Source organism: Nocardiopsis potens DSM 45234 (assembly GCF_000341105.1).
Lineage (GTDB): Bacteria > Actinomycetota > Actinomycetes > Streptosporangiales > Streptosporangiaceae > Nocardiopsis_A > Nocardiopsis_A potens.
In genome coordinates this window covers 114,864-172,534 of sequence record NZ_ANBB01000003.1, presented here as the reverse complement: position 1 = coordinate 172,534, position 57,671 = coordinate 114,864, and the positions used below count along the sequence as shown (strand labels likewise).

Annotated in this window: 42 protein-coding genes (2 of these 42 cut by a window edge); 20 read left to right on the top strand and 22 right to left on the bottom strand. The window is 73.7% G+C overall.

Annotated elements, in window-relative coordinates:
- From D459_RS0102155 to D459_RS0102135, 5 genes are all read right to left on the bottom strand, one after another.
- On the bottom strand, positions 1–165 hold the 5' portion of the coding sequence (locus D459_RS0102155; RefSeq protein ID WP_017591344.1) for a DUF6292 family protein. The gene continues 1,626 nt to the left of window position 1, outside the view; the window shows 165 of its 1,791 coding nt (coding positions 1–165); its start codon is at positions 163–165; its stop codon lies beyond the left edge, outside the window.
- Positions 166–178: 13 nt separating this feature from the next.
- Complete coding sequence (gene drmC / locus D459_RS33430; RefSeq protein WP_017591343.1) at positions 179–970, bottom strand: DISARM system phospholipase D-like protein DrmC; 792 nt, start codon at positions 968–970, stop codon at positions 179–181.
- Positions 970–2,814 carry a DUF1998 domain-containing protein gene (gene drmB, locus D459_RS30425; RefSeq protein ID WP_017591342.1) on the bottom strand — a complete coding sequence of 615 codons (1,845 nt, stop codon included), beginning with the start codon at positions 2,812–2,814 and terminating at the stop codon, positions 970–972. The genes drmC and drmB overlap by 1 nt, the downstream gene beginning before the upstream one ends.
- Positions 2,814–6,371, bottom strand: coding sequence for a DISARM system helicase DrmA (gene drmA / locus D459_RS30420; protein WP_017591341.1), 3,558 nt, complete (start codon positions 6,369–6,371; stop codon positions 2,814–2,816). The genes drmB and drmA overlap by 1 nt, the downstream gene beginning before the upstream one ends.
- Positions 6,372–6,497: 126 nt before the next feature.
- The gene (locus tag D459_RS0102135; RefSeq protein ID WP_017591340.1) at positions 6,498–7,058 is read right to left on the bottom strand and encodes an ATP-binding protein; all 561 of its coding nucleotides are present in this window, start codon (positions 7,056–7,058) and stop codon (positions 6,498–6,500) included.
- A gap of 224 nt (positions 7,059–7,282) precedes the next feature.
- Here D459_RS0102135 and D459_RS0102130 point away from each other — a divergent pair, with 224 nt between their 5' ends.
- The gene (locus D459_RS0102130) at positions 7,283–8,143 is read left to right on the top strand and encodes a helix-turn-helix domain-containing protein (RefSeq protein WP_026119977.1); all 861 of its coding nucleotides are present in this window, start codon (positions 7,283–7,285) and stop codon (positions 8,141–8,143) included.
- On the top strand, positions 8,140–8,325 hold the full coding sequence (locus D459_RS0102125; RefSeq protein ID WP_020380026.1) for a DUF397 domain-containing protein: 186 nt from the start codon (positions 8,140–8,142) through the stop codon (positions 8,323–8,325). The genes D459_RS0102130 and D459_RS0102125 overlap by 4 nt, the downstream gene beginning before the upstream one ends.
- A 51-nt stretch (positions 8,326–8,376) precedes the next feature.
- Here the strand turns inward: D459_RS0102125 and D459_RS0102120 are convergent, their stop codons facing one another.
- The gene (locus tag D459_RS0102120) at positions 8,377–12,459 is read right to left on the bottom strand and encodes an Eco57I restriction-modification methylase domain-containing protein (RefSeq protein ID WP_017591337.1); all 4,083 of its coding nucleotides are present in this window, start codon (positions 12,457–12,459) and stop codon (positions 8,377–8,379) included.
- 148 nt (positions 12,460–12,607) lie between these two features.
- On the bottom strand, positions 12,608–15,847 hold the full coding sequence (drmD, locus tag D459_RS30415) for a DISARM system SNF2-like helicase DrmD (RefSeq protein WP_081620410.1): 3,240 nt from the start codon (positions 15,845–15,847) through the stop codon (positions 12,608–12,610).
- Positions 15,848–16,011: 164 nt separating this feature from the next.
- Between drmD and D459_RS0102110 the strand changes: the two genes are divergently transcribed.
- Both D459_RS0102110 and D459_RS0102105 read left to right on the top strand, forming a co-directional pair.
- The gene (locus D459_RS0102110; RefSeq protein ID WP_017591335.1) at positions 16,012–18,114 is read left to right on the top strand and encodes a UvrD-helicase domain-containing protein; all 2,103 of its coding nucleotides are present in this window, start codon (positions 16,012–16,014) and stop codon (positions 18,112–18,114) included.
- Between the two features lie 45 nt (positions 18,115–18,159).
- Positions 18,160–20,670: a DUF262 domain-containing protein gene (locus D459_RS0102105; RefSeq protein ID WP_017591334.1), complete on the top strand. Its 2,511-nt coding sequence runs from the start codon at positions 18,160–18,162 to the stop codon at positions 20,668–20,670.
- A 69-nt stretch (positions 20,671–20,739) separates the two neighbouring features.
- Here D459_RS0102105 and thyX read toward each other — a convergent pair whose 3' ends face one another.
- The 3 genes from thyX to D459_RS0102090 all read right to left on the bottom strand — a co-directional run bounded on the left by thyX (position 20,740) and on the right by D459_RS0102090 (position 24,849).
- Positions 20,740–21,540, bottom strand: a complete 801-nt coding sequence (gene thyX, locus D459_RS0102100; protein WP_017591333.1) for an FAD-dependent thymidylate synthase — start codon at positions 21,538–21,540, stop codon at positions 20,740–20,742.
- A gap of 110 nt (positions 21,541–21,650) precedes the next feature.
- Complete coding sequence (locus D459_RS0102095; protein WP_017591332.1) at positions 21,651–22,472, bottom strand: NAD-dependent epimerase/dehydratase family protein; 822 nt, start codon at positions 22,470–22,472, stop codon at positions 21,651–21,653.
- Positions 22,473–22,641: 169 nt separating this feature from the next.
- Positions 22,642–24,849, bottom strand: coding sequence for an anthranilate synthase component I (locus D459_RS0102090; RefSeq protein WP_017591331.1), 2,208 nt, complete (start codon positions 24,847–24,849; stop codon positions 22,642–22,644).
- Positions 24,850–25,204: 355 nt separating this feature from the next.
- Between D459_RS0102090 and D459_RS0102085 the strand changes: the two genes are divergently transcribed.
- Together D459_RS0102085 and D459_RS30410 are read left to right on the top strand one after the other, a co-directional pair.
- Positions 25,205–27,682 (top strand): HelD family protein, encoded by a 2,478-nt coding sequence (locus D459_RS0102085; protein ID WP_051065298.1) that lies wholly within the window; start codon positions 25,205–25,207, stop codon positions 27,680–27,682.
- A gap of 365 nt (positions 27,683–28,047) precedes the next feature.
- Entirely contained in the window at positions 28,048–28,329 is a 282-nt protein-coding gene (locus tag D459_RS30410) for a DUF2277 domain-containing protein (protein ID WP_040708888.1), read from the top strand.
- A 50-nt stretch (positions 28,330–28,379) separates the two neighbouring features.
- Here D459_RS30410 and D459_RS0102075 read toward each other — a convergent pair whose 3' ends face one another.
- The gene (locus D459_RS0102075; RefSeq protein WP_017591328.1) at positions 28,380–28,982 is read right to left on the bottom strand and encodes a DUF6928 family protein; all 603 of its coding nucleotides are present in this window, start codon (positions 28,980–28,982) and stop codon (positions 28,380–28,382) included.
- 1,868 nt (positions 28,983–30,850) lie between these two features.
- Positions 30,851–31,534: a FadR/GntR family transcriptional regulator gene (locus D459_RS0102070; protein ID WP_017591327.1), complete on the bottom strand. Its 684-nt coding sequence runs from the start codon at positions 31,532–31,534 to the stop codon at positions 30,851–30,853.
- 160 nt (positions 31,535–31,694) lie between these two features.
- On the opposite strand from D459_RS0102070, the gene D459_RS0102065 reads away from it, so the two are divergent.
- Complete coding sequence (locus D459_RS0102065; protein ID WP_017591326.1) at positions 31,695–32,945, top strand: CynX/NimT family MFS transporter; 1,251 nt, start codon at positions 31,695–31,697, stop codon at positions 32,943–32,945.
- A 4-nt stretch (positions 32,946–32,949) separates the two neighbouring features.
- Here the strand turns inward: D459_RS0102065 and D459_RS0102060 are convergent, their stop codons facing one another.
- Together D459_RS0102060 and aceA are read right to left on the bottom strand one after the other, a co-directional pair.
- Positions 32,950–33,801: a CPBP family intramembrane glutamic endopeptidase gene (locus tag D459_RS0102060; RefSeq protein WP_017591325.1), complete on the bottom strand. Its 852-nt coding sequence runs from the start codon at positions 33,799–33,801 to the stop codon at positions 32,950–32,952.
- Positions 33,802–34,190: 389 nt separating this feature from the next.
- Positions 34,191–35,489 (bottom strand): isocitrate lyase, encoded by a 1,299-nt coding sequence (gene aceA / locus D459_RS0102055; protein WP_017591324.1) that lies wholly within the window; start codon positions 35,487–35,489, stop codon positions 34,191–34,193.
- Between the two features lie 213 nt (positions 35,490–35,702).
- Here aceA and D459_RS0102050 point away from each other — a divergent pair, with 213 nt between their 5' ends.
- The 4 genes from D459_RS0102050 (at position 35,703) to D459_RS0102035 (ending at position 40,148) form a co-directional block, all read left to right on the top strand.
- Positions 35,703–37,139: a helix-turn-helix transcriptional regulator gene (locus D459_RS0102050; RefSeq protein ID WP_026119974.1), complete on the top strand. Its 1,437-nt coding sequence runs from the start codon at positions 35,703–35,705 to the stop codon at positions 37,137–37,139.
- Positions 37,140–37,226: 87 nt separating this feature from the next.
- Positions 37,227–38,075 carry a helix-turn-helix domain-containing protein gene (locus tag D459_RS30405; protein ID WP_017591322.1) on the top strand — a complete coding sequence of 283 codons (849 nt, stop codon included), beginning with the start codon at positions 37,227–37,229 and terminating at the stop codon, positions 38,073–38,075.
- A gap of 104 nt (positions 38,076–38,179) precedes the next feature.
- On the top strand, positions 38,180–38,602 hold the full coding sequence (locus D459_RS0102040) for a VOC family protein (protein WP_017591321.1): 423 nt from the start codon (positions 38,180–38,182) through the stop codon (positions 38,600–38,602).
- 307 nt (positions 38,603–38,909) lie between these two features.
- Positions 38,910–40,148: an acyl-CoA dehydrogenase family protein gene (locus tag D459_RS0102035; protein ID WP_017591320.1), complete on the top strand. Its 1,239-nt coding sequence runs from the start codon at positions 38,910–38,912 to the stop codon at positions 40,146–40,148.
- Between the two features lie 86 nt (positions 40,149–40,234).
- Here the strand turns inward: D459_RS0102035 and D459_RS0102030 are convergent, their stop codons facing one another.
- Positions 40,235–40,522, bottom strand: coding sequence for a hypothetical protein (locus D459_RS0102030; protein WP_017591319.1), 288 nt, complete (start codon positions 40,520–40,522; stop codon positions 40,235–40,237).
- Positions 40,523–40,738: 216 nt separating this feature from the next.
- Here D459_RS0102030 and D459_RS0102025 point away from each other — a divergent pair, with 216 nt between their 5' ends.
- A complete protein-coding gene (locus D459_RS0102025; RefSeq protein WP_017591318.1) occupies positions 40,739–41,881 on the top strand; it encodes an acyltransferase in 1,143 nt (380 codons plus the stop codon).
- Positions 41,882–41,941: 60 nt separating this feature from the next.
- Here D459_RS0102025 and D459_RS0102020 read toward each other — a convergent pair whose 3' ends face one another.
- From D459_RS0102020 to D459_RS0102010, 3 genes are all read right to left on the bottom strand, one after another.
- Entirely contained in the window at positions 41,942–42,754 is an 813-nt protein-coding gene (locus D459_RS0102020) for an SAM-dependent methyltransferase (protein ID WP_017591317.1), read from the bottom strand.
- 314 nt (positions 42,755–43,068) lie between these two features.
- Positions 43,069–43,707 (bottom strand): response regulator transcription factor, encoded by a 639-nt coding sequence (locus tag D459_RS0102015; RefSeq protein WP_017591316.1) that lies wholly within the window; start codon positions 43,705–43,707, stop codon positions 43,069–43,071.
- A 246-nt stretch (positions 43,708–43,953) separates the two neighbouring features.
- Positions 43,954–45,258, bottom strand: a complete 1,305-nt coding sequence (locus tag D459_RS0102010; RefSeq protein WP_081620407.1) for a sensor histidine kinase — start codon at positions 45,256–45,258, stop codon at positions 43,954–43,956.
- 397 nt (positions 45,259–45,655) lie between these two features.
- On the opposite strand from D459_RS0102010, the gene D459_RS0102005 reads away from it, so the two are divergent.
- On the top strand, positions 45,656–46,420 hold the full coding sequence (locus D459_RS0102005) for a hypothetical protein (RefSeq protein WP_017591314.1): 765 nt from the start codon (positions 45,656–45,658) through the stop codon (positions 46,418–46,420).
- Positions 46,421–46,482: 62 nt separating this feature from the next.
- A complete protein-coding gene (locus D459_RS0102000; RefSeq protein ID WP_017591313.1) occupies positions 46,483–47,100 on the top strand; it encodes a TetR/AcrR family transcriptional regulator in 618 nt (205 codons plus the stop codon).
- A gap of 115 nt (positions 47,101–47,215) precedes the next feature.
- On the opposite strand, the gene D459_RS0101995 is transcribed toward D459_RS0102000, so the two are convergent.
- From D459_RS0101995 to D459_RS0101985, 3 genes are all read right to left on the bottom strand, one after another.
- The gene (locus D459_RS0101995) at positions 47,216–47,896 is read right to left on the bottom strand and encodes an RraA family protein (RefSeq protein WP_241484945.1); all 681 of its coding nucleotides are present in this window, start codon (positions 47,894–47,896) and stop codon (positions 47,216–47,218) included.
- A 143-nt stretch (positions 47,897–48,039) separates the two neighbouring features.
- Complete coding sequence (gene folP / locus D459_RS30400) at positions 48,040–48,954, bottom strand: dihydropteroate synthase (RefSeq protein ID WP_017591311.1); 915 nt, start codon at positions 48,952–48,954, stop codon at positions 48,040–48,042.
- The gene (locus tag D459_RS0101985; protein ID WP_017591310.1) at positions 48,951–49,880 is read right to left on the bottom strand and encodes an Lrp/AsnC family transcriptional regulator; all 930 of its coding nucleotides are present in this window, start codon (positions 49,878–49,880) and stop codon (positions 48,951–48,953) included. Before D459_RS0101985 ends, folP begins: the two co-directional genes overlap by 4 nt.
- 382 nt (positions 49,881–50,262) lie before the next feature.
- Between D459_RS0101985 and D459_RS0101980 the strand changes: the two genes are divergently transcribed.
- From D459_RS0101980 to D459_RS0101970, 3 genes are all read left to right on the top strand, one after another.
- Positions 50,263–51,813 (top strand): LCP family protein, encoded by a 1,551-nt coding sequence (locus D459_RS0101980; protein ID WP_017591309.1) that lies wholly within the window; start codon positions 50,263–50,265, stop codon positions 51,811–51,813.
- 207 nt (positions 51,814–52,020) lie between these two features.
- Positions 52,021–52,572: a hypothetical protein gene (locus D459_RS0101975; protein ID WP_017591308.1), complete on the top strand. Its 552-nt coding sequence runs from the start codon at positions 52,021–52,023 to the stop codon at positions 52,570–52,572.
- Positions 52,569–53,168, top strand: coding sequence for an OmpA family protein (locus D459_RS0101970; RefSeq protein ID WP_017591307.1), 600 nt, complete (start codon positions 52,569–52,571; stop codon positions 53,166–53,168). The genes D459_RS0101975 and D459_RS0101970 overlap by 4 nt, the downstream gene beginning before the upstream one ends.
- 84 nt (positions 53,169–53,252) lie before the next feature.
- Here D459_RS0101970 and D459_RS0101965 read toward each other — a convergent pair whose 3' ends face one another.
- Positions 53,253–53,900 (bottom strand): flavin reductase family protein, encoded by a 648-nt coding sequence (locus D459_RS0101965; RefSeq protein WP_017591306.1) that lies wholly within the window; start codon positions 53,898–53,900, stop codon positions 53,253–53,255.
- Between the two features lie 600 nt (positions 53,901–54,500).
- On the opposite strand from D459_RS0101965, the gene D459_RS0101955 reads away from it, so the two are divergent.
- The 3 genes from D459_RS0101955 to D459_RS0101945 form a co-directional block, all read left to right on the top strand.
- Positions 54,501–55,211, top strand: a complete 711-nt coding sequence (locus D459_RS0101955; RefSeq protein WP_017591305.1) for a hypothetical protein — start codon at positions 54,501–54,503, stop codon at positions 55,209–55,211.
- Positions 55,212–55,278: 67 nt separating this feature from the next.
- A complete protein-coding gene (locus D459_RS0101950; protein WP_241484944.1) occupies positions 55,279–56,097 on the top strand; it encodes a hypothetical protein in 819 nt (272 codons plus the stop codon).
- A gap of 159 nt (positions 56,098–56,256) precedes the next feature.
- Positions 56,257–57,671: the 5' portion of a TldD/PmbA family protein gene (locus tag D459_RS0101945; RefSeq protein ID WP_017591303.1), read on the top strand. Its footprint extends 73 nt past the window's final position; 1,415 of the gene's 1,488 nt are visible here — the first part of the coding sequence; it begins with the start codon at positions 56,257–56,259; its stop codon lies off the right edge, out of view.

Sequence of the window (57,671 nt, the reverse complement as noted above, 5' to 3'; positions counted from 1 at the left end):
TGGACCGGCCTCCCGGAACCCGATCACCGCCGTCCGCGGAGAACCGAAGGGCCGGTCCTTCGAAGGGGAGAACGGCCGCAGCGGAACATGCCCGCTCAACACCGCGTGCACCATTCGCGCATAGGGGATGTGGTCGGCCTCGGGCCGCCGGTCGGCGTCGTTCATGCTCCTCCGGTTCTCACTCGGGAAAGGGGGCGACCGGACGCAGCGGGCCCTCCTGGCGCATCAGGGAGCGGAAGTGGCCGACGACACCGCCGACCGTCTGCGGGTCGTTCAGCAGTACCCCGACCTCGATGTTGTCGTTCAGGGCACGGCCGGTGAGGTTGGCACTGCCGACGAGGGCCCGCTCCCGGTCCGCGGCGAGCACCTTCGCGTGCAGCGACGCCTTGCCTTCGCCGCCCCGGTTCTCCGGCGGCCAGTTCCAGAAGCGGGCATGGCCGTCCAGGAGCGATAGCGGGGCCGCGGCGCCGGTGGAGTCCTCCAGAACCAGGTCGACGGTCACGCCCCGCGCGGCGGCGGCCCGCAGTTCCCCTGCGAGGCGGGCCGAACGGTGCGCCGCGAAGCTGACAACCAGCAGCTCCTCACGGGCGCTGCGGATGAGCTGGACGACCGCCGCCGCGGTCAGCCGGGTGGGGCTCCCCTGGACCGCGGGGCCGGTCACGACCACACGGGCCCTGCGCTCATCAGCGCGGGCCGCGGCGGCGGAGGCCGCGACCAGCGCCGCCGCCACCGCCGGGCCGGAGAGGTCCGGCGCGTACCGCCACGCCTCCGCCAGCTCGGTCGCGCGGTGGGCGAGCCCCGGACCGGGGTAGGCCGCCAGGAGCCTCTCCGGCAGCCGCTCAAGGGTGTCGCTCGCGCTCAGCACCTCGGCCCAGGAGCGGGCCAGAGGGGACGGAAGGTGTTCGGCAAGGGCCGCGATCCGCTCCGCGAAGGACCGGGACGGGGCCTTCGCTTTCTTCTCTTCTCCCATCAGCCGAAGAACCCGGTCTCCTTCCCGGTGCCGGCCATCGTCTCCACCACCAGGGCGCGGTCCAGGTAGTGGTTGTTGTGCTCGCACGAGGTCTCCGCCGCGAAGAGGCAGGCGTGGCAGGCCGCGCCGTGCAGCCGGGCGCTGTCCGTCGGGTCGTGCTCCGAGCAGAGCGGGTCGGAGCTGCACAGCCGGGCCGCGTCCAGGGCCTGGACGAGGAGGCCCTCCAGCCGGGCGGGCTCTTCGGCCAGGGAGACCAGTCCGCCGAGCGTCCCCTCGCTGTCCGGCGCCGCGGTGTAGAGCAGGATGCCCGCCATCGGCTCCTCGCCGGTGCGCGCGTAGACGCGCTCGGCGATACCGGCCGCGCTGTACCCGGCTTCCAGGGAGAATTCGCGGATGAGACAGTGCGCCAGCGAATGCAGCAGCAGGTACCTGGCTCCGGGCCACTCCCCCGGTTTCATCCCGCGCTTCTCCCGCCAGCGGTCGTGCCCGTCCCGGAGAAGGGCCTCGCGCGCGATGACCGCGGCACTCCGCTCCCACTCCGCGATCCTCTCCTCCCGGAACTTCAGGAAGATCCCCTCGCCGCGCTGCTCGGCGCAGGGCGCCCACAGGGGCGCCTCCGCCGACAGCGGGGCGACCCGGGCGTCCTCGGTGGCGACCACGTCGAACTCCGGGGCGTCGATGCGGGTGAACCCGTAGAGCGCGCTGACCTGGCGCAGGCGCGGGACCAGCAGCACCCGTTCCAGGTAGGAGGCGGCGCTGGGCGGGGTGGGCACGGTCTTGGTGGTGAACTCCGGCAGGTCGGGCACGTCCGGCCCGGTGAACGTCCGCCATTCGGGGGTGGCCAGGTCGGTGTCGTCGTGCTCCGCCTGCTGCTCCGCCTCACCGTTGCTACGGGCCTGGATCGTGTCCCAGACCGCGTCGCGTCCGAACCGCTCCAGCTCGGGCCAGAAGGCCATCGCCTCGACCAGGTTCAGCGCCGACTCCTTGGGCAGGACGGCCAGCGCCCCGAGCAGGTCCCAGTTGCGGGCGATCTCGTCGTCCAAAGCGGTGTCCGCCTCGGGGAGGGTGAAGGCGCTGATCCGCAGCGGGAACCAGGCGTTGGTCGCGCTGAGCGACATGGCCCGGCTCAGCCCGCCGCACCCCTCGAAGGTCCCCAGATGCGGGTGGCGGCCGCGGCAGGCCGGCAGGTTCCGTTCCGCGTACTCCTGTCCGATCGCCTCGGACATCGCCCGCCTCTGACCGCAGCCGCACAGGACGAACAGGTTCCGCGCCTCCCCTGAGCTGCCCCGCTCGCTGAAGCTCAGCGTGTGCCCGCCCTCCCCGGCTTCCGGAACGCTTCCGTAGTGCACGAAGTACATCCATGGGAAGTCGTCGAGGTGGCCGGCCTCGCAGGCCAGGACGAACCTCGCGGGAACCGCCGAGGGGCGCTTGCCGCCCTGCCCATGGCAGCCGTGCACGAACCGCACCCGGTCCGGGCGGTAGGGGTCGGACAGCAGCTCGAAGAGACCGGAATCGGCCGAGGCGAGCCGGCGGCAGCGGGTGCAGCGCAACCAGCGCGGAAAGGCCGCGACCGGGACGCCGACCCGGGTCCAGTCGTCGTAGACGCTCTTGGTCGGCGGCGTGTACGGGGGCGTACGGAGCTCTTTGACCTGTCCGCCGAGCTTGCCCCGGACCGCGGCGAGGAGCCGGTTCTCCCGGAGTACCCCGGTGTTCTCCTTCTTCCAGTCGTCCAGCCCGCGCACCACCACCGAGATGTTGGGCAGGTCGACCACCGCGCCGACGCCGAAGGTGTGCAGGAGCTGGCTGGCGCGGAGCTCCCCCACCCGCTGGGTCTCACCGTTCATCACGCGTCCTCCTGCTCTCCGTCGCCCTGCTCGTAGGGCTGGAATGGGTGCTCGGCCGGGTCGCCGAGCAGGCCGCCCGGGTCGAGGATGAGCCTGATCCCGGGCTCCACTTCGCGCAGCGAGGTGGGGCAGGTGGTGTCGCGCCAGCGTCCGTCCTCGGGCCGGGAGAGGAGACCGATGACGTCGTCGGAGGTGTAGGGGGCCCGGTAGGCCAACCGGACCCCGTCCGTCGTCTGCCGGCTCCGGCGGCCGTGCCAGACGTCCATCCGGTGGTCCACCTGGTCGGCGATCCGGCTCGCCTGCTTCTTGTCCCCGGTGACCAGTTCGGCCCGGCGCTTGATCTCGTTGGCGATGTGGTCGGCGGTCTTACCGTTCCGGTCGAACCTGCCCGCGCCTTCGTTGGGGTTGAGCGCCCCTTCGAGGTTGCGCGCCAGCGCCGCGATGAGCCCCATCAGACCGCGGTCGATGGCCCGCGCCGCGAACGGGGTGACCGACAGCGCCTCGACGTGCCGGTACATGGTCGCGTGGAAGTGCCCGAACCGCTCGTAGTGCGACAGGTCCCGCGGGCGCGCCCAGTTGTAGACGGTGAACACGATGCCCGGGTGGCGGCGGCCGACCCGGCTGGTGGCCTGGATGTACTCGGCCGCCGACTTGGGCTGGCCGTTGACGACCATCGCCCCCAGCCGGGGGACGTCCACCCCCACCGCGACCATGTTCGTTGCCAGCAGTACGTCCAGCGGACGGGGCGCCTTGGCTCCGCCCGCGGTGAACGGCACCTCGAGGCGGTCCAGGATCGCCGGCACCGCATCCGTGCCCAGCCGCGAGGTGAGCTCCTCCACCCACGGGGGGCGGCGCCGTGCCAGCCCCCGTCCGTCGGCGCGGGCGAGGCGGGTGGCGACGTCGTCGTCGACCAGGCGGCGCATCCCGCCCAGGTCGCGCAGGCTGTTGAAGTAGCCCACCAGGGTCATGTACGGGTCGGTGACCTCGTTGCCGCCGTACTTGTCGTGCAGCCGCTGCGCGGCCGCCATCACCGCGACGTACACCCTGATCTGCGCGGACTTCACCCGGACACCGTGCGCGCAGATGCCGAGGTAGCGCCGGCCATCCCGCCTCTCCACCGGGCGCCGCCGGGCGAAGAAGGAGTCGTCGGCGTCGAGGCCGGGGGGCGGGAACACCTCGGTGCTCCGCCCGGCGAAGAGCGAGCCGATCTGGTGCGCGGCCCTCCGGACCGTGGCAGTGGAGGCGATGACCTTGGGGCGCACCCCGCTCTGCTTCACCCGACCCGCCGGGTCGGTGTACTCCCAGGTGGCGAGGCGATCAACGGCCGTCTCGTAGAGCCCGACCAGCGAACCGAGCGGCCCGGAGATCAGGTGCAGCTCGTCCTGGACGATGAGATCCGGCGGGCGCAGCTCCGCCGCCCTGGTGACCTGGGCCTCCGGATGGGCCGACGCCCCCTTGCCCGCTGCCTGGTGCCGCTTGGCGCCCCCGCACACCTTCTGCTGCATGTCGCCGGTGAGGAAGCCGTGCCGCCCGCACACCTGGCCGACCCGCCCGAACAGCGCCCGGGTCTCCCCCTTCCAGGCTAGCTGGGCGAACTTGTCCACGGTGGCGATGAGCAGGGAAGGCACGAGCCGATAGATCTCCTCGTCCACCAGGAGCACCGGAATCCCGTCCCCTCCGCTGCCGAAGGAGCTGAACCGGCACTCGAAGTCGGGGCAGAGAACGCGGGTCCGGCGCTCGACCGAATCGACCTCGATGTCGCTCTTCGGGTCGATCCCGGCGCCGCACCAGGGGCAGGAGGTGAGCTGGTGCGGGGAGCCGTCCGCGCGGTTGACGCTGCGGTCGGCGCGCTTGGCCTTGACCCAGTCCTGGGAGCGGTCGTAGTCGTTGGGGGTGACCTTGGTCCCCACCCACAGCCCGATCCGGAACGGGACGCGCCCCCAGGTCTGTTCGTCTTCGGTCCGCAGCGCCTCGCACGCGCAGATGAGCGTGGTGGCCCGCTGGAACTGCTGGATGGTGAGCAGCCGCAGGGTATAGCGCATCAGCACGGCGACACCGCTGTCCGAGCGCAGCCGCGATTCGCCGCTCTGCAGCCGGCGGATCGCCAGGGTGTAGGCGGTCAGGCCGAGGTAAGCCTCGGTCTTGCCACCACCAGTGGGGAACCACAGCAGGTCGGCGACGCGGTGCTTGTCCCGGGAGCGCTCCGGGTGCGCGGGGTCGGTGACCGACGGCAGGTTGAGCAGGATGAAGGCGAGCTGGAAGGGGCGCCAGCTCCGGTTGGCCGGCACGTCGCAGGCGGCTGTGCGCTCGTCCGCCGAACGGCCGTCCTGGACCTTGGCGGCGATGCTCCGCACCCGCTGCAGGTGCATGGCGCGGTTGGCGAACCGGAAGGCCGCCAGCGCCTTCGGGTCGGACTCCAGCAGGTCGATCGCGGCGGCGATGCGGTCGGCGGCGCCTTCGGCCCGGCGCAGGTTCTCCTCGGCCTCGGCCCGGTAGTCGGTCCCGCCGTTCAGCCGGGCGGCCGGGTCCGATATCCGGTCCCGCTGCCGACCGATCCAGGCCCGGTACCCGTCGACCAGCGGCCCGACCGCGGCGCGCACTCCGATCGCGTCGGCCCCCTCCGCACCGAGCCGGGCCATGTCCAGCACGGTGTCGGCCAGCTCGGGCAGGTCCGGGTCGGCCTCCGCGCTGGGCACGTCGGTGTGCGGGAGCTCGTACCCGGGCACCGCGTCGGTGCGCACGGACACGGCGCGGAGCCGGTCGGCGGGGGCGGTCCGGACGGAGACGGCGGTACTGTGCCCGACGGCGAACTCCGCGTCGAAGCGGTACGTCATGGCCAGGCGCTTCTGCTCGTCCCGGTCGAAGGCGTCGCCGCCGGAGAAGCCGTCCGGCCGGGGAAGGAACACCGGGGCGGTGCCGTCCTCGGCGGTGACCTCCAGTTCCGCCTGGAACAGCCACTTCTCCTGATCCCTGGTCTCGCCGCGCTGGCCGTTCACCAGGAAGACGGTGGCCAGGCGCATCCCCTGGTGCTCCCGGACCCGCCCGCGCAGGGCGACGCCCGGCTGCTCGGGGTCGAGCCCGATCGGCCCGAACGCGCCTTCGGTGAGGGGGATGAGGGCCTCACCCGCTCGCGGGTCGCGGACCAGCGGCTGCGGCCCGTCGGACGACTTGGCCCGGACGTAGCGCGCCCAGGTGGCGCGGGCCCGCAGCACCCCGGTCTCCGGCGATACGCACACGGTGAAGCCGTAGGCGTTGCAGTACATGGTGGGCACGGCCGGCGCCTCGGGTTCGGCCACCGAGTCGCCGGGCTCGGCATCGGCGATGCCGGCGCTGTCCTCCAGCCCGGCCTCGGCGAACCCGTCCTGCTCGTCCGGGCGGGTGAGCGCACCGTTAGGGGCCAGCCTGCCGAGGATGTAGCGGTCGGTGACCCGCTCGCCGCTCACCCGCTCGTGCTCGTCCCCGCCGACGGGACCGTAGAGGTCCTGGACCACGAGCCGCTCCAGCTCGTCCCGGATCTCCCTCGGCGCAGGGGGTTGCAGTACCTTCTCGTCGCCCATGCGGGCAACTCTAGGACCTCGCGCCGACACCGCGAGTGGCCGCTTCCGCCTTCTCCGTCGACCACGGTGCCCGCCCCGCCCCTCGTGCTCGGGGCGGGCACGCGTGCGCCGGGGCGTCCGCTGAGGTCAGCAGGTGGTCCAGGCGCTTCCGGTGAGGTCGCGGTCGAGGAAGAACCAGACCTGCCGGTAGAAGACCAGGCCGTTGTCGCCCCAGGAGGTGGCCAGGGCGTCGATCAGCGCCAGGCCCCGGCCGCCCTGGGAACCGGGGTCGAGGCCCACGGGGTCGGGCCGGAGGTGCTCGCGCTCGCGGAGGGAGGCCCGGCGGCCGTCCCGGGCGCCGGAGTCGCGGCAGGTCAGGTGCAGGCCGTCGCGGCGGCGGTGGCAGAGCAGGGTGTAGGTGCCGCCGGGCAGGCCGGAGGCGGTGTGCTCCAGGGCGTTGTTGGCCAGCTCCGAGCCGAGCAGGGTGAACAGGTGGCGGTAGTCGGGGCCGTACTCGGCGGCGCAGGTGGACAGGAACGCCCGGACCAGCGGCATGAGCTGGCGGGAGCAGCCGAAGTCGTAGCGGCGCCGCTTGAAGTGAGCCGGGCCGGGGCGGTCGACGAAGTAGTGCCGCTGGCCGGGCGGGACCAGGTCCATCAGCGGCAGGGTCACCTCGGGCAGGCGGGGGGCGGTCAGGGTCGCGGTCATGTGGACACACTCCTCCTGCAGGATGCAGTGGGCATGGGACTGGGAGGTGTCCGCGCGGGCTCGTTCGATCACCGGACGGGGCAGCGGACACCCGGGTAGCGTGACCGCCAGGAACTCGGGGTGATGATGCGGTCACTAACTACACACGCCAACTTAACTGTTAATGTTCGAGTTTTCAATCAAGTGAGCGAACATTAATCAACTTCTCTCGTTAGACTGCCCTCATGCGCGACATGCGAAGCCCCTCCCTGCGACTCCGCCGCCTCGCCTCCGAACTTCGCCGGAGCCGCGAAGCCGCCGGCTACAAAGTCACCCAAGTAGCCAAAGAGCTCGGCTGGAGCGCTCCCAAGGTCAGCAAGATGGAGACCACCGAGACCAAGCGCATCAACCCGAACGACCTGGACAGACTCCTCGATCTCTACGAGGTGAAGGACCCACCGACACGTGAGGCCATGCAGGCGCTGGCCCGAGATGCGAGGGAGCGCGGCTGGTGGGCGCGGTACAAGGAGATCTTCGGAGACCGCGCACTGCCAGACTTCGAGGCAGAGGCCAAAGCTGTCAAGACCTTCGAGGCACTTGCGATCCCGGGCCTGCTGCAAACACCCGAGTACGCGGAAGCGGTCTTCCGCGGAGGACGCTTCGTCAGCCAGGAACAGATCGACCGCCGTGTCGCCTTCCGCATGGCACGCCGCGAGATCCTCAGCAAGTTCGACCCCACGCACCTGCGCGTGGTACTGGACGAGGCTGCCTTGCGCAGGCTGGTCGGCGGCCGCGAGGTGATGCTGACCCAGGTCAAGCACCTTTTCCACATGGCGCAGATGCCCAACATCGACCTACAGGTCATCCCCTTGGCCCAAGGGGCGCACGCAGCCCTGACCGCCCCTTTCTCCATCCTGGAGTTCCCCGACCCACTGGACACTCCGATCGTCTTCGTCGAAACCGCGACCAACGGACTGTTCCTCGAAGAAGCCGACGACGTGGCAAGGTATAACGTGATCTTCAGCGACATTCAGGGGGCCGCCATGAGCGCCACCCAGTCGGCCGACTTCATCGCAGGCGTGATCAAGGAGCTGGAGAAGAGATGATGACCACCCTCGACTTTCGCAAGAGCAGCTACAGCGGGCAGGGGCAGAACTGCGTCGAAGTCGCAGGCCTCCCCCGGACCTCCGCGATCCGTGACTCCAAGCACATCGAGGCCGGCCACCTCTCCTTCCCCGCGACCGAGTGGGCGGCCTTCATCTACGCAGCACGCGAGAACGGCCTGTAGGAAGATCGGAACGATGCCCGACCGAAAGGCATCCACGGCCGGGCATCGTTGTCAGAACAGGGCCCCGTCAGGAACGAAGAGGCCCCCATCTTCGACGGACGGAGAAGCCTCAGTAGGGAGCGGGGCCGCCTTTACACGCTTGCGCCGCTTCTTCTTCGGCGACCAAATCCCCTTCTCCACCTCTTCCTGATGACGCGCGTGGTTCAGCTCGAGCAACCGGTCCAGGATCTCAGTTCGAGCTTGCGGGCTAACCGTCCAGCGCACCCCCTGCGGCGTCTCGTGGTGTCCGTGCTCGAGATCGAGGTCGTCCCAACCATAGGCATCCTTGACTGCTTCATCGATCTCGACATGGATCTCCCGGAGCCGGTCAAGCTCAGCGTCACCGACATGAGCAGAGTCATGGATTTGACTATAGAGCTTTGTCAAACCCAACCGACGGTCAAGCATAACCGACCGCCGAAATTCATCCAACTCACCACTCAGTCCAGAAATCCGATCCACCATGCGAGGCCATGGAAATGTTTCATAAACATCAGAAGGCGAATAATTCAAATCATCCTTCATTGTAGACGACCTAGTCCAAGCCCAATGATAATGAAAAGAACTCGACAACACACCAAGGCTAGAATAATTTGAAACTGCAAACACGGCAAGCTTGTGGGCGAACACATGACAAGCAGGAGAAAATACCGGCATCACGGTCTTGCTCACCAGAGCAATCACCAGCACACGGTCCAAGTCAAAGATAGCACCTTGAAGATAAGGACGCTTCTCACCATACTGCCACCAGTAATCCCGATAAACCTTTCGATTATTCTTCATTCGAAAAGGTTTAACTAGGCGTTCTACGATCTCAAAGGGCCCGGAATACTCCCGCGCTTCCTCCTCTGACATGGCACCGAAGTTGATCACCCACCTGCTCGGTGAGCAGTCCGGCCTGGAGTTGAGGTCCTTGCCGTTGAGGTAGGGGAAGAGAACGTCCTTGTTCTTCGGGTCGGCCTCGATCAGCTCCTGTGCCTGTTCCGGCGTCAGGACGAAGCCCTCGCCCAGCACGTACGATCCGATGAACGACTGGTCCTCATTGGCCACCAGCCGGTACGGGTTGCCCGTCACCCGTGAGCGGGGATCCAGCGAGGGCGTGATCCCGTTGACCCGCCCCCCGTCCAGCACCGGCTTCTCCTGCTCCCCCGCGTGGCCGGCCCATACCAGGGAGACGTGCACGTTCGCGCTTCCCGGCCATTTCCGGCTCTTCTCCGCGCGGTAGACGGTCCACCCTCCATCGACGACCTGGTCCAGTCCGACCTCGCGGGTGTCGCCCTGCGCGATGGTGTTGGTGGCGATGATCCCGGTGCGCCCCTCCGGGGCCAATGCCAGGTTGCGGAGCAGGAAATAGGAGCACAGGTCCGCGCTCCCCCGCTTCCCGCCCGCGATGTCGACCACCAGGTATTCGCGGACGTCCGCGCCGATCGTCCCGGTGAGGCGCTGGCCGCCGATGAACGGCGGGTTGCCCACCACCGCGTCGAATCCGCGGCCGCCCATCACCTCAGGGAACTCCAGTGCCCAGTGGAACGGCCGGATCGGCTCGTCCCGCACCCCGGTCAACCAGTCGCGGACCCGGCTCTCCAGGTCGTTCTCCTTGAGGAAGTCGTACGACTCCTCATCGAGCAGCGACGGGATCTCGTCCACCAGCCGGAGCAGCAGCCTGTTGTACGCCTCCTGCCAGTTCACCTTCTTCGCAGCACCGTCCTGGAGCTTCTTCTCGTGCTCCTCCAGGTCGAGTTCGGCGTACCGCTCCGCCGCCAGGGCCGCCGCGACCACCGCGTCGCAGACCAGGCGGAGCCGCTCCGCCCGCGCGTCGGCCTTCTTCAGCAGTTCGGCCCGGTGCCGCACGTCCTCCGGGTCGTTGGCCGGCGGCAGCTCCTCGATCCGGGTGCGCAGGCCGGCGATATCGCGCAGCGCCGCGGTGATGGCCTCCTCGGCGTCGCTGCCCACCCGCAGGTTGATGATGCGGCCCTGCACCGGGTCGGTGTGGAAGGCCCTGACCTGCTCCTCCCGCACCAGCCCGACCAGGGAGTCGCCGCAGCGCAGCGCGTGGTCCAGGAAGCTGAACGGCTTGTTCTTCGCCAGGGTCTCCAGCCACAGCGAGAGCTTGGCCAGGCTCACCGCCATGTCGTCCCGGTCCACGCCGTAAATGCACGAGCCGGCGACCTTGCGCTTGGCGTAGAGCAGCACCTCGTCGCGGTCGCAGCCGGGGCCCAGCACCCGGGATGCCTCCTCGGGGAGGCCGTCGCGCTGCCAGGCCTCGACGACCCGCTCCGCCAGGTAGCGGACGGCCGCGACGAGGAAGGCACCGGAGCCCATCGCCGGGTCGCAGACCTTCAGGGCCAGCAGCTCCCCGGCCGGGCGGACCTTCCAGTCGGCCTCGTCCGCCCCCTCCGCCGGGCCCGGGGCGTACACCAGGGGGGCGAGGGTGTGCCGGACCACCTTCTCCGCCAGCGAGCGGGGCGTGTAGTGGGTGCCGGTCCGGCGGCGCTCCCCCACCTGGGTGAAGAGCACCGAGTGGGCGGGGAACACCGCGGGGTCGCCGCGCAGGTCGTCGCGGAGCAGGCCGGCGTAGGGGGCGGTGCGCTCGGCGAGTTCCTCGCTGGAGTCCCAGGCGGCCTGGAGGGCGGCCTGCCGTTCCGGCGTCGCCTCCACCGCGAGCATCGCGTCGAGCTGCCTGGAGGTGACCCCCATCTGCTCCATCAGGTAGGCGCGGAACACCTCCTCCCCCGCCGAGGCCCGCTCCTCCAGGGCAGCCAGCGGGAGCTCCGGTTCCCGCTTGCCCTTCAGGCCGACGTAGGCTTCCTCGACCTTCAGGCAGGAGAACTCCAGCAGGCCCTCGTAGATGTGCCCGATGTCCTCCACCCCCAGCCCCTTGTAGGAGATACGGGTGGGGGTACCGTTCTTCCGCTTCGGCGCCAGCATGACGAGGGCGTCCAGGATCTGGAAGACGACCCGGTCGGAGACCTGGAACGCCTCCAGCCAGGGGAACGCCTCCGGGGAGAACAGCGCGCCGCCATAGGCTGGCAGGCGCAGGTCCGGGTGCTCGGCGCCGCCGTGGATGCCGTTGAAGAGCGCGAGCAGGCGAGGCCAGGCCGCGGCCCGGCGGTCGGCGACCTCCTCCCCGTGCCGGGTCCGGTCCTCGGCGAGCCGGTCGTGGAGCCGGCCGACCGAGTAGTGTTCCGCGTAGAGGTCGTCGGTGGGCAGCAGGCGCTGCTCTTCGGCGTAGAGCAGGAAGACCATGCGCATCAGCACGGTGAGCGCGCCCCGGTAGACGTCGCGCTCGCCGACGTGCGCCAGGACGGCTCCGCGCGACTCCCGGTCGAGCCGGGCCAGCTCGGCGACCAGCAGCTCGACGGCCCGCCGCACCTGGAGGCCCAGTTCGTCGGTGAGTTCGCTCTGCCGGTCCGCGCTGCGGGCGAACAGCGAAGCGGTGGAGTCGCTGGGCGCCTCGCCGTTCCGGCCGACGGGCGGGACCTGGACCTGCCTCCCGGCGAGCAGGGCCGTGAAGGAGCGGAGCAGTAGCGGTTCCTCCAGCCACAGGTCTGCGTCGTAGACGCCGACCGAGGTCGGCTCGGCCGGGCGGGCGTGCACCAGCGCCCAGAAGCGCCCGTCCGTGACCAGCGCCAGCGGCACCTCCGCCTCGCGGCAGCGCGCCGCGGCGGCCTCGACCGGGGAGGGGCCCTCCCGGGTGGAGGCCGCCGGGTCGGTCCCCCACGGCAGTCGGTAGAAGAGCAGCCGGTCCTCGCGTCCGCCCCGGTGGCCGGGGCCGGTGAGGGTGAAATCGGGTCGGGGGGCCGGACCGGACCGGTCGGGGGCGGCCCGGTAGCCGTCCTTCCAGCCCAGCAGTTCCCCGATGATCAGCTCGATCCACCGGTCGGCGAGGAGGTCGGGCGCCCCCTGGACCTCGCTCCACCCCTGGCGGATCCGATCCCTGCGGTCCGCGGCGAGATCGGGCAGGCCGGCGTTGAACGCCTCGGTGAGGACCTCGGCGGCGAGGAAGGGGCCGTCCGGGGCGAGCAGGCCGAGCCATTCGGCGTGCTGCTCGACCGGAGAGGGGCGGGGGACGCGCTTTTTACGGGCTCCGGACATGCCCCGAGACTATCGATTCGCGAGGACGGCGAAGCAGCCCTTCCGGCCCGGGCCCCTGGCGCCGCCACGGGACACAGGATCGCTCCTGCCGCCTCCCGCGGGTGGCGAGGTGCTCTCCCGGTGTCCGCCGCCCGCCCCTCAGCGGCCCCTACAAGTGCCGAGCGAGCGAGGTCGGGACCAGGAAGGTGACGGCCACCGGGAACCAGCGCACCTTCGGCTCGGCGTAACGGCGGCGAAGGGCACGGACCTCGTCGGCCTTCTGCTCCGGGATCTCCTCCAGGCGGGCGGTGAGCGCCTCCCGGTCTTTGCGGAGCTGGTCCTTCTCCCCCGCTCCCAGTTCGAAGAGGCTGTCCTGGTGCCAGCGCGGGGCGTCGTCCAAGGCGGCACGGATGCTCTCGGCCAGTTCGTCCAGCACGGCCTCGATCGCCTGGACCTCGGATTCGCAGCGCTCGGCGAGCACGTTGCGCAGCGTCTTCGCCCGCTGGGTGGCACGCCGCTGGAGCGCGCCCCCTACGCCCTTCTCCAGGTTCCCCCACAGCCCGGTGAGGGTGATGCGGACCGGTTCCGGGGGCGCCTGGTCCGAGGCGGCGGCCAGCCACCCCTGGACGTCCGCTTCCGGGGCCGGCACCAGCCGGCCCTCCTCGATCCTTCCGCCCGCTACCAGGACCTCCTCGTGCAGGCGGCTGCCCTCTGCACCGGTGATGACCACCCGGGCGTGCGCCGCCACCGCCGGGGTCCGCAGCACGTCGCCCTCAACGACCCGGGCGGTGACCCGGGACAGCCGCGTCCCCTCCGACCACAGCTCCTGGCGGAGCAGGGTCAGGCACATGTCCACCAGGCGGTGCTTGAGATGGAGCAGGACGATGTCGTTGCGGCCGACGATCGCATCGGGGTCGAAGGTGACCAGGCGCTCGGCCCCGGTGACCGGGTGCAGGAGCCCGTCACCGCGGGCGCTCGCCCACGCGCCGGCCAGCTCGGGGAGGCGGAAGCAGCGTGCCTGCACGCCCTCGGGGGGCTCGGTCTCGACCAGGTCCCTGCGGTGCGCGAGGATCAGCGCGGTGCGGACCACCCGCTCCAGGGTGGCGGGGGTCAGGTCCAGTCTGGTGCGGCTCCCGGTGAGCTCGGCGCGGAGCCGCTGGAGCTCATCGTTCAGGTCCCGCTCGACCCGGAGCCGCGCTCCGCCCGCACGGACCCGGATCTCCGCGTCGGTCTCGGCCCAGTCCGTGCGGCGCCCGAGCATCTTCTGCTCGACCTGCGCCGCAATGACGTCCCCGGCGCTGCCCAGGTCCTCGCGGATGCGGTCGACCTTCTCCGCCGCCACACGCAGGAATCCCAACTCGTTCTCCAGCGACCCGGGTTCGGCCCGTTCCCAGCCGGCCGGGACGAAGTGCAGCACCTCCACCCGGTCCGCGTACTGGCCGTGCCGGTCGATCCGACCGTTGCGCTGCTCCAGCCGGTTGGGGTTCCACGGGATCTCCCAGTGCAGCAGCCGGTGGCAGTGGCGCTGCAGGTTGATGCCCTCACTGGCGGCGTCGGTGGCGATGAGGATGCGTACGTCGTCGAGTTCCGGGCGGTCGGTGAAGACGCTCTTGACGTGCTCGCGCTCGGCCTGGTCCTGCCCGCCGTAGAGCAGCGCGATGCGCCCTCCGCCATCGCCTCCGTAGCCGGCCGCGATGAGCTGGTCGTGCAGCCAGCGCTGGGTGTCCCGGTACTCGGTGAAGAGGATGACCCGCTCCCGGCTCCATTCGGCCTCCGGGCCGGGGCGCCGCGCCTTCCCGTCCGGGCCGCTGCCGAACAGGACCGGGTCGAGCCAGCCGCGCAGCGCCTCGAACCGGGCGTCCGGGGCGTCCTGGGCCAGGCGGGCCCAGGCGAGCATGTCCTCCAGGAGGGAGCGCTCGTGCCCGGTGAGCGGGGGCGAGCCGCGCCGGGCGGCGGCGAACGCCTCGCCCTCCGCTTCTCGGTAGGCCCCGTCGTGCTCGGCCGCCTCGGCCAACTTCTCCGAGGCCGCGGCCAGTACCGGCCGGACCGCGGCCTCGGGGAACACCTCCTCACCGCCCTCCTCTCGCTCTTCCCGGTCGGCCATGGTCTTCAGGTGGGTCTCGATGGTCGAGGCGAACGCCTTCGGTGAGGAGAACAGGCGCTTCTTCAGCAGAGTGGTGACGAAGTCGGCGGTGTGCCGGCCGGCCGCTCCCGACCTGCCGCGCCGACTGTCGGCGTACTCGGTGAGCTTCGCGTGCGCGAGCCGCTCGGCGTCCCCGTAGACCGCCTCCAGGTAGCCGAGCCTGCGCTCGGGGAAGCGCGCCGACCCGTCCCACCGCCTGGGCAGGTCCCGCTTGAGGCGACGGACCATTGCTCGATCGAGCTGTTCGGGAGTGGGGCGCACCCCGCGGGCGAACCGCTGATCGTCGAGGAGCTCCAGGAGGGCGGAGAAGGATTCGGGGTAGCCGTTGTGCGGGGTCGCCGAGAGGAAGAGCCGGTGCTCGCAGTGGGGCGCCAGCTCTCGGACCGCCTTGGTCCGCTGGGAGTCGACCGCGTACTTGCCCCCTCCCGCCGGGGCGCAGTTGTGCGCCTCGTCTACAACGAGCAGGTCGAAGGTGCGCGGGTAGCGCGGGGTCGCCGGCAGGATCTCGCGGAGCAGCCTGCGCGGGCGCTCGCGCTTGAGCCAGTCGATGCTGACGATCAGCCGCGGGTAGTGGGTCCACGGGTTGGCGTACAGCCCCCGCTCCCGGCGGAGCCTGCGGAGCAGCTCGGTGTCGACCACTCGGAAGTCCAGACCGAACTTGTCACGCATCTCGTCGTGCCATTGCGCGGTGAGGCCCGCAGGGCAGACGATCAGCATCGTCCTGGCCCGGTGGCGCAGTTGGAGCTCCTGCATGACCAGGCCGGCCTCGATGGTCTTGCCCAGGCCGACGTCATCGGCGATGAGCAGGTTGGTCCGGGGCATCGACAGCGCCCGCACGACCGGTTCGAGCTGGTACTCCTCGATCTCGATACCGGAGCGGAAGGGGGCCTGCAGCGCGGTGGTGTCCGCCGATGCGACGGCCCCCCACCGCACGGCGTGCAGGAACGCGTCCAGGCGCACCGGGTCGTCGAAGCCCCGCTCCGGCCCCGGCAGCTCTCTGGTCTCGTGCACCCGCGTTCCCACCTCCAGCTCCCAGAGGACCTGGAGGCGCTCGTTCACGGCGTCGTCGTCGATTCCCACCAGGGACACGACATGCTGCGGCCGGGCCGTGATCCGGAAGGCGTCGCTTGAGGCGATGGTCCCGGCGGTGACGTCGGAGACGATCCAGCGGCGGTTGCGCACGGTGACCAGCTGTCCGACTTCGGGAGGCGAGGCCTCCGCACCGTTCCGGGCTGCTCCCGCCTCCTGCGCCGTATCGGCCGTCATCCGCCGCCGCCTTTCCGCTCTTGCGCCCATCGCTCCGAGGCGCTGCCGCCGCCCCAGTCTCGCGTACACCGGCGACCGCGGCCGACAGGGCCACGGAGAACCGGTTCCGTCCTATTCTGGAGTCCCGCTCTGAGAACCGTGCCCCCGTTGCAGGAAAGGCCTCCATGCCCCGGCTCGCCATCGACAAGGACTTCCTCGGCCAATACGCGAACCTGGAAAAGAAGATACGGGGCGCCGTCGACGCCGCGCTCGACAAGTTCGCCGACACCTACCATGCCGGCGGCCATTTGGAAAAGGTCGCCAATGCGCGCGACCCCCGGTGGCGCACTCTGCGGATCACCCTGGGATACCGTGGCGTCGTCCTCGCGCCGGAGGACGGGGACACCTATCTGCTGGTCGCGGTCCTGCCTCATGATGACGCCTACGCCTACTGCCGGCGGAGGCGCTCCTCGGTGAACCTGGCATTGGGCGTGCTGGAATTCCGAGACGAGGAGCAGCTGGAAACGCTGGGCACCGCACTCGAACCGATCGCGGCCGGTTCCTCCTCCCGGCTCTTCGACGGCGTCTCCGATAAGCATTTGAGTCAACTCGGCATCGACGCCGAAACGCTGCGGATCGTGCGCCTCCTCCCCGACGAGGCGCACCTCGACGCGCTCTCTCCGATGCTGCCCTCCGCCCAGCACAACGCGCTGGTCGCGCTCGCCTCCGGGATGAGCGTGGAGGAGGCGTGGGCGGAGATCTGCAAGGACCTGGCCGAGGAGGTTCCCGAGGAGCCGGTCGACCCCGACGACCTCGCCACGGCGATCCGGCGCACGCCCCAGCGGGCGATCTTCGTGGAAGGCCCGGAGGAGCTCCGGGAGATGCTGGACCACCCCTTCGACGTCTGGCGCACCTTCCTCCACCCCCGTCAGAAGCGCATCGCCTACCGGGACTCCTACGCCGGCCCGGCGATGGTCACCGGCGGAGCGGGGACGGGAAAGACCGTGACCGCCGTCCACCGGGTCGCCCACCTGGCCGCGCGGTGGGACGCCGGCTCCGGTCCGGAGAAGCCGATCCTGCTCACCACCTTCACCAAGACCCTGGACGCCGCACTGCGTTCCCAGACCGACCTGCTGATCACCGATTCCGGGCAGCGCGCCCTGATCGACGTGCGCAATCTGGACAAGATCGCCCACCAGGTCGTCCGCGGCGACCTCGGGAAGAACCCGAACTTCCCGCACCCCCGGAAACTGGCCGCACTGTGGGACGAGGCCGGCGCGGACATCGGTCTCCCCGGCCGATTCCTGCTGGAGGAATGGGAGCACGTGGTCCTCGCTCAGGACCTGCACACCGAGCGCGACTACCTGCAGGCTCGGCGGCGCGGACGCGGCGGCCGACTCGGCGCCGAGCAGCGGCGCGCGGTGTGGCGGGCCGTTCTGGCCGCCACCACCCGTATGCGGCGCGAGAACCAGTGGACCTTCACGCAGCTGGCCTCCGAGGCCGCGGCGATCCTGGAGCGGACCGGTGAGCGGCTCTACCGGCACATCGTCGTGGACGAGTCCCAGGACCTCCACCCGGCCAAATGGCGCCTGGTCCGGGCGCTGGCCCCGGAGGGGGCCGACGACCTGTTCATCGCGGGAGACCCGCACCAGCGCATCTACGACCACCAGGTCTCCCTGGCCTCGGTCGGCGTCAACGTGCGCGGGCGCAGCCGGCGGCTGACCCTCAGCTACCGCAGCACCCAGGAGATCCTGTCCTGGGCGGTCCGGTTCCTGGGCACCGCGCGGGTGGAGGGGCTCGACGGCACCGAGGACCGACTGGACCGCTACTCCTCCCCGCTGCGCGGCCGCCGCCCGGTCGTGCAGGGCTTCTCCTCCCGCCAGGAGGAGCTGTCCCACCTCGTCGCGGCGGTCTCCGCCTGGCTGGAGGAGGGCGTGGAGCCCGGTTCCATCGGGATCGCCGCCCGCACCGACGCGCTGGCCCGGCAGGTGACCGGCGCACTGGCCGAGCGCTCCATCGGCACCTCCGACCTGACCTCGGACAACGGCGTACGCGTCGGCACCATGCACTCGATGAAGGGGCTGGAGTTCCGCTGCGTCGCCGTCATCGGCGCCGACTCCGAGCACCTTCCCTACCTCCCGCACGTGACCGACGCCGACGAGGACCCCGTCGCGCACGCCCACGATCTGCAGCGCGAGCGGAACCTCGCCTTCGTCGCCTGCACCCGGGCCCGGGACCACCTGCTCGTGTCCTACACGGGCTCCCCCAGCCCGTTCCTCCCGAAATGAGCCGACGGTGCCCGCTCCACCGCCCCGATGTAGAAACAGCGGACGATGAAGGCATACGAAACGACTTTCCAGAAGCTGGTCGAAGGGACGAAGCAGTTCCAGGTGCCGCTCTACCAGCGCCCCTACTCATGGGGCGGCAAGGAGCTCGGCCGTCTCTGGGACGACCTGACCGCACAGGCCGAAGCCGGCCCGGAGAGCGCCTCGGAGCGCAACGCGGCGGCTTCGCACTTCCTGGGCTCGGTGGTGCTGGCTCCGAGTGCGTCCTCTGCCGGCGACATGACCCGGTGGCTGGTGATCGACGGCCAGCAGCGGCTCACCAGCCTGACCATCGCGCTGACCGCCGTCCGCGACCGGCTGCGCGAGCTGGAGTCGGATTCCCCGGGCGAGCCGCTGGAGTCCGAACGGATCCAGGCGACCTACCTGATCAACCCCTACAAGCGGGGGGCCGACCGGTACCGGCTACTGCCGACCCAGGCCGACCGGGCCGCTTTCAAGGCACTGCTCGACGGCGCCTCCGGCGCAGGAACCAGCGGGGTCGAGCGCGCGCACAACTTCTTCTGGCAGCTCGTCTGCGACTGGGGCACAGACGCCCTGCTCGACGTGGAGGCGGTGATCGGGCGCCGACTCAGCCTGGTGGAGATCCAGGCCGATCCCGGGGACAACGTCTTCCGGATCTTCGAGTCGCTCAACAACACCGGGCGGGGGCTGAGCCAGACCGACCTGATGCGCAACCACGTCTTCATGCTGCTGCCGGAGACCGGGGAGGAGGTCTACGCCGAGGTCTGGTCGCCGATGCAGGAAGAACTCGGTCCGGAGACGCTGGAGACCTTGGCCTGGCTCGATCTGGTCCTGCGGGGAGATGAGCGCGCCAAGCAGAGCGAGGTCTACCAGGGACAGCAGCAGCGCCTGGGGGAGGTCTCGCTGCAGGGCGGCGAGACCGCGGTCCGCAGCGAGCTGGAGGAACTGCGCCGCCTGGGCCAGCTGCTGCTGCGGGTGGTCGACCCGGGCTACGAGAACGACCCGGACCTGCGCGTCGTACTGGCCCGCCTGGTCTCCTGGGGGAACACGATCTACCGCCCGCTGGCACTGCGCCTGCTGCAGCTGAGGGACCGGCAGCAGGCATCCACCGAGGAGGTCGTCCGGGCTCTCTCCTATGTGGAGAGCTACCTGGTACGCCGAATGCTCGTCGGGGAGGCCACCCAGGGGCTCAATCGGATCTTCCTGACCGCCCCGGGAGCCGTGCAGGAGGGAGCGCCGGTGGACGAGGAGGTTCGGCGCTACCTGTCGCTGCCCCGGCACCGCTGGCCCTCCGACCGCGCTCTCGCCGCAGCGATCTCGGACCGCAATTTCTACTGGAGCGGACGCGCCCCGCAGCGCACCTTCGTCCTGCGCCGCCTGGAGGAGAGCTACGCCGGAGACGAGCCGGTGGACTTCACCAAGGCGAAGCTGACCATCGAGCACGTCATGCCGCAGTCGCTCACGCCGCAGTGGAGTGAGGTCCTCCGCGCTCAGGCGGATGAGGACGAGAACGCCTCCGAGCTGCACGCACGGCTGCTGCACACGCTCGGCAACCTGACGCTGACCTCGCAGAACTCGCGGTTGTCGAACCACATGTTCGAGCGCAAGCAGCAGATCCTGGACCGGAGCTCGCTGCAGATGAACCGGGAGATCGCGGACGCGGAGAGCTGGGGGCGGCCGGAGATCGAGGCCCGGGCCGCGCAGATCACCGAGCGCGCCATCGGGCTGTGGCCTGCTCCGCTGCCCGGCGGAGAAACGGAGGAGGGACCGAAGCGCTTCGAGAAGCCCGTTCGCGATGTGCTCGCCGCCGTCCCCGCGGGGAGCTGGACCACTCTCCGCGATCTCGCTCTACTCCTCGGGACCAAGGCGTCGACCCTGTCGGAACTCCTGAGTGGGGAGGGCGGCTTCCGCAATGCCCACCGGGTGCTGGAGGGAGAGGGCACCCCGCTGAGCCAGGCTGCGCGGGCGGCTCTCGAAGAGGAAGGCGTCGACTTCGACGACTCGGGTGAGGCCGCACCCCGGCGCCGTTTGAACGCGATCGAGATCGCCGACCTACTGGGGATGGAGGTGGACGTCCGGCTCGAGCACGAACAGCGCTTTCTCGGCGGGCTCCCCGGTCTCCTCTCCCCTGAGGAGGCGGGCGCGGTGACCCGCTTGATGAAGGCCTGGGAGGACCTCGGCGGCGTCCTCGATTACCGGGTCTCGTCCACGGGAGCGATCAGCTGTCGGCTGTTCACGTGGGACCGGGAGAGCTCACCGGAGATCCGCTGGCCGCTGGTGCTCTATCCCGGTCACGGAACAGTGGAAGTCGTCTTCCAGCACCTGCGGACCCGGCCGCCCTTCAACGACGTCGAGCTTCGCCGGGAGTTCCTCAAGCGACTCAACTCCGTGCCGGGGATCGACCTTCCCGAGGAGTCGCTGGACCGACGCCCCGGCTTCCCCATCGGCGCCCTGGCCGAGCACGGCATCACGGAACTGTGCGAGGTGCTCGACTGGTTCTACCGACACTGCCGCACCTGGCTCACCGAGCGGGGGTGATCCCGAGCAGGACCGCGGATCCGCCGCCTCCGGACGCTCCGGAAGCGGCGGATCCGCGCCGAGCGCCTCTCAGACCTTGCGCCAGCCGGGGACCCAGGTGCCCTCGGGGTCGACGGTGTAGTCGCCGAAGAGGGAGGGGGCCTCCTTCTTCAGGAGTTCGCCGATCTTGGCGAAGAGCAGGCGGATCTCCTCCTCGGCGCCGGGGGCGGTGCGGGCCTCCAGGGTGTGGCGGAGGGTGCGGACGTTGGCGGTCCAGACCAGGCCGGTGGCGACGCCCTCGGGGGCGAAGCGGCGCATGAAGGAGGTGCGGTGCTTCTTCTCCGCGAACTTCTTGCCCTCTTCGTCCAGGCCGAAGTGGTCGGCCATCCAGAGCTGGAACTCCTCCATCTTCTCCAGCATCTCGGTGGCGCGGGACATCAGCTCGGGGTCCTCCTGCGCCCAGTCCGGGAACCAGAACGGCAGGTCGGTGAGGCGGACGAAGCGCAGCGACTCCTGGGAGACGGCGACGCCGGGGCGGTGCCGGATCAGCTCGTGGGTGAGCACCCGGCTGACGTTGTGCAGCACGAAGCTGAAGCTGACGTGCTCCAGGACCGAGCCGTGCAGGCTGCGCAGGATGTTGGTGAGGTAGGCGTCCTGGTCGGTGCGGACCCGGGTGACGTTGGGGTTGAGGCCCGGCTCCCAGGAGCGGTAGCACAGCCGGCCGGCGAACTCGGCGAGGTTCTGCGGGTCGTTGAGGTGCGCGTCGAGCTCGCCCCGGTCGAACCGCTCCAGCCACTTCTCCCCGCCGACGTCGGCGAGGTAGCGGGCGATCTCGTCGTAGTCCAGCTGCGGCTTGGCGACCAGGTGGACCTCAGGTTCGACGTGCTTCACGGTGCTTCCATCTCCATGTCTCGGGCTCCCCCGGCTCCCGGGCCGAGACGACATTACACGCCCGGCGGCCGGCGCCGGACCGGTACCGGGAGCGCCCGCGCCGCCCCGGATCAGCGGCCGGGGTCCGGCAGGTGCGGCAGCAGGGCGCCGGGCCCGGCGTAGGCGCCGCCCTGCGGTCCGCCGTCCCAGAACGGGTCGCCGCCGGGGATCTCCGCGGCGAACGCCTCGGCGTCGTCGACCGGGCGGTACCCCAGCCCGGCCTCGCCGGCGGAGAGGTCCCAGAACCTCCGGGCGTTGGCGGAGACGGCGTAGGCCGCGACGAACGTCACCCCGGGGGCGGTGACGGCGGCGCGGAAGAACCCGGCGCAGTCCCGCGGGCTGAGCCAGGTGGCCAGGTGCCGGGCCTCGGTGGGGCGCTCCTCCAGCGAGCCGATGCGCACCGCGGCCACCTGCAGGCCGAAGGCGTCGGCGTAGAGCCGGCCCAGCGCTTCGGCCGCCGCCTTGCTCACCCCGTAGAAGCCGTCCGGGCGCGGCGGGTCCGCCGCGGTCACCGTGCGGTCGACCGGGTAGTTGCCGGTGGCCCGGTTGCTGGAGGCCAGCACCACCCGGGGCACCCCCGCCCGGCGCGCCGCCTCCAGGACGTTGTGCGTCCCCTCCACGTTGGCGCGCAGCAGGTCCGGCAGCGGCGCCTCGTCGGGGATCCCGGCCAGATGCACCACCGCGTCGGCGCCGGCGAAGGCCTCGGCGAGCGCCCGCGGGTCGGCGATGTCGGCCCGGACCCAGGTCTCGTTGCCCCGGGCCCGGTACCCGGGCGGGGGCGGGAGGCGGTCCAGCAGCACCAGGTGCCCGGCGTCGCGGAGGCCCTCCCGCACCGCGGCGGCGACGCGGCCCGCGGCGCCGGTGACGACGGTCCTTCCCGGAGTTCCGGTCATGCCCGGAAGCCTATCCGGGACCGCGGTCCCGGCCGGTCTCCGGGGCCGCGGCGCTCCCGCCCCGCGCCGCGGGGGCGGCCCTTCCCCGGGCGCCCGCCGGGGCCGGTCCCGGCGGGCCGGAGAGGGCCCCGCCCGCCCCGCGCGGCGGCGGCGCGGGGCGGGCGGCGGGTCAGCGCGCCAGGCGGAGGACCCGCTCCACGATGCCCTCGCCGACGGCGGCGGTGAGGATCGACTCGGGGTGGAACTGGACCGCCCAGCGGCGCGCGGCCGGGTCCTCGATCGCCATGACCACCGGTTCGGGGCCGCCCTCGGTGACCGCGGTGACGGTATAGCCCTTGACCCGCTCCGGGGTGGTGTAGACGGAGTGGTAGCGGGCGGCCGCGAAGTCCCCGCCGGTCCCGGTGAGCAGCTCGCCGCCGACGGCCCGGACCCGGCCGGGCTTGCCGTGCACCGGCTCGTCCAGGGTGAGCAGCTCGCCGCCGGCGTGCTCGACCATGGCCTGCAGGCCGAGGCAGACGCCGAACACCGGCAGGTTGCGCTCCTCCAGGGCGTCCAGCAGGGCGCGGGTGCCGAAGTCGGAGGGCAGGCCGGGTCCGGGCGAGAGCACCACCAGGTCCGGGGCGAGCTCGTCGAGCAGGGCCTCGTCGAAGCCGTAGCGGACGGTGGTGACCTCGGCGCCGTGCCGGCGGACGTAGTCGGCGAGGGTGTTGACGAAGGAGTCCTCGTGGTCGACGAGGAGGACCTTCATCCCCGCGCCGGCCGGTTCGGCGGGGGCGGCGGGGGCGGCCGGCTCCGGCCGGCCCTCCGCGGCGGCGGCCTCCTCTTCCAGGGCGAGCGTCTCCAGCAGGGCGCGGGCCTTGAGGAAGGTCTCCTTCTCCTCGGCCTCGGGGTCGGAGTCGTAGAGCAGGGTGGCGCCGACCCGCACGGTCGCCACGCCGTCCTTGATCTGCGCGGTGCGCAGGGTCAGCCCGGTGTTCATCGAGCCGTCGAAGCCGATGAACCCGACGGCGCCGCCGTACCAGCGGCGGGGCGATCCCTCGTGCCGCTCGATGAAGCGCATCGCCCAGGTCTTGGGGGCACCGGTGACGGTGACCGCCCACATGTGGGTGAGGAAGGCGTCCAGCGCGTCGAACTCCGGGCGCAGCACCCCCTCGATGTGGTCGACGGTGTGGATCAGCCTGCTGTACATCTCGATCTGGCGGCGGCCGATCACCTTGACGCTGCCCGGTTCGCAGACCCGCGACTTGTCGTTGCGGTCCACGTCGGTGCACATGGTGAGCTCGGACTCCTCCTTGGCGGAGGTGAGCAGGGCGCGGATGTTCTCGGCGTCCTCCAGCGGGTCGGCGCCGCGCTTGATGGTGCCGGAGATCGGGCAGGTCTCCACCCGCTGCCCGCGCCCCGGCTCGCCGGTGACCCGGACGAACATCTCCGGGGAGGCGCCGACCAGGTACTCGCCCTCGCCGAGGTTGAAGAAGAACTCGTAGGGGGCGGGGTTGCGCTCGCGCAGCCGCTCGTAGAAGCGGGCCGGGGAGGCGCACGCCCCGTAGGTGCGGTGCCCGGGCACGACCTCGAACAGGTCGCCGCGGCGGAACCGCTCCTTGGCCTCGGCGACGACCGCGGCGTAGGAGCCCGGCTCGGGCTGGGCCGGGACCTCGGCGGCGACCACCGGCGGCGTGGGGCCGGTGGCGCGGGGCAGGCCGTCGGTGGAGGCCTCCGCGCCGTCCGGCCCGGGCACGGTGAACTCGTAGCCGTAGCGGACGCAGGTCTCCCGCTTGCGGTCGCGCACCACCACCGAGTCGGGCAGGTGCAGCACCAGGTCCCGGTCGCCGGGGTCGCGGTCCAGGACCTGCTCCACCGGTTCGAACTGGAACGCCAGGTCGTAGCCGAAGGCTCCGTACAGGCCGAGGTGCGGGTCGGTGTCGCAGGCGAACAGCGCGACCACCGAGCGCAGCGCGGAGAAGACGCTGGGCCGGCGGCTGCGCCGCTCCTCGGTGTAGAAGGCGGAGGGGTCCGGCTCGGGGACGGTGACGGCGACGGCCGCCCCGTCCGGCCGCCCGCCGTCCTGCAGCGGGCCGTGCTCGGCCAGGGCGCGGGCGACGGCCGGCAGCAGCACCCGGCCGCGCCCGTTCAGCGCGGTGGCGGTGACCCGGCGGCCGTGCGCGGCGATCTCCAGGCACGGGTCGACGTAGCCGAGGTGCCAGCGGCTGTACCGGCCCGGGTACTCCATGCCGGAGGAGAGGACGCCGCCGCGGCGCCCCTCCACGTCGCGGACGAGGGCCGTGAGGACCTCCGGGTCGCAGGGCTCGGAGCTGCGGCGGACGATGATCCCGCCCGCGGTGCGGAAGGCGGCGGGTCGGGCGTCGGTGCTGGAATCCACTGGGGGTCCTTTTCGCGCTGGGCCGGTCTCGGACGATGATCCGGCGGCCGCGCCGCGAACGCGAAACGACCGCCGATCGGCGGTCGCTGTGGGTAGAGCAGAACCTCGGTGCGCCGCCTAGGAGCGGCGCCACCACTGGCGGGGCGCTGGGGCACTGACCGGGGTTCGCATGCGTCGCAGTGTAGCGCGGCCGGGCGGTGCGCGGGAGCCCGCGGGGCGCGGTCGCGGGGCTCGGCATGAAAAAAGCGCCCGGCCGACTGGCGGCTGCTCGGGCGCGCGTGCTAGGTTGTACGACTTGCAAGCTGTTTCTGCGCACAACTTTTAGAGACATCCACATAGTAACCTAGGGATGGGCATGAGTCAACACCAGGCCGCAAGTCAAGCCCGCCGGCGTTCCCTGCGGGCGGAGCAGGCCTACGTGTCCGCGCTCTACGAACGCCTCGACGCCGCCCGGGCCCTGGCCGAGGAGACCCTGCGCGAGGCGGAGGCGCGCGGGGGCGGCAACGGCTACGCCGGCCTGGTGGAGCGCCAGGCCGTGGTCGACGAGCAGGCCCGGCTGGCCCGGCGGCTCGCCACCGTCGAGGAGGGGCTCTGCTTCGGCCGGATCGACCACCGCGACCTGCCCGGCACCCCCGGCGACCCGCTCTACGTCGGCCGGATCGGGCTGCGCGACGCCGACCACGAGGTGATGCTGGTGGACTGGCGCGCCCCGGCCGCCCGCCCGTTCTACGCGGCCACCCCGCAGTCGCCGGCCGGCCTGGTGCGCCGCCGCCACCTGCACACCCGCGGGCGCACCGTGGTCGGCCTGGACGACGAGGTGTTCGACCTGGACGGCCTCGACGAGGAGCAGCGCAGCGGCCTGTCCGGCGAGGCCGCGCTACTGGCGGCGCTGCGCGCCGGGCGGACCGGGCGGATGCACGACATCGTCTCCACCATCCAGGGCGAGCAGGACCGGGTGATCCGCTCCGGGCTGCAGGGGATCCTGGTGGTCCAGGGCGGCCCCGGCACCGGCAAGACCGTCGCCGCGCTGCACCGCGCGGCCTACCTGCTCTACACCCACCGCTCGGTGCTGGAGCGGCGCGGCGTGCTGGTCGTCGGCCCCAACGCGACCTTCCTGCGCTACATCTCCCAGGTGCTGCCCTCGCTCGGCGAGACCGACGTGGTGCTGACCACCGTCGGCGGCCTCTTCCCCGGGGTGCGGGCCGAGGCCCGCGACGCCCCGGAGGCCGCGGTCCCGAAGGGCTCGCTGCGGATGGCCGGGATGGTCGCGGCCGCCGTCCGGGAGCGGCAGCGGGTGCCCCGCGGCGGCCTGCGGCTCGAGGCGCAGGGCATGGACCTGGAGGTGGACGAGCGGACCTGCCGGGACATCCGGGACCGCGCCCGGGACCTGGGCATCCGGCACAACGCGGCGCGCCCGTTCTTCGTCCGGGAGATGCTCGGCGCGCTCGCCCTGGACCAGCAGCGGCGGCTGGAGGAGTCGGTGCGCGAGGCCGAGGAGGACGCGGGCCTGACCGCGGGCGCCGTGCCCGAGCTGGAGGACCCCGACGCCCCGCTGTGGACCGAGGAGGACACCGAGGTCGCGGTGGAGACCCTGTGGGGCGACGCCGCGGTGCGGGAGGCGCTGGACGCGCTCTGGCCGCACCTCTCCCCGGAGCGGCTGGTCGGGGAGCTGCTCTCCGACGCCGGCCTGATGGCCGCCGCCGCGCGCGAGGCCGCCCGGGAACCGGAGGAGGGGGTGCTGGCCGAGCACGAGTGGCGCGCCCTGCTCCGCCCGGCCGGCTCGGCCTGGACCGTGGACGACGTCCCGCTGCTGGACGAGGCCGCCGAACTGCTCGGCGAGGAGGCCGGCGAGCAGCGGGCCCGGGACCGCGCGGCCGAGCGGAGGCGGCGCGAGCGGGAGCGGTACGCCCTGGGCGTGCTGGAGATCTCCGGCCTGTTCGAGGGCGACCGGAAGGGGGCCGCGGCGGCGCTGGCCGAACGCCAGGCCGACGAGGGCCCGGCGCGGACCACGGCCGAGCGCGCCGAGTCCGACCGGTCCTGGGCCTACGGGCACGTCATCGTGGACGAGGCCCAGGAGCTGTCCGAGATGGCCTGGCGCACCGTGATGCGGCGCATCCCCACCCGCTCGCTGACCGTGGTCGGCGACACCGCCCAGACCGGCAGCCCGGCGGGCGCCTCCTCCTGGGAGGCGATGCTCGGCGGGTACGCCGGCGGGCGGCTGCACGAGGAGCGGCTGCTGGTGAACTACCGGACCCCGGTGGAGATCATGGACGTCGCGGCGGACGTGCTCAAGGAGGTCGCCCCGGACCAGGCGCCCCCGGAGTCGGTGCGCGAGGGCGGCGAGCGGCCGCGCGCGGTGCGGGTCGGGCCCGGCGCCTGGGCCGGGCTGCTGCCCGGGCTGGTCGACGCGGAGCTGCGCGCCGTCGGCGCCGCCCCGGCCCCGGCGGGCCCCGGCGGGGCGGAGGACGGCGGAGCGGAGAAGAGCGGGGCGGAGGACGGCGGAGCAGAGAGCGGTGGAGCGGAGAACGGCGGGCGGGTCGCCGTCATCGTCCCCGACGACCGGCACGCGGAGTTCGCGGCGCTACTGCCGGAGGCCGCATCGGACGCCTCCCCCGCCGTGCTCGACTCCCCGGTGGCCGTGCTGACCTGCACCCTTGCCAAGGGGCTGGAGTTCGACTCGGTGCTCATCGCCGAACCGGACCGGATCCTGGCCGGCTCGCCCCAGGGCGGCCGCGACCTCTACGTCGCGGTCACCCGCGCCACCCGCCGGCTGACCGTCCTGCACGAGCGGCCGCTGCCCGGCATGCTGTCCGGCCTGACCCGCGAGGACTGACCGGCCGGTTCCCGCCCCCGGGCGTCCGACCGGCGCCACCGGCCGGGCGCCCGCTCCCCGGGCGGCAGGACGGTGCGGGCCGCCGGCGCAGAGGGATCCTCTCCATCTTCTCCTCCGGCGGAGCGCCACCGGGCGGTACCGGCCGGCGGGCTGGGACGTTCGCCAGACCGGGGGCCGGCAGACCGGGGGTTCGGCGGGCGGTTCCGGCCGGCGGGCCGGGGCGTTCGCGGGCGGTACCGGTCGGCGGACGGAGGCGTTCGACAGACCGGGGGTCGGCGGGCCGGGGCGTTCGGCGCGATCCGCCGACCGGCCTCTCCGCCCGGCGGATCGGTGAAATGTCGGCGGCGGGGCGTAGCGTCATCACCATGTGCCGCAACATTCGCCGGCTGCACAACATGGCGCCGCCGGCCGACGAGGACGAGATCCGCGACGCCGCTCTGCAGTACGTGCGCAAGATCAGCGGCAGCACCAGGCCGTCGGCGGCCAACCGGGCGGCGTTCGACGAGGCGGTGGAGGCCGTCGCGGCCGCCACCTCGCGGCTCGTCGCCGAGCTGGTCAGCCCGGCCCCGCCGCGCTCGCGCGAGGCCGAGGCGGAGCGGGCCCGGCGCAGCGGGCTGCGCCGGGCCGGAGCGGCCGCCGCTGAATGAGCCCCCCGGGCGGCGGGAGGACGGCCCGCCGCCCGGGAGCACCCCTCCCCTCAGTCCACCCGGAACCCCTCCAGGGTGACCTGGAACGGGTCCAGGACGGGGGCCGCGCCGGGCACCCCCTCGGACACGAAGCCGAACAGGGCGCACAGCGCCGCCTCTCCGAAGGCCATCGGGTGGAAGGGCAGCCCCTCGACCGCCCCGTCCCGGTACTCCCCCGCCCACCATGGCGCCTCGAACGGGAAGGGTTCGCCCACCAGCCAGGGCCGGTGCCGGGGCGAGACGCCGACCGCGCGGAGCAGCTCGCCGTCGCGCCACACCCCGAACATCGCGGTGTCCACCGCGCTCTGCATGGTGTGCAGGTAGACGCCCTTGCGCTCGGTCTTCCACGGCGGGGCGCCGAAGTCGGCGGGCAGGTCCTGCACGACCGGGCCGCCGCAGACGATCTCCAGGCCGGGGAAGGCCCCCGCGTACACGTACTCGCCGGGCAGCACGGCGTCGGCCAGGTATCCCGGGCCGATCGATCCTCCGACGCGTCCGGGGAAGAGGTGCTCGACGAGTTCGCGCGCGGCGCCGGGCTCGGCGGCGTCCCCGGCGCGCAGCACGAACGCGGGGTCGGTGTCGCAGAAGGCGACGACGGCGGTCTTGGCTCCCATGGTTCCTCCCGAGGCGGCGATCAGACGCTGACTACGCCGGACGCTACCGATCGCGGGCGGACGGCAGCGGGTGGCGCGGCCGAGCGGTGCGGAAAGGACCGCCCTGATCACCCCGCCCGACGCGGCACCGCTCCCGGTCCGGGAATATCGTCACCGTTTCTCCCTCTGGGGGCACGGAAGCCCACCGCTACGGGCACGCCTCCGCCAGGACGCAGGACCGCGCCCCGACGGCGGGCGACGGGACCGGGCTGGCAGACCGGCCGTCCGGTCGGGCACAGCGCCCCACGAGGCAGGGGTTCAAGCCGGCGGCGACGGCGGGAGGGCATGCCGGCCAGTCGGTCCGGCGCGGGCCCCACGGAGCAAAGGCCAAAACCAGGCGCCAACGGCAGCGGTAGGAGCAGGGCGGAGGCGGTCGCCCGGGCGCGAACCCCACGGAGCGAAGGTTGAAGCGGGCGGCGAAGGCGGCGGTGGGCACCGGCCGGTCGGTCCGGCGCGGCACCTCACGGAGCGAGGCCCAGACAGGCGCCAACGGCAGAGGTAGGGACGGGGGGAAGGCGATCGCCCGGGCACAGCACCCCACGGAGTGGCGGTTCAGGCTGGCAGCGAGGGCAGGCAGGGGCACCGGCCGGCCGGTCCGGCGCGGCACCCCGCGAAGCGAAGGCCCAGACAGGCGGCGACGACAACGGTGGGGCGGGGCGAGGATGGTCGCCCGGGCGTGGCGCCCCACGGGGCGAAGGTTCAGGCGGGCAGCGACGGCGGCGATGGGCACCGGCCGGCCGGCCGGTCCGGCGCGGCAGGGCGGGGCCGGTCGGGGCGGGCCGGGCGGCGGGATCGTCGCGCCCGCGTCGCCCCGGCGCCGGGGTCGGCCTCCCTTGAAATCGCTCCCCCTCTCTGACCTGGGTGAATACGCAGGGTGATGGCGGGGTGGGGCGCCCTGCGCACCGCGAGAGCACCCCGGTGATTCCCAGGCGCGCATCCCGGCCCGGATCGGGCCCCTGGCGGCCTGATTGGCCCCGATCGGGCCGGTGATGAGGGGTTCGAGCCGCCCGCAAGGCCGCAAAGCAGGGGGCCGGAACCTGGGCAAGGGCAGCGCGGGAGCGAGATGTCGCATTCATCCCCCTACAAGGCCCCAGCTTGGCCACTCTGGGTAATCGGCGAGGGGGTTGTGGGGGGCCTGGGGGCTTACTACTCGCCGGTAGATGTAATCGGGGTGCTCTCGAGGTGCGCAGGCCGCCCTCGCCCCTACCCGTTCCCTGCCGCAAACCAGGCATATAGGGATAAGACCCCTGGCGGGCCCGGGCAGGCGGGCCGGCCCGCGCCGCCGGGGCGCTGCCCTGCCCTCCTCCGGGAGCACGCGCCGCCCCCGGTCGGTGAACGCGGCACCCCGCCCGCTCCCGCCTTCGCCGCCCGTCTGAACCCTCGCCACGTGAGGCGCCGCGCCCGGCTGGGACGCTCGACCCCGCCCCTACCGCTGCCGTCGCCGCCTGCCTGGACCTTCGCTCCGTGGGGCGCCGCGCCGGACCGACCGGCCGGTGCCCACCGCCGCCGTCGCTGCCCGTTTGAACCCCGGCCCCGTGGGGCGCTGTGTCCGGGCGACCACCTTCGCCCAGCCCCTACCGCTGCCGTCGCCGCTGTTTGAACCTTCGCTCTGCGGGGCGCCGCACCCGGGCGACCGCCTGCACCCAGCCCCTACCGCCGCCGTCGCCGCCCGCCTGCCCCTCGCCCCGTGGGGCGCCGCACTCGGGTGGGAGGCCGTCGGACACGCGGGGGAACGCCCGGTCCGCCCGCGAGACGCGAGACGCGAGGCGCTAGGGCGTGGCCTCGCGGAGGCCGGCCGCATGCCCGGTGGCCGTTGGCCCGGTGGTCGCTCAGTCGTCCGAGTCGTCCGCGCGGGAGACCAGTTCGTCGAGGTAGCAGGCGGCCTCCTGGAGGGCGCGGCCCGCGTCGCCGTCGCGGATCGCCGAGCCCAGCCGGTCGTGGTCGAGGTCGTCCTGGGTGGGCTCGATGTTGGCGCTGTGCGCGATGCTGTCGTAGACCACCGAGGCGATGTCGTCGTAGAGCTCGATCAGCAGCGGGTTGTGCGTGGCGTGCACCACCGCGCGGTGGAAGGCGAAGTCGGTCTCCACGAAGGTGCTCATGTCCTGGACGCGCCAGGCCTCGTCGCGCAGGGCCAGGGTGCGCTCGATCTCGGCCAGGTCCTCCTCGGTGCGGCGCAGCGCGGCCAGCCGGGCGGCCTCCATCTCCAGGGCGCGGCGCACCTCGAGGTTCTCCCGCAGGCGGGAGCGCTCCAAGCGGCGGCGGAGCGCACCGCCGAGCTCACTGGAGGCGCGCACGAAGGTGCCCGCGCCCTGGCGGATCTCCAGCAGACCCGCGTGGGCGAGGGCGCGGACCGCCTCCCGGACGGTGTTGCGCCCGACCTCCAGCTGGTCGGAGAGCTCCGACTCGGTGGGGATGCGGTCGCCGATTCCCCACTCGCCCGAGTCGATCTGTGCTCTGAGCTGGCTGATGACCTGGTCGACCAGGCCGGTCCGGCGCGTCGAGGCGAGGGGCACTCGCTTTACCTCCTACAGATGTCGGCCGCCGTTCGTGGCCGGCCCGGGAGAGTCGGTCAGGGTCGCAGCCTAGACCAGCCTCGGCACGGAATAGCCTCTCCCCGCGAATGCGTTACGCTGTCGATGTAGATCCTGTCATCCTATGTTTTTGGAGGGGTGTGTGGCAAGCGTCACCGGGAAGCGCTCGGAGAGCGCGAACACCGACCGCGCGGCCGGGCGCGGGCGCGGCGTCGTATGGCTCCTGGTCGCCGGTGTGGCGCTGGCCGCCATCAACCTGCGCACCGCGATCACCAGCGTCGGGCCGGTGCTCGACGAGGTGACCGCGGGCCTGGGCATGTCCTCCACCGTCGCCGGGGTGCTCACCACGCTGCCGGTGCTCTGCTTCGCCGCCTTCGGCGCGGCCACCCCGGCCCTGATCCGCCGGTTCGGCGAGCACCACGTGCTGGTCGCCGCGCTGATCGCGCTCACCGTCGGACTGGCGACCCGCCCCCTGGTCGGCGACCCGCTGCCCTTCCTCGCGCTGAGCGCCGTGGCGCTGTCCGGCGGCGCGATCGGCAACGTGCTGCTGCCCACCCTGGTCAAGGAGCACTTCCCGGACCGGGTCGGCGCCATGACCACGCTCTACACCACCTTCCTGGCGCTGGGCACCACCATCGCCGCGGCGGGCACCGTGCCGATGGTGCAGGCCACCGGGGACTGGCGCACCGCGCTCGGCGCCTTCGCCGCCTTCGGCGTGGTCGCGGTGGTGCCCTGGCTGCTGGTGCTCAAGCACGAGCCGCCGCGCAAGGACCCCTCCTCCGCGCTGTCGCTGCGCCGGGTGCTGAGCACCGGGATGGGCTGGCAGTCGGTGCTCTTCTTCGGCACCCAGTGCACGGTCGCCTACATCCTGTTCGGCTGGTACGCCCAGATGCTGCGCGACCAGGGGATGAGCGCGGGCATGGCGGGGCTGGCGCTGTCCGTGCTGACCGCGCTGGCCGTGCCCACCTCGCTGGTGCTGCCCGGCATGATGGCCCGGGCCCGGGACCACCGCGGCTTCGTGCTGTTCTTCTTCGCCTGCTACGCGGTCGGGCTGGCCGGCATCTGGTTCTGGCCGCTGCAGGGGATCTGGGTCTGGACCGTCCTGCTCGGCCTGGGCATGGGCACCTTCACCCTGGCGCTGACCTTCTTCGCGGTGCGCACCCGCACCGCGGCGGCGACCGCCGCGATGTCGGCCTCCAGCCAGAGCGTGGGCTACCTGATGGGCGGCCTGGGCCCGTTCCTCTTCGGCTTCCTGCACCAGGTGTCCGGCGGCTGGCACGCGCCGATCGCCCTGGTCGCGGTGCTGGTGACGGTGAACATGGCGGTCGGCCTGCTGCTCGGGCGGCCGCGCTGCCTGGAGGACGCGCTGGAGGCGCGCGCCGCCCGGTCCTGACGGCTCAGCCCGGCAGCCAGCCGACCTTCCCGATCAGCAGCACCGACCCGGCGAACGCCGCGATGTCGATCAGCGAGTGCGCGGCGATCAGCGGGCCGACCCGGCCCCAGCGCCGGTAGCACCAGCAGAACACCACGCCCATCACCAGGTTGCCGAAGAACATGCCCACCCCCTGGTAGAGGTGGTAGAAGGCGCGCAGCACCGCGCTGGCCGCGATGATCCGCACCGGCGACCACCCCATCTGCCCCAGCCGCAGCATGAGGTAGCCGACCACGATCACCTCCTCCAGCACCCCGTTCTTCACCGCCTGCAGGATCAGCACGGGGTACTGCCACCAGTGCTGCTCCAGCGAGCTGGGCGCCACCGTCACGGTGAGCCCCAGCCGCCAGGAGACCAGGTAGACGACGAGGCCGCCGCAGCCGATCAGCGCGGCCAGGCCGGCGCCCGAGGCCAGGTCGAAGCCGGGGCGGCGCAGGTCGAAGCCGATGGTGCGGGCCGACTCCCGGGTGCGGTGCAGCAGGTGGACCACGAGCAGCACCGGCGCCATCGCGAACACCAGCGAGTAGAGCTGCCGGGAGAGGTCCAGCCAGGGCCGCTCGGCCTCGGCGCGCGGCACCACGAGGTTGGCCGTCTGCTCGGCCAGCCCGCCCGGGGCGGTGAGCGACCCGGTGAAGGAGATCACCGCGGAGACCGCCGAGGCGCCCAGCGACAGGGCCAGGACGCAGACGACCTCCCAGCCGAGCAGCCGCGGGGTGAGCGGGGCGGGCACCGGAAGGGAGGGGGCGGGCGCGGCGGCCGGCTCCGGCCGCGGTTCCGGACCGGGCGCGGAGGTGCGCGGGGTGGTGGGCTCGGACATGCGGCCGATCATCGCACGCCCGGGCGGCCGGCCGGCCCGGGGAGGGGCCGGGCCCGCTGCGGCGGCGCCCGCGAGAGGCCCGCGGGCGCCGCCGCAGCGGAAAGGCCGCCGGATCCGCGGGTGACACGAGGACCGCGGATCCGGCGGCGGTGACGGCCGTCCCGCCGCGCCCCAGCCACGAAAGCGGGGCGGGCGGCCGCCGGGGGGAGAGGGACCGGTGCCAGTGAGCCGCTGGGCGCTCCGGTCCTCTCCTCTCCATCAACATGGTCTCAGGGCCGCCGGGCCCGCGGGTGACACGAGAACCGCGGGCCCGGCGGCGGTGACGGCCGTCCCGCCGCGCCCCAGCCACGAAAGCGGGGCGGGCGGCCGCCGGGGACGAGGAGCCGGCCTCAGTGAGCCGCTGAGAACTGGTCCTCTTCGGTGGAGCCGGTGAGAGCGGTGGTGGAGGCGTCCGGGGTGATCGCCGTGGAGATCAGGTCGAAGTAGCCGGTGCCGACCTCGCGCTGGTGCCGGGTGGCGGTGTAGCCCTTGGACTCGGCGCCGAACTCGTCCTCCTGCAGCTCGACGTAGGCGGTCATGCCGCTCTCCGCGTAGCCCTTGGCCAGGTTGAACATCGAGTAGTTCAGGCTGTGGAAGCCGGCCAGGGTGATGAACTGGAACTTGTACCCCATGTGGCCCAGCTCGCGCTGGAACTTGGCGATGGTGGCGTCGTCCAGGTGCCGCTTCCAGTTGAAGGACGGCGAGCAGTTGTAGGCGAGCATCTGGTCGGGGTACTCGGCCTTGATCCGCTCGGCGAACTGGCGGGCCACCTCCAGGTCCGGGGTGGAGGTCTCCATCCAGAGCAGGTCGGCGTGGGGCGCGTAGGCCAGGCCGCGGGCGACGCAGGCCTCCAGGCCGTTGCGGACCCGGTAGAAGCCCTCGGCGGTGCGCTCGCCGGTGACGAAGGGCCGGTCGCGCTCGTCGATGTCGCTGGTGATCAGCGTCGCCGCCTGGGCGTCGGTGCGGGCGATGACCAGCGAGGGGACGCCGGCCACGTCGGCCGCCAGGCGGGCCGAGTTCAGCGTCTTGACGTGCTGCCCGGTGGGGATGAGCACCTTGCCGCCGAGGTGGCCGCACTTCTTCTCGGAGGCCAGCTGGTCCTCCCAGTGCACGCCCGCGGCGCCGGCCGCGATCATGCCCTTCATCAGCTCGTAGGCGTTGAGGACGCCGCCGAAGCCGGCCTCGGCGTCGGCCACGATCGGGGCGAGCCAGTGCGGGGCGTTCTCGTCCCCCTCCGACCAGGTGATCTGGTCGGCGCGGAGCAGGGCGTTGTTGATCCGGCGGACCACGGCCGGGACCGAGTTGGCCGGGTAGAGGCTCTGGTCCGGGTAGGTCTGGCCGCCGAGGTTGGCGTCGGCCGCGACCTGCCAGCCGGACAGGTAGATGGCCTTCAGGCCGGCTCGGACCTGCTGCACGGCCTGGTTCCCGGTGAGGGCGCCGAGGGAGTTGACGTAGGCCTCGTCGTGCAGGAGGCTCCACAGCCGCTCCGCGCCGAGCCGGGCCAGCGTGTGCTCCTCGGTGACCGACCCGCGCAGGCGGATCACGTCCTCGGCGGAGTAGGTGCGCTCGATGCCCTTCCAGCGGGGGTCGCTCTCCCACTCCTGCTGCAGCGCCGCTGCGGCTTCCTTCTGACGGCCGCTGATGCTCATCTGGCTACCCGCCTTCTCAGTTCCCCTGGTCGTTGTACCGGCTGGAGACGTGGTCCGCAGGGCCTTCCGGCCTTGCGGGGGCCGTGTTCCCCGCCGGTGACTACGATTCTTCGCAAAGTTCCAGGGTTTTTCGAGCCGATTCCAGGTGAAGATCTTCGAATCTTTCCCTAAGATGAAGCCATGACGTACTTTGGTACTGAAGAAATCCCGTCTTTGCCGGGTGACCTGGATCTCGTCACCTTTGGCCAGCGTCTCCGGCACCTCCGCCGGAACCGCGGGATGACCCTCTCCGACCTGGGGGAGCGCGTCGGCCGGGCGCCCTCCCAGCTCTCCCTGCTGGAGAACGGGAAGCGCGAGCCGAAGCTGTCCCTGCTCACCGCGCTGGCCCAGGCGCTCGGCGTCTCGGTGGAGGAGCTGCTCTCCCGGCAGCCCCCCAGCCGCCGCGCCCAGCTGGAGATCGCCCTGGAGGAGGCCCAGCGCGACCCGGTGTACCAGGGCCTCAACCTCTCCCACCTCAAGGTGGGCAAGCGGGTCCCCAACGACGTGCTGGAGCACATCGTCGGCCTCTACGACGAGCTGAAGCGGCGCAGCGTCAAGCCCACCGCCAGCCCGGAGGAGGCCCGCCGGGCCAACGCCGACCTGCGCCGCCAGATGCGCGAGCGGGGCAACTACTTCGAGCAGATCGAGAAGGCCGCCAAGGAGACGCTGGGCGCGATCGGCTACAGCGGCGGGGCGCTCTCCCAGGGGCAGATCCTGGCCATCGTCACCCACCACGGCTTCACCCTGCGCTACGTGCAGGACCTGCCGCGCTCGGTGCGCTCGGTCACCGACACCCGCAACCGCCGGCTCTACCTCAAGCGCGAGTCCCTGGGCATGCACAGCCCGCGCACGATCCTGCTGCAGACGCTCGGCCACTTCGTGCTCGGCCACGACCACCCGCGCGACTTCGCCGACTTCCTCCGCCAGCGGGTGGAGGCCAACTACTTCGCCGCGGCCGTGCTGATGCCCGAGGAGCCCGCGGTGGCCTATCTGCAGGAGGCCAAGAAGGCCCGGGACCTGTCGGTGGAGGACCTGCGGGACGTCTTCTCGGTCTCCTACGAGATGGCCGCGCACCGGTTCACCAACCTGGCCTTCCGCCACCTGGACCTGGTCTGCCACTTCATCCGCAACGACGAGACCGGCATCATCTACAAGGCCTACGAGAACGACGGCCTGGTCTTCCCCACCGACGAGAGCGGCGCCATCGAGGGCCAGCGGATGTGCCGGTACTGGTCCGGCCGGCAGGTGTTCGCCTCCCCCGACCGGTACTCGCTGTACTACCAGTACACCGACAAGCCCAACGGGACGCACTGGTGCGTGGCGCACGTCGACCCCAGCCGGGAGCGGAACTTCGCCATCACCCTCGGCGTGCCCTACAAGGAGTCGCGCTGGTTCCGCGGCCGGGAGACCACCAACCGCACCAAGTCCAACTGCCCGAACGGGGAGTGCTGCGTGCGGCCGCCGGGCGAGCTGGCCGCCCGCTGGGAGGGGAACGTCTGGCCGTCGGCCCGCGCCCACTCGCACGTGCTGTCCGCGCTGCCCTCGGGCACCTTCCCCGGCGTCGACGAGACCGATGTCTACACCTTCCTGGAGCGGCACGAGGCCGAGTAGCCGCACCGGCGCGGGGCGGGCGGGGACGGGCGCACCGCCCCGCCCCGCGCCTGGCGCGCCCCGGCGCAGCGGCGGGATACTCGGCGCATGGACGCCCAGCCGCCGACCGCCTCCGCCGAGACCGCCGCCCGGGTCCCGCACCCGGCGATCCGCCGGCACGTGCCGCTCTACCGCGGCTACCGCTACTCCGCCGGCGGCGCGGTGTGGCGCCGGGAGCCGCCCGCCGGAGCGGTCACGGTCATCGTCAACCTGGGCGGGCGGTTCACCGCCGGCTGGCTCGGCTCCCCCGGGCCGGCCTTCGAGGTCGCCCCGGCCTCCTCGTTCATCGCCGGGATGCACGACCGCGCCGCCTACACCCTGGACTCCGGCGAGCAGTTCGGGGTGGAGTTCGAGCCGACCCCGCTCGGCGCCTACGCCCTGTTCGGGCTGCCGCTGCGCGAGCTGTCCGGGGAGATCGTCGCCCTGGAGGAGGTGCTCGGGCCCGGGGCGCGCGGGCTGGTGGAGCGGATGGCCGCGGCACCCGGCTGGGCCGAGCGGTTCGACCTGCTCGACGCCGCCCTGCTGGGGCGGGCCCGGGAGCCGGCCGCGGTGCACCCGATGGTGGCCCGCGCCTGGGAGGTGCTGGCCGCCTCGCGCGGCCGCGCCACCGTCGCCGAGCTGTCCCGGGAGACCGGCTACAGCCGCCGCCACCTCAGCGCCCGCTTCCACGAGCAGCTGGGCCTGGCGCCCAAGGCCGCCGCCCGGGTGCTGCGCTTCCGGGCCGCGCTCGGCCTGGTCCTGTCCGGCAGGGCGCTCGCCGAGGCCGCCGCCGAGTCCGGCTACCACGACCAGGCCCACCTCACCCGGGACTGGCGGGACCTCGCCGGCTGCACCCCCGCGGAGCTGCGCGGCGAGATGCTGGCCGGGTTCGCCGCGCCCGCCGCCGCCCCGCGGTGAAGCGGTTCCCATACCTACAAGACCCCGCGGCTCCCCCCGCCTAGGGTCTCCCCGACGCCCCTCCGCGGACGGGCGGGGGGCCGCTGAGAGCGAGGGGAGAAACCATGGCCGACGTGGAGAAGGCCGACCGGCCGGCGGTGTTCCCGGTGCTGCGCTACCGGGAGGCGGACAAGGCGATCCGCTTCCTGACCGAGGCGTTCGGCTTCGAGGCCGAGGTGCGCCACCCGCCCGAGGGGGAGTTCGTCGCACACGCCGAGCTGCGCCTGGGCCGGGGCGTGGTGATGGTGGGCTCCGAGCGCGGGCCGGACGCCGGGCCGACGGCGGTCCCGGCCGCGCCGCAGCTGCTGTACGTGGCGGTGGAGGACCCCGACGCGCACTGCGCCCGGGCGCGCGCCGCCGGCGCGGAGATCGTCGCCGAGCCCGCGGACATGGGCTACGGGGCCCGGGAGTACGCCGCCCGGGACCCGGAGGGCAGCGTGTGGACCTTCGGCACCGACTGGCGGGACTCCGCCGGGGCGCAGGGGTAGCGCCCGGCCCCGCGGAGGGGCCGGGAGGACGGGGCGGGGGCGCCCGCACGCGCGGCCGCCGGTGTGGACGGCGCCGCGGACCCGCGCGCCGGCGCGGCGGGGCGGTCGCGCCCCGCCGCGCCGGTTCCGCCTCCCCACCGGGGCGGGCGCCGCGGCGCCCGCCCCCTTCCTGTGCCCCGAACCCGCGTGTTACCGTTGGTAACACCTTGGCGGGGCGGTCCTCGGCGCGCCGATCCGCCTCCCCTCCCCGGAGCCCGACGCATTCCTCCTCCCGGTGCCCGCCGGGACGATCGAAGGACGTGTGAAGATGACCGATTCCGGCGCCGCCGGCGCACCCGCGTTCAGCCTGGAGCTCAGCGAGGACATCCGCGAGGTCCGGGACTGGGTCCACGGGTTCGCCCGCGACGTCGTCCGCCCGGCCGCCGCCGAGTGGGACGAGCGCGAAGAGACCCCCTGGCCGATCCTGCAGGAGGCGGCCAAGATCGGCCTGTACTCCCTCGACTTCTTCGCCAACCAGTGGCTGGAGCCCAGCGGCGTGGGCATCCCGGTCGCCTTCGAGGAGCTGTACTGGGGCGACCCGGGGATCGCGCTGGCCCTGACCGGGACCGGCCTGGCCGCCGTCTCGGTGGCCGCCAACGGCACCCAGGAGCAGCTGTTCGAATGGGTGCCGCAGATGTTCGGCACCGCCGACGACATCAAGCTCGGCGCGTTCTGCTCCTCCGAGCCCGACGCGGGCAGCGACGTCTCCGCCATCCGCACCCGCGCCGTCTACGACCAGGCCTCCGACGAGTGGGTGCTCAACGGCACCAAGACCTGGGCCACCAACGGCGGCATCGCCGACGTGCACGTGGTGGTCGCCTCGGTCGACCCCGAACTGGGCTCGCGCGGCCAGGCCAGCTTCATCGTCCCGCCGAACACCCCCGGGCTGTCCCAGGGGCAGAAGTTCGCCAAGCACGGCATCCGCGCCTCGCACACCGCCGAGGTGGTGCTGGAGGACGTCCGCGTCCCCGGCGGCTGCCTGCTGGGCGGCAAGGAGAAGCTGGACGAGCGGCTGGCCCGCGCCCGCGAGGGCCGGCGCTCCGGGGGCCAGGCCGCGATGAAGACCTTCGAGGCCTCCCGCCCCACCGTCGGGGCGATGGCGGTCGGCTGCGCCCGCGCCGCCTACGAGTACGCCCGCGACTACGCGGCCCAGCGCGAGCAGTTCGGCCGCCCCATCGCCGAGAACCAGGCGGTCGCCTTCACCCTGGCCGACATGGCCACCCGGATCGACGCCTCCCGGCTGCTGGTCTGGCGCGCCGCCTGGATGGCCCGCAACGACAAGGACTTCGCCCAGGCCGAGGGGTCGATGAGCAAGCTCTTCGCCAGCGAGACCGCGACCTGGGTGACCCAGAACGCCGTCCGCATCCTCGGCGGCAACGGCTACACCCGCGAATACCCGGTGGAGCGCTGGCACCGCGACGCCACCATCTTCACCATCTTCGAGGGCGCGAGCGAGATCCAGCGCCTGATCATCGGCCGCGCCGTCACGGGCCTGCCGGTGAAGTGAGCGTTCCGCTGGTGGGAACGGGAGGAGGGGGCCGCGGCCCCCTCCTTTCCCTTTGCTCCCTTCGCCCGGCGATCCGGCGCCCGGCCTCAGACCGGGGCGCCGTCCAGGTCGTCCAGGAAGAGCAGCCGGGTGCTGCCGGGGACCTCCCCGCCCTTGCGGTGCGCCTCCTCCGGCTGCGGTGAGGGGAAGTGCGCGCGGACCCGCTCCGCGTCGTCGAAGCCGAGCAGCACCACGGCCCCGTCCGGCTCGTCGGCGTCCCGCGCGACCAGCAGGGTGCTCAGCCCCAGCCCGGCGCGGCGCTCGGCCAGCGAGTCGAACGCCGCGCGCCGGCGCCCGTATCCGGTGAACCGCCGGCGGATCAGCAGGTACGGCATGAGGGGGCTCCATCCGTGCTCGGAACGGTGCGGGCGGCGCCCGTTCCATCCCGCCCTCGGGAGCCCCCGCCGCCGGGGCTTCTCCCCGGCCCGCCCGGCGGCCAGGCGCGTGACCTGGGCGGAAGGCGGTCCGGAGCGGCCGGGGCGGGAGCGGGGCGGAAAGCGCCGCGGAAAGGGCGGTTGAGCCGATGTGTAACGAAGTGGTATCGATGGGGGATGCGCGTCGACGACATCCGCGCGGACGGGGGTCCGGCAGCACCGCGGCCCGTGTCCGGCGGCCCCGCTCCTCCGTCCGCCGCCCCCGCGCCGCCGCGGCCCTCGACCGCCTGGATCGACTTCGCCCGGGTGTGCGCCATGGGCGCCGTGGTGCTGGTGCACGCGGTGGCGCCGCTGGTGACCGCCTCGCACACCGACCTCGGGACGGCCCCCTGGTGGGCGGCGAACACGCTGGACGCCGCGGCGCGCTGGTGCGTCCCGGTGTTCGTGATGATCAGCGGCGCGCTGCTGCTGGCCCCCAAGCCGGAGGCGCCGCGGGAGTTCTACCGCAAGCGGTGGGCGCGCATCGGCCTGCCGCTGGTCGCCTGGACCGCCGCCTACCTGCTCTGGGAGGTCTGGCGGAACGGGATGGACGCCGAGACCGCCTGGCGGCAGGCGGCCTCCGGCGCGCCCAGCGTCCACCTGTACTTCCTGTACGTCATCGCCGGGCTCTACCTGCTCACCCCGTTCCTGCGCACGGTGGTGGCGCACACCCCCCGGTCCGGGCTGTGGTGGTTCGCCGGAACGGCCACCGCGCTGGGCGTCGCCGACCAGGCGCTCAGCCTGGTGGACGGGGCCGGCGGGGCCACCGCCGCCACCCGGTTCCTCCCGTTCCTCGGCTACTACCTGCTGGGATGGCTGCTGCACACCGCCGCCCCGGGGGCGCGCACCGCGCGCCCGGCCGCCGCGGTGCTGCTCGTCGGCACCGCCGCGACCGCCGGGGCCGCCTGGGCCCTCGCCGACTCCGCCGGGGCCTGGGAGGCCGGATCCGCCTACGTCTACGACTACCTCTCCCCCACCGTGCTGCCGAGCTCGGTCGGCGCGTTCCTGGTGCTGCGCGCGGCCGGGCTGCGCCTGGCCCGCGCGCAGGGGCGGGCCGCCGGGGCGGTGCGGCGCGCGGTCGGCCGGATCTCCGCGCTGAGCTTCGGCGTCTACCTGGTGCACGTGATGGTCCTGTACGAGCTGCGCGGCCTGCTCGGCGCCCCGGACGGCTGGCAGGCGGTGGGCGCCGCGCTCGGCTACGCGGCCGCCGCGGCGCTGCTCAGCCTCGCCGCGGTGGCGGTGGTCCGCCGGATCCCCGGGGCGCGGGCGCTGCTGATCTGAACCGCTCCGGGCGCCGCCCGCCCGGGGCCGGTGCGGAGCCCGGTCCGGGGGGCGGCGCCCTCAGCTCCGCTTGAAGGCGACGCCGGAGTGCTCCCAGAGCTTCTTGTCCGGCAGCGGGACCGGCGGCACGTCGCCGTTGCGCCAGGTGGGGCAGTCCACCGGCATCGGCGGCACCGACCCGTCGGAGGCGGGCGAGACCAGCTCCAGGCCGTCGAAGGCCTCGGCGCACTCCTCCGGCGAGCGGACCCGGCCCCAGTCCATCCCGGAGTCGTGGCACTGCTCAGTGAAGGTGCGGGCGAAGTCCCCGTCGTCGGAGCAGAGGTGGGAGTAGACCAGCGCCGAGCCGGCGGGGAGCCGCTCGAAGTACCGCCGGACCAGGCCGAACGGGTCGTCCTCGTCGCGGATGCAGTGCAGCAGGCTGACCAGCATGACGCAGACCGGCTCGGTGAAGTCGATCAGGTCCTGCGTGTCCGGCTCGGAGAGCACCTGGTCGACGTCGCGCAGGTCCGCGGTGATCACCGTGGTCTGCGGCGAATCGGCGAGGATCGCGCGGCCGTGCGCCAGGACGATCGGGTCGATGTCGACGTAGACCACGGCGGCGTCCGGGATCGCCCGCTGCGCGACCTGGTGGGTGTTCTCCACCGTCGGCAGCCCGGAGCCGAGGTCGATGAACTGGCGGACGCCCTGCTCGGCGACGTAGCGGACGCCCCGGGAGAGGAAGCCGCGGTTGTCCTTGGAGAGCTGGACGGTGCCGGGGTTCAGCTCCTCCAGGGCGGCGGCCGCCTCCCGGTCGGCCTGGAAGTTGTCCTTCCCCCCGAGGAGGGCGTCGTAGGTCCGGGCCACCGTGGGCACGGACATGTCCAGCTGCGGCATGGCGGAAACGGTCCAGTCCGTTCCTTTCGCGGAGCGCTCGCTCACGTTCGACTCCCGGTCTGATCGGTGCGGAGGGTGCAGGGGGTACTGCCAGGAGGAGAGGGGCCGCCATCGTACATCGACGGAGGGTAGCGGGGCGGGTGCTTCGGGACATCGCCCGGCGCCGCCGGCCGGGGCCGGCCCGGGCGTGCTTTCCGAGGGGGATTCCTACCCGGTGGGGCCGGGTGCGCAACCGCCCGGATTCGGACGGGTTCCGCGCCGCACCCCGGACGCACGCCGGAGGGGGCGGAGGTTCCTCCAGGGGCGCTCCGGCGTCAGGCGTCCAGGTAGGCCAGGACCGCGCGGACCCTGCGGTGCCCGCCGTCGTCGGGGGCCAGGCCGAGCTTGGCGAAGATGTTGCCGACGTGCTTGTGCACGGCCCGCTCGGTGACCACCAGCCGGGCCGCGATCTCGGTGTTGCCCATCCCCTGGGCCATCAGCTCCAGCACTTCCCGCTCGCGCGGGGTCAGCCCGCCCAGCGGGTCGGAGCGGCGGGTGAGCAGCTGGGAGACGACCTCCGGATCCAGCGCGGTGCCGCCGGCGGCCACCCGGCGCAGCGCGTCCAGGAAGTCGTCCACCCGCGCCACCCTGTCCTTGAGCAGGTAGCCCACTCCGCCCGCCCCGTCGGAGAGCAGGTCGCGGGCGTAGACCCGCTCCACGTACTGGGAGAAGACCAGGACCGGCAGGGCCGGGACGATCCTCCTGGCGGCCAGGGCCGCGTGCACGCCCTCGTCGGTGAAGGACGGGGGCAGCCGCACGTCGACCACGGCCGCGTCGGGCCGGTGCTCGGCCACCGCCGCCAGGAACGACTCCGCGTCCCCGGTCACCGCCGCCACCTCCAGCCCCGAGGAGGTGAGCAGCAGCTCCAGTCCTTCCGCGAGGATCGCGCTGTCCTCGACGATCACCACCCGCACCGCTGCCCTGCCCTCCACGTCCCGCCCGTCACCCGCCACCACCCTCAACCGAGCCCCTCCAGGGCGCCGCCCGGGCCGCCCGCCGCTCCGCTCCCGCCGGAGGCGGGGGCGCGGAGGCGACCGTACCGCGTCCGGGCCGGCCGCGGGGCCGGGCGCGGCCCGCCCCGACCCCGGATCCGTCCTGGATCCGCCCCGGCCCCGGAGCCGCCCCGGTTCCGGAACCGCCCCGGTTCCGGGGCCCCGCGGTCACTCGCCGCACGGCAGCACCGCCTCCACCCGGGTGGGTCCGCCGGGCGGGCTGGACACCGCGAGCCCGCCGTCGAGCGCGGCCACCCGGCGGCGCATCCCGCCGATGCCGCTGCCGCCGCCCTCGTCCGCGCCGCCCCGGCCGTCGTCGGTGACCCGGACCCGCAGCCTTGCGCCGTCCCGGGCGACCTCCACCGCGGCCGCGGAGGCCCCGGCGTGCTTGGCGATGTTGGTCAGCGACTCCGCGACGACGAAGTAGGCGGTCGCCTCCACCGCGGCGGGCAGCCCGGCCAGGTCCGCGCCGCCCGGGTCGCCGATGTCGAGGCGGACCGGGACGGCGCCGTCCGCGGCCAGAGCGGAGAGCGCCCCGGCCAGGCCCCGGTCGGCCAGCACCGGCGGGTAGATGGTGCGCACCACGGCGCGCAGCTCGGTCATGGCCTCCTCGGCGCCGGCCTGCGCCTGCTCCAGCAGGCGCGCCGCCGCCTCCGGGTCCCGGCCGAGCGTCCGCTGCGCCAGGCCGAGCCGCATCGCCAGCGCGACCAGCCGCGCCTGGGTCCCGTCGTGCAGGTCGCGCTCGATCCGGCGGAGTTCGGCGGCGTGCGCGTGCACCGCCCCGGCGCGGGTCTCGGTCAGCTCCTCGACCCGCTCCTCCAGCTCCTCGGCGGCCGACGGGGTGAGCAGGGCGCGCACCGCCCGCGCGTGCAGCCGGGCCGGCCAGGGCGCGGCCCACAGCAGCCAGCCGAGCACGGCGAACTGGACGGCGCCCGGGCCCAGCGCGGTCGGCCAGGAGGTGGCCGGGACGCCCAGCAGGGTCAGCGGCTCATCGGCGGGGAGGACCCACCACAGCAGCATCTGCACCACCGTGAGCGGGGTGCCGATGAGGGCCGCCAGCCCGATGAGGCCGACCGGGACGCCGATGCCGATCTGGACGAAGACCCAGGCCAGGTCGCGCCTGGTGCGCGGGGCGAGCAGGGCGGCGCGGAACCGGGCCGGACCCGGCCCGGCGGGCAGGGCGGGGCGGTGCGGCGCGGGGGCCTCCTCGCCGAGGAACCGCGCGATCCGGCGGCGCTCCAGGTCGGCCCAGTCGCGCAGCCGGTCCAGTGCGAACGGGACGGTGACCAGGCCCGCGCCGGCCAGCAGCACGGACACCGCGGCCAGCAGCAGGAGCGGCGGCACCAGCAGGGTGGCCAGCGCCGAGCCGAGGGTGGTGCACAGGTAGAGAGCGGACCGCACGCCGGCGCGCACCGGGCCGGCGAGGGCTCCGCCCGCGGGCGCACGCCCCGGACGGGTGGTTTTCAGGGCCATGGGCACGATTGTCGCCCACTCCCGGGGCCGTGTCGGTGTAGCGGGCTCCACTCTCCGCCGCCGATCGCCGGAAAGGGCGCCGGCCGCGGTCGGCGCCCGGGCGGCCCGGAGCACGCCCCCGCCGTGGCGGTGGTCCGCCCTGCCGGCGCCGGCCCCCCGCCCGGCCCCGGACCACCGCCGGGCCGGTCCGCCCGGCGTCCCTCGCACCCGCCTTCACCGGCACCACCGGGGCACCGGGGGGCGCCCCGCCGCCGCCCGGGGCGTTCACCGCCTTCCTCCGCCGGCCGGCCGCACCGGTGCCCCGGTCCCGGGCGAACCGGCGGGGCGGCACAGAGGCGCGGGCGAACCGGCGGGGGCGACGCGGGGGTACGGGCGGGGCGGTGCATACCCTGGCCCCATGACCGACATTCCGGGCATCGACGCCTCCGAGAAGCTGACCGTGGACCGCCGCTTCAACGGGCCTCCGGGCTCCGCCAACGGCGGGCACATCGCCGGGCTGCTGGCGGCCCGCCTCGGCGCCCCGGCGGCGCGGGTGACGCTGCGCAAGCCGCCGCCGCTGGACACCGCGATGGCGGTGGAGCCGGCCGACGGGGCGGGGCTGCGGCTGCTGGACGGCGCCGACGCCGTCGCCGAGGCCGAGCCGGTGGACGCGGGATCGGTGCGGGTCCTGGCCGAGCGGGTCCCGGCGCCGGTCGCCCGGGAGGCGTCCCGGGGCTACCGGGGGTTCTCCGGGCACCCGTTCACCACCTGCTACGTGTGCGGGACGGACCGGGAGTCCGGCGACGGCCTGCGGATCTTCGCCGGCCCGGTGCCCGGTTCGGACGGCGGCCTGGTCGCGGCCGCGTGGACGCCCGACGCCTCGCTGGCGGTGCCCGGAACGCGCTACGCGGGCCCCGAGGCCGCCTGGGCGGCGCTGGACTGCCCCGGCGGCTGGTCCAGCGACATCCTGGAGCGCCCGATGCTGCTCGGCCGGATGACCGCCGAGGTGCTGCGCCCGCCGCAGGTGGGCCGCGAGCACGTGGTCACCGGCCGGCTGCTCGGCTCCGAGGGCCGCAAGGTCTTCACCGCCACCGCCCTGTACGACCACGAGGGCGCGCGGATCGCCGCCGCCGAGGCCGTCTGGATCACCGTGGACGTCGCGGCGTTCTCCGCCGCGGGGTAGCGCCCGGTCCGCGGCCGCCGCCGGGTGCGCTCCCGGCGGCGGCCCGGTTAACGTGGTGCGCTGTGGCCCTCGAACCCGCACAGCAGACCAAGCCCTCCCGCGGCCGCAGCCCGGAGCGGCGCCGCGCCATCCTGGACGCCGCCGACCGGGTGATCCAGCGCGACGGACCGGACGCGCCGATGTCCGCGATCGCCGCGGAGGCCGGGATCAGCAAGCCCATCCTCTACCGCCACTTCGGCGACAAGGGCGGGCTGTACCGCTCGCTGGCCGAGCGGCACGTCGACCCGCTCATCGAGCGGATCCGCTCCGAGCTGCACGGCCGGGAGACGCTGCGGCTGCGCGCCCGCGCCACCGTCGGCGCCTACCTGCAGATGATCGGGCGGAACCTGAACCTCTACCGGTTCCTGATGGACCGGGCCACCTCCGAGGACCCGAAGACCCGCGGCGACGTGGGGATGATGGTCCGCCGCCTCGGCGAGGAGCTGGCCGGGATGCTCGTCGCCGAGGGGCACATCGCCGACCCGCTGCGCGCGCAGATCACCGCGCACGCGGTGGTGGGGATGGTCCAGGCCGCCGGCGAGTGGTGGCTGGACCACCCCGAGGTCCCGGAGGAGGTCGTCGTCGACGGCCTGACCGGTTCCGTGGTGGGCGCGATCGCCCAGGGCGGCGGCCCGGGCTGACCCCGGGGGGCCGGCGCCCGCCCTCCCCTTCCGATGACCTCGGCGCCGCGGTCCCGATCAGAGCAGGCCGATGGGGTCCCGGTGCCGGGACCGCCGGGAGAGGGGCCTCGCCCGGTCAGCCCTCGCCGGCGGCGGGGGCGGCGTGCAGGCGGCCGGGGCCGCCCTCCCAGCCGGCCACCCGGGACGGGTCCAGGTGGAGCAGGTCGATGGTGCTGGCGCCGGCGCAGACCGCGTCGACCAGCTCCTGGTCGGCGCGGACGCCGCGGAGCGCGTCGGCGACGATGTCGGCGGCCTTGCCCCGGGGCAGGCAGGCGACGCCGTCGTCGTCGGCGACCACCCAGTCGCCCCGGCGCACCGGGGTGGGCGCCGAGTCCGCCGAGTTCATCAGGATGTCCTGGCCGACCGCCCCGCCGGCGTCGTGGCCCGGGGAGCGCAGCGCCACCCCGGAGCTGACCACCGGCAGGCCGGCCCGGGCGATCGCGGCGAGGTCGCGGACGCAGCCGTCGATGACGATGCCGGCCAGGCCGCGGTTGCGCGCGGCGACCGCCAGGATCTCGTCGACGTAGCCGTACTCGGGCTCGGCGGCGGCGTCGACCACCAGCGCGGTCCCGGGGGCCGCCTGGGCGACCGCGGCGTGCAGCGCCAGGTTGTCGCCGGGGGCGCAGCGCACCGGGAATACCGTGGCCGCCAGGCCCGGCCCGGGCTGGACCGGGAACAGGTGGGCGCCGAGGGGGCGCGCCCCGCTCCTGGTCAGCGCCGCCGTTCCGAGCGCCGTCAAGGTGTCCGCAAGCGCCACGTCTGCCTCCAATACACGCGCCTGAGCGGGCCGCCCGCACCCCGTGGAGGGGGCCGGCGGCCCGACCCCCCTCATACTCACGGGTAACTTCCCTGCAATGCAAGACGTCCGACGCGGAAAAGAGCAAAAAACGCTACCGGCGGTTACACGTTCGGGCCTGCGGATCCGCTCCGGCCGGCGGCCTCACCGGCGGGCGCGGCCACCGCCGCCACCGCGTCCAGGGCGGCCCGCGCGGCCCCGACGTCGTGCACCCGGAACACCCGCGCGCCCTCCCAGGCCGAAACGGCCAGCACCGCGAGCGTCCCGGCCAGCCGGTCGGTGAGCGGGGCGTCCAGCGCCTCCCCGATGAAGTCCTTGTTCGAGACCGCCACCAGGACCGGCCAGCCGGTGTCGGCCAGCTCGCCCAGCCGCCGGGTGAGCTCCAGCGAGTGGTAGGTGTTCTTGCCGAAGTCGTGGGTGGGGTCGATGAGCACCCGGTCCGGGGCGACGCCCAGGGCGACGGCGCGCTCGGCCAGCCCGGTCACCGTGGCGACGACGTCTGCCGCCACGTCGGCGTAGTGCGCCCGGTGCGGGTCGGTCCGCGGCCCCAGCCCGCCGCTGTGGCTGCAGACCAGGCCCGCGCCGCCCTCGGCGGCCACCCTGGCCAGGTCCGGGTCGGCGCCGGCCCAGGTGTCGTTGATCAGGTCGGCCCCGGCGCGCAGGCACTCCTCCCCCACCCGCGCCCGCCAGGTGTCCACCGAGATCACCACGTCGGGGTGGCGGGCGCGCAGCTCGGCGACGAACGGCGCGGTGCGGCCGATCTCCTCTTCCGGGGAGACCTCGTCGCCGTACCCGGCCTTCACCCCGCCGACGTCGATGATGTCCGCGCCGTTGCGCACCGCCGCGTCGGCCGCGCGCAGCGCCGCCTCGAAGGCGAAGGTCGCCCCCCGGTCGTAGAAGGAGTCGGGGGTCCGGTTGACCACCCCCATCACCGCGTGCCGCCCCGGCCCGAAGACCCGGCCGCGCAACCGCAGCACCCCGCCGGGCCGGGCGCCCGCCTCTCCCGCGGTCCCGCTCACGCGGCGACCCCCTTCCGCTCCCTGGGCGGCACGGGGACGGCGCCGTCGCCGCGCAGCCGCTCCTTGGCCACCCGCAGATGCTCCCACGTCTCCAGGATCCCGACGTCCGGGCAGGACCGGACCGCCTCCACCGCGTCCACCAGCCCGGCCCGGTCCGCGGCCGCCACCGTGCCCACCAGGTCGTAGCGGCCGAAGCCGGCGGCGAGGAAGGAGACCCCGGCGACGCCGGCCAGCCGGGAGGCCGGCGCCGCGGAGCCGCCGCGGCAGCGCACCCCGAACCCCAGCCGCTCGTCGGCGCCCACCGCGGAGCGCTCCACCACCGCCGTGACGTGCACCACCCCGGACTCGATCAGCCGCACCACCCGGGAGCGCGCCGCCGCCTGGGAGAGCCCCACGCTCCGGGCCAGCTCCGCGTAGGAGGCGCGGCCGTCCCGCTGCAGGTGCCGGACCAGCCGCCAGTCCAGCGGGTCGAGCGGGGTGTCCCGCAGCTCCCGGACGCCGCTGTCGGCGTCCTTGACCACGGTGCCGGCCCGGAACACCTCGGCGCCGGTCACCCCGGGCAGGGCGCGCAGCACCGCGGTCTCCTCGGCCAGCGCCTCGTCGTCGCGGACCCGGACCTGGGCCACGGCGGGGAAGCGCCCCGCGGTCTGCGCGGCGAAGACCACCGCCTCCCGCCCGGCCAGCTCGTCCAGGAGCGGGCCGACCGGGCCCGAAACCGTGAACGAGATATGGCCGAAAACCTCTCTGCCGAGGACCCCCGCGTGCAGGACCCCCACGATGCGGATGGCTCCGACCGAGACCAGCCGGCGCACCCGCGCGCGCACCGCCGTGCGCGACAGCCCCACCCCGTCGGCGAGGGCCTGATAGGTCGCTCTTCCGTCCCCCTGCAGCGCGCGCATGAGCGCCACGTCGACCGCGTCGAGCACGATATGTTCGCCTTTCGTTCATCGGCGGCCCCCATGCTCCCCCGGGGCGCCGCCCCCTCCTGCGGCCAGATCATGGCAGTTGCGGCGTTCCTTAACTACTGATCACGAAATAAACAAGCCCGTCTTCGACCACGGATGGCATCGGTACCAGGCAAACGGGCATTCTCTGCTACATCACGGGCATGCGATCGGAGGGCCTTCCGGCCGACTCCGCGTACGAACAACTCCGGCAAAGCGAGACACTGTTGTCCGGCATGATCGTCACCGGCGCCGGGGGCACCGGGGGCGGCGCCGCTCCCCGCCCCGCCGGCGGCCTCCAGGGACACGCACCGGCGGGGACGGCGCACCGAGGGACGGACACGGGCATCTAGAAGGGACCCCGATGGCGAACGAAGGGGCAGACGAGCGGCCGGAGGCGGACGGAAAAGAGTCCGACCGAAACCGGTCGGGCACGGGGCGCGCGCTGCTGCTCACCGCGGCCTCGGTGGTCCTGCCCGGAATCGCCCACCTGCGCTCGGGGCGGCGCGCGGCCGGAATCACCATCCTGTCGGTCTACGCGCTGCTGATCGCCGGGGCGGCGGCGGCCGCGTTCCTGCTCGCCGGGAACATCACCCGCGGCGCCCGGATGGCGGTGCAGAGCGAGTGGCTGCTCACCGTGGGCGCGGCCGCCTTCGTGCTGGCGGTGCTGTGGATGACCGTGATCGTGCACTCCTGGGTGATCACCCGCCCGCGGCCGGCCGGCGCCGGGGCGAGGATCGGCGGGGCCGCCCTCGTCCTGCTGCTCTGCCTGTGCATCGCCGCCCCGGCCGGCGCGGTGATGCACACCAGCTACACCGCCTACGACACCCTCAGCTCGGTGTTCGGCGACGACGACCTGGACGGCAAGCCGCACGACGACGCCGACCCGTGGAACGGCCGGGACCGGATCGAGGTGCTGCTCATCGGCGGGGACTCCGGCAGCAACCGGTACGGCATGCGCACCGACTCGGTCATGCTGGCCAGCATCGACGTGAACGACGGCGACACGGTCCTGATCGGCCTGCCGCGCAACCTGGAGGACGTGCAGTTCCCCAAGGGCTCCAAGCTGGCCGAGGCCTACCCGCCGCCCTACGGGTTCGACGACATCTTCAACGAGATCTACCAGACCGTCGCCGACGACCCCGAGCGGCTGGCGGAGAACCCGCAGGCCACCGACCCGGCCGCGGACACCCTCAAGGGCGTCGTCGGGCACATCACCGGCCTGGAGCCGGAGTACTACGCCCTGGTCGACATGAAGGGCTTCGAGGCCGTCATCGACGCCATCGGCGGCATCGACGTGCACATCGACCAGCCGATCCCCTACGGCCAGGAGGGCGCCGTGCTGGAGGCCGGCGACCAGCATCTGGACGGCAACCAGGCGCTCTGGTACGGCCGCAGCCGGGTGAACAGCGACGACTACACCCGGATGGGCCGGCAGGGCTGCCTGATCAAGTACGTGGCCGAGCAGGCCGACCCGGCCACCGTGCTGACCAGCTACCAGGACCTCGCCGGCGCCACCAAGAAGACCCTGCGCACCGACATCCCGCAGGCCAAGCTGCCCGCCTTCATCGAGCTCGCCGAGTCCTTCTCCGACGACGGCCGGATGAAGGCCCTCCAGCTCTCCCCGCCCCAGGTGAACCCGGCCTACCCGGACTGGAAGGAGATCCGCGGCCTGGTCGCCGACGCGGTCTCCGCGCAGCAGGACGACGGCGGCGACGGCGACCGGGCGGCCGAGCCGGAGCCGAGCGCCTCGGCGCCGTCCCCCTCCCCCTCCGCGGAGGGCGCCGAGGACGAGGGCGGCGAGGGCGACAGCACCGAGTGGCAGGACTACACCGGCCTGCCCGAGCCCTCCCCCACCACCCCGGGCCGCCAGGTCGGCGACGACGCCACCTCTCTGGACGCCATCTGCCCCTGACCGCCCGCCGAGGAGGCGCCCGCCCACCGGCCGCACCGCCGGGGCGCGGGCGCCTCCGCATCCGCCCGCTTCCGTCCCGGCGGACGCCGCCCCCGGCGGGCGCGGTCCGGAAGCGGCCGATTCCCCTCCGGTCCGGAACCGCGCGGGGGCGCTCCGCGTCTTCCCGGTCGCATTCCCCTTTCCCCTGAACCACGGAGGAGCACCGACGTGCGCCCGTTCTTCAAGGCCGCCGCCCCCGCCCTCGCCCTCACCCTGCTCCTGGCCGGCTGCTCCGGCGGCGAGGACGCGCGGGAGGGCTCAGACGCGGAGGGCGACCGGAAGGCCTCCCCCGGGCAGCCCTCGACCGAGGACGTCATCGCCGAGGCGACCTTCCCGTACCACGAGCACAAGGGCGAGGCGACCTTCCAGATCAATTCACTGACCGTGCGCGGCGAGCTGATGCAGCTCGACTACACGATCACCCCCGGCACCCCGGGGTCGGACGCCGAGTCCGACCCGGAGATCTGGAAGGTGTTCGACGTCTCCCTCACCGCGCCCCACATCGACCTGGTCGACATGGAGAACCTGCGCCGCTACACCGTCGTCGAGGACGAGAACGGGGACCTCCTGCAGCCCCACCCCACGACCGTGCTCACCTACGACGAGCCCAACTCCTTCACCGCGTTCTTCGCGGCTCCGCGCGACGGCGCCGAGGCCTTCGACGTCTACCTGTACGGCATGCAGCCGATCATGGACGTCCCGGTCGGGGAGGAGCGGTGACCCCGGCCGCCCGCCGCGCCGGGCTGCTCGCCGGGACGCTCTCGGCCCTGCTGCTGGCCCCGGCCGCCGCAGCGGCCGACGAGGAGAAAACGCCGGCCGGCGATCCCGACCGGGTCTCCCAGAGCGCCATCGACTCCTCCGTCGCCGCCATCGACCCGTCCACCCGCGTCATCGGCATCGACCCCGCCGGGTCGGTGGAGGAGCTGGAGACCGAGGAGGTCCAGGGCTCCAGCACGACCGTGACCATCTCCGCCGACGTGCTGTTCGCCTTCGACGAGGCCGAGCTGACCGAGGCGGCCCGGGGCACCGTCGCCGACCTGGCCGGCCGGCTGGAGGGCGTCTCCGGCACCGTCCAGGTGGTGGGCCACTCCGACGGCATCGGGGAGGACTCCTACAACCAGGAGCTCTCCGAGCGGCGCGCCGAGGCGGTCAAGGAGGCGATCGAGGAGGAGCTCGGCGCGGGCGCCCCCGAGATCGAGGCCGAGGGGCGCGGCTCGGACGAGCCGCTCGCCGAGGAGACCGACTCCGAGGGCGCCGACGTCCCCTCCGCCCGGGCGCAGAACCGCCGGGTGGAGATCACCTTCGAAGGCGGCTGACCCGCACCCGCAAGGCGCCGTCGCCGCCCCGACGCCGACCGGAGCGGCGACGGCGCCGGGAGCGACGCTGGGCGGTCCTCGGGGTCAGTCCTCGCGGGCGGTGAAGGAGCCGTAGCGGCCTCGGTGGTAGAGCAGCGGGCCCGGGGACGAGCCCGGGGCCGCGTCCGGGGCGCCCTGGACGCCGAGCGCGTGCTGCTCGCCGGCGACGGCGGTGGCCGCCACCCGGCCCACGACCAGCCAGTGGTCGCCGACGGCGAGCACGTCGTGGCGGCGGCAGACCACGTGCGCCGCGGCGCCGTGCAGCAGCGGCACCCCGGCGGGCCCGTGCCGCCAGCGGGTGGGCGGCGCGAAGCGGTCCACGCCCCGGGCCGCGAACCGCGCGGCGACGCCGTGCTGGTCCTCGGCGAGCAGGTTGACCGCGAAGGCCTGGGCGTCGCGGATGCCCGGCCAGGTGGAGGCGCGGCCGTCGATGTAGAACGACACCAGCGGCGGCTCCAGGCTCACGCTGGTGAACGAGGTGGCGGTGAGCCCCACCGGCCCCTGGTCCGGGGCGGCGGTGACCACCACGACGCCCGCCGGGTGCCCGGCCATGACCTGGCGGAACCGTTCGGCCCCGATGTCGGCGCCGGGCCGCGCCCCGCCCGGCGGCCGCTCCCCGGAGCCGCTCCACTGGTGCCGGGGCCGCGGTTCGCCGCCGGCCTGCGCTGCCGGACCGCTCGGGGGTGTCCGCACGGGTCGCCTCGCCTTCCCTGGTTCCTCTTCGACGTCCTCGCCGGGGCGCGGCCGCCATGGGCCGCCGTCCAGGAACAGCCCCGGTCGGACCGCGGGTATTCCGTGCGGCGCCCCCGGAGGCGCCCGGTGCGCTCCGGATCACCCCGCTCCGCGGCGGCCGTCCGCCCTCCACGGTGGCATCCCGGCGGCGCCCGGCCGCCGCCGGGGTCGGTGCCCGGGGGCTGGCCGGTCCCGGTCACCCCGGTCGCTCGCCGTTGATCATGCCATCGCGGTGTGTGACGCTCGCGGTGGCCCCCGGCGGCCGCCCCGAGGTGATCGGAGGGATCCGTTGCCGTCTCCCCACCCGGCCGCAGCGGACGCGCACCGCCCGCACCGGGCCGTGCACCGCCCTTCCCGCCCTGCTCATCGCCTGCCCCGCGCGGTGCGCGGCGGAGCACCGGCCGCCGGGGGCCGAGCGCGGCGGAGACCGGGCGGCGGCCCTGCGGGCGCCCCCTCCCCCGGAGGTCCTCGCCCGGCCGTGCCGGAGCGCTCCGCGGGGCGCGCCACGCCGGTCCGCACCGCCCCCGGCCCGCCCGGCGGCCCCCGCGCGGCGGCCCCCCGGTGACCGGCGCCCAGCTGTGGGCCCTGATCGGCCTGGGGGTCTTCCACGGCGCCAACCCGGGCATGGGGTGGCTGCTCGCCGTGTCCCGGGGGCTGCAGGAGGGCGGCCGCGGCGCGCTGCTCCGCTCGCTCCCGGTGCTGGCCGCCGGGCACGCGGCCTCGGTGGCGGCGGTCGCGGCGGTCATCACCGCCACCGGGTCGCTGACCGCCTCGCACTGGGTGCCCGCGGCCGGGGGCGCCCTGCTCGCCGCGGTCGGGCTGTGGCTGCTGCTCTCCCGGGCGCACGCGCACCGCACCGACGTCCGGATGTCCCTGCCCCAGCTGGGCGTCTGGTCGTTCCTGATGGCCTCGGTGCACGGCGCCGGGCTGATGCTGCTGCCGGTCCTCGCCGGGGACCTGGGCCCGGAGGGCGGCGGGGCGGCCGGGCACGGCGGGCACCACGCGCACGGCGCCGCGCCGGCCCCGGCGGCCGCCCCGGGGGAGCCGGCCGCCGCGGCGCCGACCTGGGAGCCGTTCGACACCACCCTGCTCGGGCTCACCGCGACCGCGGTGCACACCGCGGCGATGTTCGCCGCGACGGGCGTCGTCGCCCTGCTCGCCTACGACTTCCTCGGCGTGCACGCGATGCGGCTGCGCTGGGTGACCATGGACCGGGTCTGGGCGTTCGCGCTGATCGCCGGGGGCGCCTTCGTGCTGTGGAGCGCGCTCTGAGCCGCCGCGGGCCCCGGGGCCCCGCCGCTCCGGGAACCCCTGCGGCGCCCCGGCCGTCCTACGTTCCGTGACCACACGTGAAGAAGAGGGGCCGCAGGACCGGAGACCGGACGGCGGAGAGCCGGGCCGCGGGCGCCGGGCGGGGCGCCGGAGGCGGCGCGGCGGGTGCCTCACCGGCTGCCTGCTGGTGCCGCTGGCCCTGATCGTGCTGGTGACCGGGGGCCTGGTGGTGTTCGCCCCGCGGCTGGGCCTGGACGAGACCGCCCTCCCCTGGGGGCCCGAGTGCTCGGTGCGGACCGCGGACGGCTCGATCGGCCTCACCGCCGAGCAGGCCCGCACCGCCACCACCGCCGTGGCGCTGCAGGCCCGCGGCGAGGAGGGCCCGGACACCTCCGGCATCGACCCGGCCGCGCTGGAGCGCCTCGCCGAAGGGCCCCCGGACGACGCGGGCCCCAGCCTGACCTGCCGGGTCTCGCCCGCCTCCGGGCTGGAGCGCGAAGAGCTCACCGAGACCGGGCTGACCCCGCGCGCCCAGCGGGTGCTGGACGAGATGGGCGGGGTCTTCGGCGAGCAGAGCCTCGGCGGCTACGAGCCCGGCGGCGTGGACGCCGGGCACGGCGCCGACTCCGCGCACTACGACGGCCGCGCCATCGACGTCTTCTACCGCCCGGTCGGCGAGGAGAACCGGCGCGAGGGCTGGCTGCTGGCGCACTGGCTGGTCGCGCACGCCGAGGAGCTGGACGTGGCCAACGTGATCTTCGACGACAAGATCTGGAACGCCCGCGGCTCCGCGCGCGGCTGGTGGGACTACATCGCGCCCGACCCCGGCAACGAGATCCTCCGCCACCTGGACCACGTCCACGTCGACGTGCAGCGCGGCGGCTGAGCCCGCACGCCCCCGCCATCGATGATCTTGACGTTGCGGGGGTGTCGGAGCGCTCCGCCCCCCCGCAACGTCAAGATCATCGGGAGCCGCCGGTGGGCCGGAGCGTCCCCGGCACGTCCCCCTGGCCGCGGAGGGGCGGGGCGAAGTAGGTTGGCCCGCGTGCCTGACATAGATCCGGATTTCCTCGCCCTTCCCCTGCGCGAGCTCGCCGACGCCGCTCTCGGGCGGGCCGCCGAGCTCGGCGCCGAGCACGCCGACTTCCGCCTGGAGCGGATCCGCGACCGGACGCTGGCCGTCTCCGACGGAGCCGTGGAGACCGCCGCCGAGGGCGACGCCCTCGGCTTCGCCGTGCGGGTGGTGCACCGCGGCGTGTGGGGGTTCGCCTCCGCCGACGCGCTGACCCCCGACGCGGCGGCGCGCACCGCCGAGCGGGCGGTCGCCGTCGCCGAGGTCGCCGCCCCGCTCGCCACCGACCGCGTCGAACTCGCCCCCGAGCCCGTGCACGCCGACCGGACCTGGGTCTCCTCCTACGAGGAGGACCCGTTCGAGGTGTCGATGCGGGCGCAGGCGGCCCTGCTCTCCGGCTGGTGCCGGCGGCTGATGGAGGACGGCCGCGTCGACCACGTCGACGCCTCCCTGCTCCAGGCCAAGGAGCAGAAGTTCTACGCCGACACCGCCGGGACCAGCACCACCCAGCAGCGGGTCCGCATCGCCCCCGAGGTGGAGGTGGTGGCCAACCGCAACGGCCTGCTGGACAGCATGCGCACCCTGTCCCCGCCGGCCGGGCGCGGCTGGGAGTACCTGCCGACCGTCGAGGCCGAGCTGGCCGGCCTGCCCGCGCTGCTGGACGAGAAGCTGCGCGCCCCCTCGGTCGAGCCGGGCCGCTACGACCTGGTGGTCGACCCCTCCCAGCTGTGGCTGACCATCCACGAGAGCATCGGGCACGCCACCGAGCTGGACCGCGCCCTGGGCTACGAGGCCGCCTACGCCGGCACCTCCTTCGCCACCCCCGACCGGCTGGGCGAACTGCGCTACGGGGCGCCGTCGATGCACGTCACCGGGGACCGCACCGCCGAGCACGGGCTGGCCACCATCGGCTTCGACGACGAGGGCGTCGCCACCTCCTCCTTCGACCTGGTCCGCGACGGGGTGCTCACCGGCTACCAGCGGGACCGCCGGATCTCCGCGGCCCAGGGGCTGCGCTCCTCCAACGGGTGCGCGTTCGCCGACTCCCCCGGCCACATGCCGATCCAGCGGATGGCCAACGTGTCGCTGGCCGCCGACCCGACCGGCCCCGACACCGAGGGGCTGATCTCCGGGGTGGAGGACGGCGTCTACGTCGTCGGCGACCGGAGCTGGTCCATCGACATGCAGCGGTACAACTTCCAGTTCACCGGGCAGCGGTTCTACCGGATCCGCGGCGGGCGCCTGGACGGGATGCTGCGCGACGTCGCCTACCAGGCCAGCACCACCGAGTTCTGGAACTCGATGGCCGCGGTGGGCGGCCCGGCCTCCTATGTGCTGGGCGGCACGTTCCGCTGCGGCAAGGGCCAGCCCGGCCAGGTCGCGGCGGT

Excerpts from the sequence above, each read along its gene's own strand:
- D459_RS0102005 (WP_017591314.1), top strand. The coding sequence starts at position 45,656 with ATGACCGACATTCCGGGCATCGACGCCTCCGAGAAGCTGACCGTGGAC.
- D459_RS0101980 (WP_017591309.1), top strand. The coding sequence starts at position 50,263 with ATGGCGAACGAAGGGGCAGACGAGCGGCCGGAGGCGGACGGAAAAGAG.
- D459_RS0102105 (WP_017591334.1), top strand. The coding sequence starts at position 18,160 with ATGAAGGCATACGAAACGACTTTCCAGAAGCTGGTCGAAGGGACGAAG.
- D459_RS0102035 (WP_017591320.1), top strand. The coding sequence starts at position 38,910 with ATGACCGATTCCGGCGCCGCCGGCGCACCCGCGTTCAGCCTGGAGCTC.
- D459_RS0102110 (WP_017591335.1), top strand. The coding sequence starts at position 16,012 with ATGCCCCGGCTCGCCATCGACAAGGACTTCCTCGGCCAATACGCGAAC.
- D459_RS0102125 (WP_020380026.1), top strand. The coding sequence starts at position 8,140 with ATGATGACCACCCTCGACTTTCGCAAGAGCAGCTACAGCGGGCAGGGG.
- aceA (WP_017591324.1), bottom strand. The coding sequence starts at position 35,489 with ATGAGCATCAGCGGCCGTCAGAAGGAAGCCGCAGCGGCGCTGCAGCAG.
- D459_RS0102085 (WP_051065298.1), top strand. The coding sequence starts at position 25,205 with ATGAGTCAACACCAGGCCGCAAGTCAAGCCCGCCGGCGTTCCCTGCGG.
- D459_RS0102030 (WP_017591319.1), bottom strand. The coding sequence starts at position 40,522 with ATGCCGTACCTGCTGATCCGCCGGCGGTTCACCGGATACGGGCGCCGG.
- D459_RS30410 (WP_040708888.1), top strand. The coding sequence starts at position 28,048 with ATGTGCCGCAACATTCGCCGGCTGCACAACATGGCGCCGCCGGCCGAC.
- D459_RS30405 (WP_017591322.1), top strand. The coding sequence starts at position 37,227 with ATGGACGCCCAGCCGCCGACCGCCTCCGCCGAGACCGCCGCCCGGGTC.
- drmC (WP_017591343.1), bottom strand. The coding sequence starts at position 970 with ATGGGAGAAGAGAAGAAAGCGAAGGCCCCGTCCCGGTCCTTCGCGGAG.
- D459_RS0102010 (WP_081620407.1), bottom strand. The coding sequence starts at position 45,258 with ATGGCCCTGAAAACCACCCGTCCGGGGCGTGCGCCCGCGGGCGGAGCC.
- D459_RS0102120 (WP_017591337.1), bottom strand. The coding sequence starts at position 12,459 with ATGTCCGGAGCCCGTAAAAAGCGCGTCCCCCGCCCCTCTCCGGTCGAG.
- D459_RS0102075 (WP_017591328.1), bottom strand. The coding sequence starts at position 28,982 with ATGGGAGCCAAGACCGCCGTCGTCGCCTTCTGCGACACCGACCCCGCG.
- D459_RS0102095 (WP_017591332.1), bottom strand. The coding sequence starts at position 22,472 with ATGACCGGAACTCCGGGAAGGACCGTCGTCACCGGCGCCGCGGGCCGC.
- D459_RS0102060 (WP_017591325.1), bottom strand. The coding sequence starts at position 33,801 with ATGTCCGAGCCCACCACCCCGCGCACCTCCGCGCCCGGTCCGGAACCG.
- D459_RS0102130 (WP_026119977.1), top strand. The coding sequence starts at position 7,283 with ATGCGCGACATGCGAAGCCCCTCCCTGCGACTCCGCCGCCTCGCCTCC.
- D459_RS0102025 (WP_017591318.1), top strand. The coding sequence starts at position 40,739 with ATGCGCGTCGACGACATCCGCGCGGACGGGGGTCCGGCAGCACCGCGG.
- drmD (WP_081620410.1), bottom strand. The coding sequence starts at position 15,847 with ATGACGGCCGATACGGCGCAGGAGGCGGGAGCAGCCCGGAACGGTGCG.
- D459_RS0102020 (WP_017591317.1), bottom strand. The coding sequence starts at position 42,754 with ATGCCGCAGCTGGACATGTCCGTGCCCACGGTGGCCCGGACCTACGAC.
- D459_RS0102135 (WP_017591340.1), bottom strand. The coding sequence starts at position 7,058 with ATGACCGCGACCCTGACCGCCCCCCGCCTGCCCGAGGTGACCCTGCCG.
- D459_RS0102040 (WP_017591321.1), top strand. The coding sequence starts at position 38,180 with ATGGCCGACGTGGAGAAGGCCGACCGGCCGGCGGTGTTCCCGGTGCTG.
- drmB (WP_017591342.1), bottom strand. The coding sequence starts at position 2,814 with ATGAACGGTGAGACCCAGCGGGTGGGGGAGCTCCGCGCCAGCCAGCTC.
- drmA (WP_017591341.1), bottom strand. The coding sequence starts at position 6,371 with ATGGGCGACGAGAAGGTACTGCAACCCCCTGCGCCGAGGGAGATCCGG.